This window comes from Halorubrum vacuolatum (assembly GCF_900188065.1).
GTDB lineage: Archaea > Halobacteriota > Halobacteria > Halobacteriales > Haloferacaceae > Halorubrum > Halorubrum vacuolatum.
This window is the reverse complement of record NZ_FZNQ01000013.1, coordinates 1-57671: the sequence shown is the minus strand read 5'-3', so window position 1 is coordinate 57671 and position 57671 is coordinate 1. Positions and strand designations below refer to the sequence as shown.

Sequence of the window (57671 nt, the reverse complement as noted above, 5' to 3'; positions counted from 1 at the left end):
GATCACGGACGCCTACGCCCGCTTCCGCCGCATGCGCGGCGACGACGTCCTCCACCCGATGGGCTGGGACGCCTTCGGGCTCCCGGCGGAGAACGCCGCCAAGGAGCGCGACACCAACCCCCGCGACTGGACGTTCGACTGCATCGACACCATGCGCGGGCAGATGCGGTCGATGGGGTTCGGCTACGACTGGGACCGCGAGATCGCGACCTGTACACCCGAGTATTACGAGTGGAACCAGTGGCTCTTCCGCCGCTTTTACGAGGAGGGCCTCGCCGAGCGGCGTGACGCCGAGGTCAACTGGTGTCCCGACTGTGAGACCGTCCTCGCCGACGAGCAGGTCGAGGGTGAGGCCGAGCTCTGTTGGCGCTGTGATCACCCGGTCGAACAGCGCGAACTCGAACAGTGGTTCCTGCGCATCACCGAGTACGCCGACGAACTGATCGACGCCATCGACGACCTGGAGGGCTGGCCCGACTCCGTCCGGCAGATGCAGCGCAACTGGATCGGCCGGCAGTACGGCACGACCCTCACCTTCGAGGTGGGCGGGCCGGAGACGGATCACGGTGCGGTGGAAGCCTTCACCACCCGTGCGGACACCGTCTACGGGGCGACCTTCTTCGCGCTCGCCCCGGGCCATCCGATCAGCGAGACGATCGCCGAGGCCGACGCGGCCGTTCGAACCTTCATCGACGAGGAGGCCGATCCCGAGGGCGACGAACCGAACGGCGTCGCCACCGACTTGACCGCCAAAAACCCGGTCACCGGCGCGGAGCTCCCCGTGTTCGTCGCCGATTTCGTCCTCTCCGATGTCGGCACGGGCGCGCTGATGGGCGTCCCCGGCCACGACGACCGCGACCACGCGTTCGCCTCGAAGATGGGCCTCCCCATCGAGCCCGTGATCGCCCCGAAACCCGACGGCTACGACCCCGAATCGGGCGATCCGCCAGCCCCGCCGGACGTGAGCGAGGCCGCATTCACCGACGACGGCGTCCTCGTGAATTCGGACGACTACACCGGGATGGAGAGCGCCGCCGCTCGCGAGGCGATCACCGAGGAGACCGCGGGAGCCGAACCCACGACCCAGTACCGGCTCCGTGACTGGGGGATATCGCGTCAGCGCTACTGGGGAACGCCGATCCCGGTCGTTCACTGTCACGGCGACTGTGGCTCGGTGCTGGTTCCGGAGGCGGAGCTCCCGGTCGAACTGCCCGCGTTCATCAACACCACCGGGAACCCGCTCGATGCCGCCGAGGAGTGGAAGGCGACGACCTGTCCGTCGTGTGGCGGGCCCGGGACCCGCGAAACGGACACGATGGACACCTTCGTCGACTCCTCGTGGTACTTCCTGCGATACGTCTCCCCGGAGCTGTCGGATGCGCCATTTGACTCCGACCGGGCGAACGACTGGATGCCCGTCGACCAGTACGTCGGCGGCATCGAACACGCGGTGATGCACCTGCTGTACAGTCGGTTCGTCACGAAGTTCCTCGCCGACTACGAGGGGCTCACCGCCCGTGAACCGTTCACCAACCTGCTCGCACAGGGGATGGTCCAGCTCGACGGTTCGAAGATGTCGAAATCGAAGGGGAACGTCGTCTCCCCGCAGCGCATCGTCGAGGAGTACGGTGCCGATACCGCACGGCTGTTCATGATGCAGGCGGCCCAGCCCGAACGCGACTTCGACTGGTCCGAGGAGGGCGTTCGCTCGACGTACCGGTTCCTCACGCGCCTCACGGCCCTCGTCGAGGATCACGCCGAGGCCCTGAGCGAGCACGTTCCGGACGCGACCGCTGCCCTCGATGAGGACGACCTCATCTGGGTCGATCCCGATGACCCAACCGCGGCCTACGTCGCGGGCGAAATCGACGCGACCGTCGCCGTCGCGACAGCCGAGTACGACGATCTCACGTTCAACGTCGCCCTTCGCGAGGCACAGGGGCTCGTCGGAACGCTCCGCAGCTACGCCGATCACGAAGAACCGGATCCGGCGGTTCTCGGCCATGGCTTGTCCGTCGCGATCCGGCTGCTCGCTCCCGTCATTCCGCATCTTGCGGAGGAGCTGTATGCGACGCTGTCGGGCAAGCCTGCGAACGTCGTCGACGACGGTGTCGACGTCGATTCCGCCGCCGATCACCCCTTCGTCGTCGACGCCCCCTGGCCGACCGCAGATGTCGATCGGGAGGCTGCGGAGCTCCGACGACGGTTGGTGGCGAACACGCGCGAGGACGTCCGCCAGATCATCGAGGTCGCCGGCATCGAGGACCCCACCGCCATCGATGTCGTCGTCGCGCCCGACTGGAAGTACGACGCGCTCGAGATCGCCGTCGAGAGCGACGCGGACAACCTCATCTCCGCGATCATGGCCGAATCGCACATCCGCGAGCAGGGGGATGCGGCCGCGAGCTACGGACAGGACCTTCAGGCCGAACGTGAGGCGCTCTCACGGACGCTTCCGGGCGATGCCGAATACGAGGCGCTGCGTGCGGCCGCGTGGCTCATCGAACGGGAGTTCGACGCGCCGGTGACGGTCGCGCGTGCGTCGGAGGCCGACGACGCCGTCGTTCGAAAGGCCGAACCCGGCCGGCCGGCGATCGATATTACGGAGTAGCGGCGCTTCGACGCCGTCCCCAACGTTACAATAAAAAAAACTGCCGTCCCCCGTTGTCGCCGTCGACGTCACTCGACGTCGATCCGGTGGCCACCCTCTCTCTCTCCCCGTGGTGCTCCTTGGGGAGCGTGACGGTAAGGACGCCGTTCCGGTAGACGGCGGCGGCCTCCGATTCGATCACCGCGGCGGGGAGATCGATACTTCGGGTAACCGACTCGTGTCGCCGCTCACGGTGAAGATATCGGTCCTCATCGTCTCCGTGTTCGGTGCCGCGTTCGGCGCCGATCGTCAGCCGGCCGTCGGTCGCGTGCACCTCGATGTGTTCGCGGTCGAAGCCGGGCAGGTCGGCCATCACGACGAACTCGTCGTCGTAGTCGGCGACGTCGATATCGGCCCCACGTCTCCGCCCGCGGCCCCACAGATCCGCCCGTCCAGCCGTCCCCTCGCCGAAGAACGGGTGTCGCCCGAAGAACTGCTCTAATTCGTCAAATGGGTTTGATCGGCTCATAGTGATCACCCCCTAAAAGGCGCGCTGAGATAATAAAGTAATACGACACGTTGATAGCAAGCAGCACGGAAGGACGGTGCTATCCACCGATATTTGTATACAACGTCCTCTCAGCTCACTTCAATACTTTTGCCACCGTCGCCGTCGCTCGCGCGTTTCGGGAGGGTAACCGTGAGGACGCCGTTGTTGTACGTCGCTGCCGCTCCCTCCCGTTTCACCGGCGCGGGAAGCGCGATCCGCCGTGAAACCGCCTGGCGTCGTCGCTCCCGGCGGTGATAGTGGACGGCGTCGGCGGTCGTCGGCGGCTCCGCGTCGTCGGCTTCCCCGCTGTCCGTGTCGTCCGTTCCGGCTGACCCGTCGTGGACGGTTTCGTCCTCGTGGGTCGCAGCTATCGTCACCGCATCCTCGTTGAGCTCGACGTCGATCTCCTCGCGCTCGAAGCCCGGCATATCGGCGGTCACGATCACGTTCTCGTCGTCCTCCGCGACGTCGACACGGAGGCTCGCGGTGGTGGGTACTTCGAGGCTGCCGCTGAGCTCCTCGAACTCCCGACCCATGCGCTCGAACAGCTCCTCGATCTCGCGGAAGGGATCTCGTCGTGGCATACAGGTCAGAATTCGACCTCCAGGAACTTAGAACGTGCGGGCACTCACGTTTTTAAACCGCTCCCCGTCAGCGGGACGACGACGTCGTCGTCGGGATCGATCGCCCCCCGCTCCCGGAGCCTTCGGAGCGCCGCCGGCGCGACCGCGCAGGTCGGCTCGGTATAAAACCCGGCCGCGTGGAGCCGGTCGAGCTCGGCGTTCAGTTCGTCCGCGGTTACGGCCACCGCGTCGCCGTCCGTTTCCCGTATCGCCTCGTGGATCTCCTCACCCCTGACCGGGTTGGCGATCCGGATACCGTCGGCGGCGTCGGCGATCCTCCCGTTCGGGTCGGCCGCTTTCGGTCCGCGTCGCTCCCGGACGATCGGCGCGATACCGGCGGCCTGTGCGCCGTAGAGGCGCGGAAGCTCGTCGATCCAGCCGGCGCGATGGAGCCGTTTAAAGCCCCAGTGGGCGCCCAGAAAGAGGGTGCCATGTCCGAGCGGCGTCACCACCGCGTCGGGGGCGACCCAGTCCCGTGCAAACGCGACCTCGTACGCAAACGTCGCCGTCCCCTCGAAGAAGGCGGGGTTCCACGCGTGGCTGGCGTACCAGGCGCTCCGCTCGCCGTTTCCGTCGCTTTTCGTGGAATCGAAGCCGGTCTCCACGCCCTCGTCTCCCCCGATCGCCGCCATACAGGCGTCGGTGACCGCCGCCCGATCCCCCGGGATACGAACCGGCGTGGCTCCAGCCCGCCGGATCGCTCGGAGTTTCCCCTCGGCGACGTCCGCCGGGACGTAGATCTCCGCGTCGAGACCCGCACGGGCGGCGTAGGTCGCGATGGCCGCGCCGGCGTTCCCCGAGGAGTCCTCGACCACGCGATCGACGCCCAACTCGACCGCCCGGGTCAGCGTCGCGCTCGCGCCCCGATCCTTGAACGACCCCGTCGGAAACACGTATTCGAGCTTGAACCGAGCATCCCATCCCGGCGCGTCGACGAGTGGCGTCATCCCCTCGCCGAGCGTCACCCGGTCGCTCGGGTCCGCGCCGACGGGCAGAAACGAGTCAAACGCCCACAGGCCCCGTCGAGCGTCGACGTCGGCCGTCTCCGGCGCGTTGCCCTCCGGTATGGGTGGGTCCGCGAACGTCAACGGCTCGCCACACCGACAGCGCCAGCGGTCGAGAACCGTCGTCGCACACGTCTGGCATCGCAGGTGTTCCGGCCCGTCGTTTCGGTTCGCCATCAGTACGAGTCGATGTCGGTTCCGACGGAGCAGACGTACTCGCCGGTGGCGACTTGCGGGAGCCGGCGGGTCCGCCAGAAGATCCCGTCGTTGTCGGCGGTGACGCGACCCTTCCGCGCGCCGAAGGCGTCGGTCACCTCGAAGAGGACGTCGCCGGCGGCGACGCGGTCGCCGAGGTCGGAGTTGAAGTGGACGAGGCCGCCGGCGGGCGACCCATACTGGTCGAATCCGCGTGCGCGGGTCTGCGTTTCCATCGCCACGTCGCCGTCGAGAAACCCGTAGTATCGGAGGACGTTGAAGACGCCCTCCACGCCGTACTGGATCGACTCCTCGTCCCAGCCGACCGCCCCCCCGAGTTCAGGGTCGATGGTCGGGATCCCCCTGTCCGGGCCGACCCGGGCGAGTTGGCCGTTCGGGCCTTTGATATCGAGGACGTGGCCACAGCCGAACACCTTTGCGAGCCGAAGACAGTCCCCGTGGAGCCGGTGACGGACGCCACAGCGTACCCGCGTCTCGTTGAGCATCCGGCTCGTCGAGCCCTGGTGGAGATCGAGGATCAGGTCCGCGTCTTTGGCGATCTGAAACGTCTCGTAGGCGATCCGCTCGCTCGTGGTCCCGTTCCGGTCGCCGGGATAGCCACGATTCATTTTTCGGTCGTCTATCGGGTTTCGGTGTTCGGCGACCTGAAAGGCGAAGTAGTTCACGATGCCCACGACGAGGACCGTCCCGGACAGCTCGGCCGGGTCGATGCGCGGGACGACGCGATTGATCACGCCCAGCCCGTTGAGCTCGTCGCCGTCGCTGACCGCCTGTATATAAATGGTCTTGCCGTCACCCGCGCCGTTGATTACGGCCACGGGGAGTCGAACCGGGCTTCCGTCACGCGTCTCGCCGACCTCGAGCCGTCCGGTGTCGGTCTCACCCGGCGCCGCGCTCGCCGTTCCCAGCGTGATCATCACCTGAAACTGGAACGTAGAGCACTTTATCGATTCGGTCCCGGCGCCGTGTCCTGCACCGACACAAGCTTTATTGCTGTTATTGGCTTACTGTAAATTGATTTCGCGATATCGTTCGGCGCCTCCGGTGCGATAGCGATCCTCCACTCATCAACTGACCGCCCCACCCACATGAGCATCGAGATCGAACCGCTTCCCGTCGACGATGGTATCACCGTTACCGACCACATCGAGCAGACACAGTTCGTGATCTACACCGACCGGCCGGTCACCCCCGAGCCCAGCGACCCGGATGACCACTACTTCCCGGTCGGCACCGCTGTGACCGTCGAGACGGGTACGATCGAGATCCCGCGGCTCGCAGTGGTTAGTTCCCACACCGCGGACGGTGACATGGTCACACAGGGTGACGACTACACGCTCCCGTTCGGCCGCTATTCGATCGGGATCGATCCGGTCCCCACGAAGTGTTATCTCACCGTCGAGGCGGCCGTCACGGTCACCACCACCGACCGCAGCACCCGTCTCGAGTTCGACGACTGCAGAACGGTTTCGCTCGGCTTTCGGTCGCTTCATCAGGTGCCGGCCGGGACGATCGGGACGCCGACGGATCCCGAGTCGTTGATGGGGGCGGTCTCGTTGTTCGGCTCCGCGCTGCAGACGCTGAGTCCGGAGCGGTCGTTCCCGACGCTGCGGGGTCACCCGCCCCTGCTCGAACCCGCCGAGACGTTCACCGTCCCCGAACACGTTGACTCAACTACGAGCGGGGTGCAGATCGTGGTTCCCCCGGAGTATCGCTCCATCTACCCGATCGTGCCGCTCGCGTACTACTTTGCAGCGGACGTGGTGCCGGGTTCGTCGGCCCGGATCGTCGGCGACGGGTGGGAGCACTCCCTGGAGCCGGACCTCGAACGGCGGGCCGGCGAGCTTCTCCGCCTGTCCTTCCATCTCGACTGTATCACCCGCACGGAGGGGCTCTATCCGGTCGATCTCCACGAACGTGAGACGACGTCGCTCGATCTCGACTGGGAGCGCCTGTATGAGATGCCGCTCGCGGAACGGCTCGGCGAACACGTTTCGATCCCCTTCGAGCGGGTCGCATCCGAGCTCCCTCGGTGGACGCTGACGACCGACGTTCGGCCCCACCCAGAGAACGCGGAGATGTTGCCGTTCATCGCGGCCGAGCTCTCGCTCGTCCGGTCGCCGGAGACCGTCAACCGACCGACGGCGACCGAACAGAGCCCGGCGGCCGGCTTCCTCCGCTCGCCGGACCCCGCGACCGCCGGACTGCTGCGCGGGGGAACGAGCACCGCATCGAACGCCGGATCCAATTCAGTCCCCGCCGGCGCGTTCACCCGCGGTGCTCGCGGCTCGAGGGGTGTCGACGAGTCCGATCGGCAACCGGTCGGCGAACCGACCGGCTCCGAGGAGTCGATCGATGTCGACGCGGAGATCACGTCGATCGATCCGGATGAGACGAGTGGCACGTTCACCGGCTTCATCCCGGACGACGCCGACTTCGTGTGTCCGGAGCCCACAGATACGGTGGAGCACGCGTGGGTCGGTGAGGGGGTTCCCCTCGGGGCAAACAAGGCCACGCTTGAGGCGTATCACCGACGCCTGAAGGCCGGATCGGTCGATCAGTCGCGGATCTCCGTGCTCGTGGTCTGTAACGACGAGCAGATGCGCGAGGAGGGAAACGTCGCGGAGCTCTACGGGCTGCGTGACATGGTGCAGTTCGACATCGAGGTACGGTATGACCTCACCCGTGAGGAGATGGAGACGACGCTCGCTTCGGACGTCGACTTCCTCCATTACATCGGCCACGTCGACGAACGGGGGATGCAGTGTACCGACGGCTACCTCGATCTCCGTGGGACGTCCGTCGAGGTCGGCGTCGACGCCTTCCTGTTGAACGCCTGTCAGTCATACGAGCAGGGTGAGGCGCTGATCCACCGGGGCAGCCGTGGCGGGATCGTGACGCTCACCGATGTCGCGAACTCCTCGGCGACCCGCCTCGGCCGGATCATCGCCCGCCTGATGAACAGCGGTTTCAACCTTCGTACCGCCCTCCACGTCGCCCAGCGTGAACTCATCACCGGCAACCAGTACATCGTCGTCGGCGACGGGGGAACGACGATCTGTCAGAATCGGAGTGGAGTGGCGCTTGTCTTTGAGGCGGAGCAAAATGCCGACGATGACTGGAATTTTAGTGCCCGAGCCTTCCCAAATGGTCCCTATGGTGTCGGAACTATGACCTGTATGACCGCCATCTCGATGCAAAACTACTACATCCCCGGGAAAATCTCATTTTTTGATCTTCCTCGTTCGAAGATCAATGAAATAGCCAGCCTGGAAATGCTCCCACTGTTCATCGATGGACAACTTGTATGGACTGACGAGTTCATCTCAGAGGACGTGTGAGATTATCGTGAGGATATCGTTGGCGTTGCACCAGTATTATCGCTGTTTCAGTGGCGGTGCTAAGCTACGGACTGCACAGCAATTTTCCACAATAATTTCTACTATGACTGTTTGAATGTAAACTAATTCACGGTTTTTGGAGCAAATTTCACAATCAGTTGGTGTTTATTGAGGAAGCAGCCACGTCTCTCACTGTCGTCCTATTTTTCGAGACTCGCGCGGAAAATATCACTCGGTGATTGGGATTGTTTTCGAATGGGGTCGAATTATCGACCCACTAGCTATTACTACAGAACGAGCGTTTCTGGACGTTGATTACGGACCCGGATTAGAGGCCGCCGCGTTCGCCGCCACCGAGGACGCCTGCGTCAACAGCAGGAGCGCGGTGAACAGGACGCCAGCCATCTTCGGGTTCTCTGCCACGTAGTTTGCAACACTTTCGTGCATATTACAGCAGATATCGCGTGATATTAAGATGGAGGTTTATACGAACTGATAATCGATTACTGTTCTAAATTTATGCAATTGAAATAAAACGTCAGGCCGCTCGTAACCGCCCTCAGGTGAAGGAGTTTTCGGATACCGGATAACCACATCGGTTCGGTTACCGATCCTGAAAATCGGGTCTTAAGCGGCCGCACGCGGATCACCTCCCGTCCGGTCCGAGGGATTAATGGACGCGCTAGTTGAGCCCCCTGTATGGGCGATGGGGACGATGTCGACCTCCTCGATCCGTTCCGGCAGTTCCTCTCGCTGGAACGTGACGTGCTCGTGTTGTCGCTCGCGATGTTCGCGTTCAGCCTCGGCTTTCAGATGACGAACCGGTACATCCCGGAGTACATGGCCGCGCTCGGGGCGAGCGCGTTCGTGATCGGGCTGTTCGGCACGGTCGGCAATATTATCGGCGCGGTCTATCCGTATCCCGGTGGCCGCCTCTCGGACCGGATCGGATCGCGTCTCGCGCTCACGCTCTTCGGGCTCATCTCCACGGTCGGGTTCGCCGTCTGGCTCGTCGCTCCGGCGCTCGGGACCGTCGTGGTCGCCGGCGTGACCCTCGAACCGTGGATCTGGATCTTCGTCGGCCTGTTTCTCGCGCAGGCGTGGAAGTCCTTCGGGCTCGGTGCGACGTTCGCGATCGTCAAACAATCGGTCCCGCCCCACCGACTCGCTCGTGGCTTCGCGAGCACCGAGGTGTTCCGCCGGACCGCGTTCCTCATCGGCCCGCTGATCGCCGCGGGGGTCCTCTATGTCGTGGCCGATTTCACGGTCGGGTTTCAGTATATCCTCGCGATCGGGCTCGCCGCCGGACTCGTCGCAACCGTCGCCCAGCACGTCCTCTATGATGCGAGCGGGGACTCGCTCGGAAAGACGTTCGAGGGCGTCCGCGGGATCGCGGACGACCTTCGGAACCTCCCTGCCGAACTCAGACCCCTCCTCATCGCCGACACCCTCGTCCGATTTGCGAACGGGATGGTCTACGTCTTCTTCGTCATCGTGATCACCCAGTACCTCGCGGTGAGCCTCGATATCGGCCCGATCTCGCTCTCCCCGGCCGTCCTCTTCGGCGTCCTTCTGGCCATCGAGATGCTCGTCGCGCTCGTCTCGATGCCCCCCGCCGCGCGGCTCGCCGAACGCGTCGGCCTCAAGCCCGTCGTTGCGTCCGGGTTCTTCGTTTACGCCGCCTTCCCCGTCCTGCTCATCAGCGTTCCCGCGGACACCGCGGCGACCGCGCCCCTCGTGATCGCGCTCTTCGCCTTTTCGGGGCTCCGATTCGCCGGTCTTCCCGCACACAAAGCGTTGATCGTCGGCCCCGCTGAGCGCGACACCGGTGGTCGCGTCTCCGGCTCGTACTATCTCGTCCGGAACGCGGTCGTCATCCCCAGTGCCGCGCTTGGGGGACTGATCTACGGTGGCTTTTCGGTCCCGGGAACGGCTCTTACGTTCGCCGGAAGCCCGCCGGTTGCCTTCACGCTGGCGAGCGTGATCGGCCTGCTTGGCGTCGGCTATTTTCTGTTGTACGGCGAGGAGTACGACGCGTATGCGTGAGCCACTTGAATGTCCTTCATCCGCCAGCCTCCGTTTTCTAATCGTCGCTCAGGCTGGCGACGGTGGGTCCACCGGCGTCTTCTCTACGGACCGTCGAACGGTTCGTCCGTGGGTCCTTCTCAACGACGACGAGTTCGTCGGCCGCCCCGACCAGTTCGTCATCGTGGCTGACGATGACGATCTGTCGAACGCCGAAGCCGCGCATCTCCTCGACGAGATCGACGAGCCGGGTGACGTGACCGGCGTCCAGAAAGACGGTCGGCTCATCGAGAATGAGCGGCGGCGTCGGTGCTGCCCCGTCGATCCCCTCGACGAGCAGCCGATAGATCGCACAGCGTAACGAGAGGTTGAACAACGCGCGCTCGCCCCCGGAGAGCTGCTCGGGATCGAGCGCCTCGCCGTCCTTTTGATACACTGTGAGCGCGTACTCGCCGTCCAACTCGATGTGTGAGTAGGCGTCGTTGCCGTAGACGAGTTCGAACGTTTCGTTGAGCATCCGCTCCAACTCGACGACGTTTCGCTGACGAAGCTCCGCCCGCAGATCGCCATAGGCCGTCTCAAGCGCTGCGGTCTCTTCATGGAGCGTCTCGAGCATCTCGACCGTCTCGGTCAACTCATCCCGCTCCGAGCGGAGGGTTTCCAATGCCTCGATCTCCCCTTTGATCCCACCGATAGCGTTTTGAAGCTCCGTTCGCTGCGACGTGAGCGTCTCCAACTCGGCTTCGACTTTCTCGAGATACGCTTTTGCCTTCCGCTCTGCGTTCCGGGCGTTCTCCACGGCAGCCTCGTCGACCACCTCGCGTAACTCATCACGCCGGTTGCGCAGTTCGGAGAGCCGCGTTCGCCGCTCGTCGTTCAGCTCTTGGATGGCTTCGCGCCGCTCACGGAGCTGTTCGATCCGATCTTCCGCTTCGAAAACGGTTTCGAGCCGCCGCTCTATCCCCTCGAGTTGATCCAGCGTGGTTTCAAGCTCGTCGAGGCGTTCCTCCAGCCTCGCTGCTTCTTCCGTGGCTTCCTGCGCCTCCGCGCGCTTCTCGCTCGCGACCTCACGGGTTTGCTCTGCACGCGCCGACAATTCCTCTGCGGTCGCTCGTTCCCCTTTTGTCCGCTCACGTTTTCGTTCCGCAGCTTCACGCTTCTCGGCGATTCGCGTCTCGGTCGTCTCGATCGCCCGCTCGATCTCCGTCAATCGCTCTTCGGCGGCAACGAGATCACGTGTCGTTTCGATCCGTTCTTTCAGTTCCGTCGTGCGCCCACGGGCAGCCGATAGTTCGGCCTCCAACTCCGCGACGCGCTCGCGGTCGTCCTCGATGCGATCCGCGTGTGGGGAGTCATCGACTGACTGTCCGCACTCTGGACACTTGCCGGCGTCGAGTAACTCCTCGGCTTCGCGTACTCGCCGTTTCGCGTTCTTGTGTTCCGTTTCCAGCTCCGCGATCCGCTCCCGGAGCTCCGTTCGCTTCTCTTGGAGTTGTTCGTGGCGCTCCGTGGCCTCCCCGTGTGCAACGTCCGTCCCGTCGAAACGCTCCTTGCGCTCGGTCGCCTCCTCGCGGAGCGTCTCGATAGTTGTTTCTGCCTCCTCGACGGCTGCCTCGGCTTCTTCTGCCTCCGCTTCCAGACGCTCTGCCCGATCGAAGGCCTCCTCGGCTCTCCCGTCCAGATCGTCGGCTTTCGCCGCAAGGTTCGTCGCTTGATTACGGAAACCCTCCGCCTGCACGCGAACGTCGCTCACTTTTTCGCGCAACTCCGCCTCCGCCGTATCGACCTCCGCACGCCGTGTCGCGACCGCTTCCGCCGTCGCCTCCTCGAGTCCAGCGTCGGACAATCGGTCGTCGATGCTTGACTGGAGTTCGTCGATCCGCTCGCGTACCTCCCGAATCTTCGTTCGGTGTTCCTCGCGCTCACGCTCGGCTTCACGTATCGTTTCTTCCAGCGTCTCAACGTCGGCTTCGACCTCCGTCAGCTCCTCTCGTTTTCGCTTCGACTCCCTGAGTACTTCAGCGGCCTCCTCACGCGTCTTTTCGGCCTTTCGCTTCTGTTCGTTGTATCCGTCGATCTTCGATTCGACCGCTGACAGGTCGCTTTCGAGGTCGTTCAGCCGGCCATGGAGGTTCTGTTCCTCCTTTTGTGCTATCTGGCGCTCCTTTTCATCGAGCACGGCCCGTTTCGCGTTCAACACGTCCTCCACACCGAGTCTCGCATCACCTGCGCGGTCACGGTACTCCTCCAGCGTACCGAGTTGAAGCAGATCGTCGATGATGTCCTGTCGCTGCGTGGCGGTGGCGTTGATGAGCGCGTTTACCTCGCCCTGTCGAACGTATGCGCAGTTGACGAACGCTTCCGCGTCCATCCGAAGCAACTCCGTCACGAACGCGCGCACGTCCCGTGCGCCGTCTCGAAAGACGTCGCCGTCCGCATCGTCCTCACCGTCAACGGCCGCCAACGTGCAGTCGTGTGCGACTCTCCCGTCGTACTGTTTCAACTGCCGTTCGATGTGGTAGGCGGTCCCATCGTGGGTAAACCACAGGTCGACTTCCGTCCCCTCCTCGCCGTTCGTGATGACGTCATCCAGCGTGCCGTCGAGCGCCGAGGAGCCATACAGCGCGAAGAAGCACGCCTCAAGCAACGAGGATTTCCCGCTCCCGTTGAGCCCGTGGATGACGGTGACGCCATCGGTGAACCGGAGATCGGCGTCGCCGTAGGGTTTGAAATTCACCAGCCGGATGCGGTCGAATCTCATAGGTAGTCCTCCATCGAGACCTGCTGTTCGCTTGGGATCGACTCCGTCCCGTGATCTCCATCGTCCCCGTCGTTCCCTTCGGCCCCGTCATCCCTTTCGTCCTCATCGGAGCTACCTCCGCTTTCATCACCGTCAGCCCCGTCTCGTTCGGTCGCTTCGGTCCGTTCCTCACCGCTCGGTTCTTCCTGCCCATCGCCACCGCTCGTTGCGTCCTCACCCGTCGCCGGCGTGAATGCCCCGGGATCGTCGATCAGCTCGCTGATTTGATCCTTGACGGTCTCACGGACGTTGGTGTCGACGACGCCTTCGGATCGAACCGTCTCATCGATGCCTCGGGCGGCCTCCGAAAGCCCCATGGATTCGACCCGTTCCCGAACGGCGGCCTCCGGATCGGCGAAGCTCACGTCGAACTCGGCCTCCGTATCGATCTCCCGACGATCGGTGACGCGGGCGATGAGCGCGCCCTCGGATTCCGCCACCTCCTCGATGGCCGCGGGGGTGACCGGATCGCCCTCACCGACGATCTCCACGAGCGCGACGGCGTCCGTCAGGTCGTGTGCTCTCACCGCTTCACGCGCACGCGACTCGCCCTCACCGTCGTGAAGCTCCACGGTGATAAATACGAACTCGCGCGTCTCGAGGGCACGCCTCCGAATGTCGACGGCGTCCCCGTCGCCGGATCCATCGCCGCCGAACGTGACGAGGTTGTAGCCGCGTCCCTCGCGCTCGCTCGCGCTCGCGCGCTCGGTCGATCCGGGATAGGTGACCCACGTCCCGGCGACCGTCGCTCGATCCGGTTTGTGGTTGTCCCCGAGCAGGAGCGCATCGAACGCCACGGTGCTCTCCGTGAGTACCGTCTCGGTATCCCAGTCAGCGTGCGCGAACGGCTCGAAGAGGCCGTGTGCGACGAGCGCCGCGTAGTCGACGTCGTGCGGCTCGTAGGCGTATTCCAGTTCGTCACGGCGGGAGGCGGGGACGTGATCGAGCCCATAAAAGGCCGTGTCGCCGACGACGACCGGCTCCTCACCGAGGCGAGTGGCGAGTCCCAGACGCTCGAAGAGGTCGAGCCACTGGCCACCCCGCGTCGATTCGTGATTCCCGACGACGGCCAGAAACGGAATGTCGGCGTCATCGAGTCGTCGAAGCGCCGAGATCGTTCCGAGGAGGTCCGGGAGATCGGGTCGCCGGTCGTGAAAGAGATCGCCCGCGTGCACGACGGCGTCGACGTCGTCATCGACCGCGTCATCGATCACCGACTCGAAGGCCGCGAGGAAGTCCCGCCGCCGCACCGGCGAATGGTACTGTTGATACCCGATGTGGGTGTCGCCGGTGTGGATCACCCGTGTCATCGGTTCGACCCTTGGCCGTTGCCGGGTTTAGTGGTTCCGGGACCGGAGTGAAAGTGATCCGCCCCCATCGTGGTATCGGGGGCCACCCCGTCCACTCGGCCCGTCCCTGCGGTTCCCCTCTCGTCGGCGGCGGCCGCTTGAAATCGCCGATACGCCGCGAGTGCGTCACGCCCCCGTTGAGCTCGTGCCTCACGTCCATCGCGCTCGGCGTTCGAGATCGCCTCCACAAGCCGGTCCAAGCCGACGGCGTCGACGAACCCGGCGGCCCGCCGAAGATCCCCGCGGGCGGCGTCCGCCTCGTCGATCACGGCGGCGTATGGTCGTCTCGCGGTGTCCGTGCGTGTTGCCAGCGCGGCGAGCGCGCGCTTGACGGTGACGGTCGAGACCACAGGGTCGTTGGCGTCGGTATGTGGTATAAATCGATCCTTGCGAGCTCCGTGGGGTGGTCACTGGGAAGCGAAAGCTGAGGGAACCGACGCTCTCAGCAACGCCCGTGACGACGATCACCTACACCGCGAGCGAGTAGAGCCGTTTCCGCGCGTCAGCAAAGGAGAATCGTGCATCGACGACGTCCTCCTCTTCGAGCCGCGAGAGCGCATATCGTACGGTCCGGGGCGGAAGCAGGGTTTCCTCGGCGATCTCGCTTTGGGTCAGCGTGTCGTTGTAATCGAGCACCTTCGCGACCAATTTCGCGCTCGGTGGGAGGTCACGAACGGACTCCCAGCGATCCGCGACCTCCTCGTCGTCGGCAGTGACTGCCTCTGTCGTACTCATGCGTACAACTCACTCGGTAATGCTGTAAGATAATATTTACTATCCTATTTGATTACTATTGGGAATTAATTATCCCGCCTCTGTCACCATACTACCGACCTCTCGGCATCGCGCCCCCGCTTTCATCGCGGGCGACGAACGCGAGCGCCGCCGAGAGCGCAACGCTCTTCACTCCGGGAATGCCCGCACCCGAAGCCTCTTATCCGCAAGCACCCTAAATCGGCTTAATGAGTGATACGGTCGATGACGTCGAGATGCCGTACGAGGAGGGATCGGCGTCGAGACGGGAGAAGATCGAGTCGTTACGGGACAGACTCGAGGTTCTCGAATCGCAAAACGAGGAGATGCGCGACAAACTCCTCGATGCGAACGCGGAGAACAACAAGTACCAGCAGAAGTTGGAACGACTCACCCACGAGAACAAAAAGCTCAAACAGTCACCGCTGTTCGTCGCGACGGTCCAGGAACTTACGGACGACGGCGCCGTGATCAAACAGCACGGCAACAACCAGGAGGCGCTCACGGAGATCACGGACGAGATGCGCGAGCGGCTCGAACCGGACGACCGGGTCGCGGTCAACAACTCGCTTTCGATCGTCAAACGGCTCGAAAAGGAGACCGATGTCCGCGCCCGCGTCATGCAGGTCGAACACTCCCCGGACGTCACCTACGCCGACATCGGCGGGCTCGACGAGCAGATGCAGGAGGTGCGTGAAACCGTCGAGATGCCGCTCGAACATCCGGAAATGTTCGAAGACGTCGGTATCAACCCGCCGAGCGGGGTCCTGCTGTACGGTCCGCCGGGGACGGGCAAGACGATGCTCGCGAAGGCGGTCGCCAACGAGACCGACGCGACGTTCATCAAGATGGCCGGCTCCGAGCTCGTCCACAAGTTCATCGGCGAGGGTGCGAAGCTCGTCCGTGACCTCTTCGAGGTCGCTCGCGAGAACCAGCCCGCGGTGATCTTCATCGACGAGATCGACGCGATCGCCTCGAAGCGGACGGACTCGAAGACCTCCGGGGACGCGGAGGTCCAGCGCACGATGATGCAGCTGCTCAGCGAGATGGACGGCTTCGACGAGCGCGGCGAGATCCGCCTCATCGCCGCGACGAACCGCTTCGACATGCTCGACCCCGCCATCCTTCGCCCCGGCCGGTTTGACCGGCTTATCGAGGTGCCCAAACCCGATTCGATGGGTCGGGAGATCATCTTCCAGATCCACACCCGCCGGATGAACCTCGCCGGCGAGGTCGACTTTACGGAACTCGCCGAACTCGCCGCCGATGCGTCCGGCGCGGACGTCAAGGCGATCTGCACGGAGGCGGGGATGTTCGCCATCCGCGACGACCGTACCGAAGTGACCATGGCGGACTTCCTCGCGGCCTACGAGAAGCTTCGCCAGGACGCCGACACGGACGCCGACGATTCGTTGGCGTTCGCCTGAACCGTCAACCGCTCCGATTTTCCGCCAAGCTCCTCGTTCACGCTACTGTGACCAACAGGTACGGCACCACGAAGAACGCCGCGAATATCAGTGCACATGCAAGTAGGTAGCCGACGCCGACGCCGGCGAGCGCTGGCCACCCATCGGTTTTGAACGTGCTCCAATCCATACGCCTCGCTCGTTCGGATGGGACCTAAAGCTGTGGGCTCCGAACCTTTCCTGTCGCTTAGACGTCTCCGGCCATCGCCCGAAAGAGCTCGTCACAGAGCGCGTTCCGATCGATCTGCTCGACTTCCTGCTCGCCGGTCGGATCGGTGCGGGATTCGATGGTTCCACCCCCCATCCTGGCGTGTCCGCCACCGCCGCCGTTGGGCACGTCATCGAGGACGGCCGCGAGCGCGTTGCCCATATGCACACGATCATCCCGTGACCGCCCGGATAGATGGATCGTTCCGTTCCGTTCGCCGAGGACCACCACCGCGCTGATTCCCTCCAACTGGATGAGTTCATCGGCGGCCTGCGGGATCGCATCGACGTTGTTCACCCCGCCGACATCCGCCACCGCGAACGATCCCTCGACCTGTCGGCCGGCGATCGCCCGTGCCTTCACCTCCAGTACCTCCGCGTCGACCGCGGGGTTTGCGATCCGATCGAGTCGATCCTGATCGACGCCCGGATAGACGTAGCCCGCCGCCGCGAAATCCGAGTCGCTCGCGCCGACGGTGAGGTTCTTCGTATCGGATAAGATCCCGTATAACAGCCCAGTTGCAGCGTCCGTCGGGAGCGCAAGGGCCCCGTCCGTCTCGCTCGCGTGCTTATCAGGCGGCACCGGGATCGCGTCGTTCTCCTTGAAATACTCCGCGATGATGGAGGCGGTCGCGCCGTAATCGGTCCGAACGTCGGTGAACGTCTCAGCGGTCCCATCGCCCGGATGGTGGTCCACTATCGCGGCGGGAAGGACGCCATCGGATCCCTCGAATCCGCGCGGCTCGTTGTGATCGACGAGGACGACGAACCCTGCGGCCAGATCGGTCACATGGTCGATCTGTTCGAGTTCGAGATCCAGGACCGTTCGGAACGCCCGGTTCTCCTGATGGCGGATCTGTCCGGGGAACTGCACGGTCGCGTCGACATCGACCTGTTCGGCGAGCGACGCAACCCCGATGGCGGCGGCCATCGCGTCCGGATCCGGATTCGGATGCATCAACACCGTAATCTCGTCCTGTTCAGCGAGCAGTCGTCTGAACCGAGCCCCGGGAACGCGTCGAAGCCGCAAAAACGCGTACGCGCTCGTGGCGATCACCAACGCCGCAACGATGCCGGCGACGGTCAGCTCGGGGTTCGCTCGCACGAACGCCTCGATTTCGACGAGCGCGTCGCCGACCGTCGCTTGCACCCACATACACCACCCCGGAATCGCCGCCGACACAAGAATCTTCGTGCTCTATCCGTGATCTTCGTGCTCTGTCCGTGGTTACGGTGCAACACTCCTGCATCGACGGTCGCCCACCTCACACGGTCCTGATGGGTCAGCCTCGTTCCGCACGGAACGCGTCGATCGCGGCCCGATACCCCTCTCGGAACGTCGGATACGCGGGCGAATAGCCGAGCTCGCGGAGGTACGCGTTCGAACAGCGCTTGCTCGTCAGGATCCGACGCTTCGCCGGCTCCGAAAGGTCACCCGCTGTGATCCGTTCCGCCTTCGACTGTTTCGCTGGGCGCTCAGTTCCACACTCGTCGGCGAGCCAGTCGGCGAACGCGTGTTTATCCGCCGGCTCGTCGTCGACGACGACGACCGGCTCACCGCGTGCGAGATCCCCTTCGAGCAGGTACCGGACCGCACCGGCAGCGTCGTCGCGATGGACCATGTTCAGGTAGCCCGCCGTCACCGGGCCGTCGAGATATCGCTGGAGTCGGTATCGGTCCGGCCCGTACAGGCCGGCAAATCGGGCGACGGTTCCATCGATCCCGGCCGCTTCGGCCCCCTCGATCGCGACGCGCTCCGCCTCCGCCAGCACACGCGTCTTTTCGGTCGTCGGCTCGATGGGCGTCGACTCGTCCACCCATGCACCGCCGTGATCGCCGTAGACCCCCGTTGAGGAGGTATAGACGATCCGGTCGGGCGGTTCTTCCCGGGTTCGGTACTCCTCGATGACCGCCTTGAGGCCCTCGACGTAGACGGTTCGTGCGGCCGTCGCGCCGCGTCCACCCGAACTGGCCGCAAAGACCACCGCGTTCGCATCCGGCAGGACGGCAAGGGATTCGGGATCGGTGGCGTCAGCGCCGACGGCAGCGATCGATCCGTCCCCCTCGGCTTCGAGCGCCTCGATCGCCTCCATTCCCGCCTCGGAGCGTCTCACCCCCGTCACCTCGTGACCGCGGCTGGCGAGCTGTCTCGCCAGCTCCATGCCGACGTAGCCGCATCCGACGATGACGACGCTCATGGCTTCCGCCCCTCGATCACCGCCATCACCTCCGCCAGCTCCGCGAGCGTCATGTCGGCACGTCCCTCAAGCGCCTGCTGCACCTCCTGGCCGGTGAGGTCGGCGTCGATCGCTCCCGCGATGGTGTCCACGTCGAGCACCGCCGTCGTCATTCCCAAAAGCAGGTGATCGCGTAGCTCGGCAACGACCGCTTCGGCATCGATCCCGCGCGCGGTCGCGAGTATCGTGGCTCCCGTCTCGACGGTTACCGCCGCCGAATCACCCGATTTGACGGCCGAAACCCGCTCCGGATCGAGCGCCGTCGCCTCGACGACGCGTTCGACACCGGCATCCTCGACCGCCTCCGCGAGGATCGCCTCGAACGATGCGAGCAGCGTTGCTGCCTCGATCGTCTCCCGCTCACCGTCTCCCGTCGCGTCGGCAACGGCTTCCTGAAACATGTCCTCGGATCGGGACGCGTGGCGCAAAACGACACCGGTTGGGGACGCGTTGGGCCCAGCCGATACGTCGTCCCGCGACGATCTCGCTCTCGGTGTTCGCGAGTCATGGCCTCGTGTCACACTCACCGTCCCACGGTTCCCCTGTCGCGTCGTCCCCCTCGGACGCGCTCGCCCCGTCCACGCCGGCCGGGACGCCCGGACAGGGCCAACCGTCGGACGTCTCATCTCGTGTCCCGTCGACATCGCCAACCCCCGGCGGTCCCGGGGGAACCGCGATCACGACGAGCGTCCCCGTCTCGAAGCGAACGGGTTCGGTTTCCCCGAGAACGATCTCGGTGTCCCCGACGGTCACCGTCGCTTTCCCGGCCGTCCGCACGTACTCGAACGACCGGCCCGGCGATCCCACGTCGGCGTGGACAGTGAACGCGGGATACTCGCCGCGAACCTCGACCTGCCACGCGTTCACGGTTGCTACCCAATATCCGGGCGTCGGGGCGACGGGAAGGCCGGCACCGACACGTCGTACGGGCTCCGGTGCCCACCGCTCGCTCGCCTCCTCGACGGCACGTTCGGTTCCGTCCTCCGCAGCGTCCTCGAGCCGGTCACGGACGTGATCGCGGGCTTCGTCGGTCGTCTCGTCGACGAACCTGGCTGGAACGCGGACCGCGTCCCGACCCGCGGCTGTACGAACGCTTACTCGGAGCGAGGCCCCGAGCGCGACCTCGTCGCGCCGTGACAGACCGTCACGAGCGGCTAGTTCGTTCGCGACGCGGTCGGCGTGGCTCCCATTTCCAACGTGCAGCGCGTGTTCCCCCGTCGACCCATACGAGTCCGTGACGGCCTCCACGGCATCCCGTCGCTCCGTCTCGGAGAGGTCGGTCCGATCGGCGGCGGCGTCCACGAGTTCGCGGTCGACCGTCATCAGCGACCGATCGAGTCGATACGCGAGCACGTCACGGTCCGCGCGGAGATCCGGATCCGCATCCGGACCGCCCGACGCCTCAAGCGCCGCGTCGGCCGTCACCAACGCCCGCCCGGCGACACCCGGGCCGACGGTCTCTTCAGTTCCGAGGATCCGATCGACGATTCCGCCCGAGATGTCGTCGTAGGGGACGGTCACGTAGTTCAGGTTTCGCGTGGCGAGCGGCCGTGTTTCGGTGCCGTCGACTCCGTCGACGTCGGCCCCGTCGATGGCCGTTCGTGGGAGATATCCCGGTGAGCCCTCCGGCACGAACCGCACCTCCCCGCCGGGACCGTCCGCCCCGACGGCGTGTGGCTCCACGTCGCGTGTCTTCTCTTTCGAGGCGATGACCTCGCCGATCGAGGGCCCGCCGAACGCCGATTCGATGCGATCGAACAGCCGGTCGACGGCTCCCGTTTGGTCCTCGGATGCCGACTCGAGTTCCTCGATGACGGCGTCGATGTAGTAGATCCTCACGCCGAGGCGCCCCCTGTCGATGGCGCCGTCGTAGCGCTCGGGCGGGTCCGCGAGGGCCATCCGTTTCGTTTCGATCTGCGACGCCAACGTTCCGTGTGGATCGGCCTCGCTCCCGGCGACGTCGCCCATCCGTGTCTCCGTCTCGATCCCACGGACCTCCTCGTGTACCTCGATCAGGTCCGCCGTGATCCGTTCTTCCGCGTCGTCGGGTCGAGCCCCGACGACGGTCGTCGACTCGGTGACATCACCCTCCGAAACCGCCCGACGGGCGATCCGGTCGACCCCCGATGCGTCCGCGACGTTGAGATCCGCACGTGCGGTCTCCGGGGTATCGGAGAGGTCCGGCTCCGCGTCCGACCCGCTTGCCCCGAACGTCGCGGTTCGCCGACTTGGGCCGGGATCCGTCGGCGCATATTCTCCCGTCACGGAGACATCGACACGATATCGATCGGTCGCCCGGTCCCGCGTGGTCCTTCGTTGGGTCACCGTGGTAACCTCCCCGTCCTCATCGCGCCGTTCGACCTCCCGTTCCCAATCGGCCGTCGCCCGCCGCTCGACGACGACCTCCCGTGTGGCGTCCCCGAACGATACCGATTCCCGCGGTTCGACCGTCCCCGATGGCACTCCGGTCGGGGTTCCCTCCCCGCTGACGGAGAGCGACGAGCTGGTCCGTCTGTCGACCCGTCTCCAGTCACTTCCCGGCGAGGGTGGTCTGAGACGACCACCGTATTCGACGCGCGTTCCCTCCGCTTCGAGGGTCGCCTCGACGCGGTGTGCCTCACGCAGGAGTCGGTCCATCTCCTCGGTCGTCCGGGTGAGGCCGACATCGGCCGCATGGTCGACCGCGACGGATGTCGTTTCATCCGCATGGTCGTTTTCCGAGAGGCCACCTTCGGGATCCGCTCCGGGTAGCGATGGATCGCGTCCGTCGCCGGTCCCTATGGCGTCACGGTCGGGCGTCGGTGCATCGAGCACGGTCTCCGCCCAGTCCTCCTCGTCGAGATCGGTCGGTTCGAGCACGTCGGCGACGCCGGTTTCGGCGGTCGCCCTGGCGAGCCCACCGCGTGCGGACGGATCCGCGGCACCGAAGACGTCACGTTGTGTGCGGACGACCCCGGCGTTCGTCGCGAGTTCGACGTGTCGGTTTGCAAGTACATTGCGCACGGGCGCGCCGGCGTACTGGGCGTAGCCACGGGCCCATGTCATCGGATAGAGGCTCGCAGTGAGCTGTCTCCCCAGTCCCGGTCCCTCGACCGGCCCGCTGTTGAGTCGCTTTTCGAACCGTTCCGTTCGTTCGTGTGCGCCGAGGATCGGCACGTCGACGACGACCGTCCGATCCGCGGTTCGATCCGCGACGGTCCGGCCATCCCGCGTCGCGACCGTCCGGACCTCGGCGAACGTCACACGGATCGCGGTACCGTCGGCGACCGGCTCGATCGACACACGATCGCGTGCCTCGGCCAACTCATCGGGCTCGTCCGCGCCGGCCATCGACGCCGATGCCGAGACCTCCCCCACATTCGTCTCGACGTTCGAGAGCGATTCGGCGGCGGCGATGGCGAGACGGATACGCAACGCGTCCTCGAACGCCGACTCCGAACGAACGGCATCGGTGGTCTGTTGCGTCGTTCCGTCCGCTCCGGTTTCGACGCCATCGATTCGGCTAGGTGCGGCTGTCACCGGCTCCGCGGCGGCATCGTGGGACGCCTCCCGTGCGGCGGTTTTCAGCGCCGTCGTCGTGTCCGCCTCGACGCGTTCGACGGCGCGTTCGACGCTCCGGTCCTCGCCGACGAGTCCCTGTTCTGCGACCCCGAGCGCGTACGCCGTGCTCGTCACGAGGAGTAACACGCCGATCAGCGCGAACGGGACGCGCGCCCTCCGGTCGGCGATCAGTCCGGTCACGTTCCCCGATCGGTGGCCGTCCGGGTTTCCCTCGGTCATTCTCACCACGTCCGAACGATCACTCGCCATCCGTTCACCCGTCCGCCGTCGGTGCGGGGTCCCGGTGCGGACACGACGGCGGTGTTCACGTCGGTGCTTCGTGGCGGTGTGTCGCCCACGGCGACGTCCACGGTGTCGGTGATCGATCCGTCGTCCGTCGCCGCATGGACGTCTATCCGAACCCGTGGCCCGAGACGTTCGGAGACCGTTTCGATGACCGTCGTACGAAACTCCTCGATCGCCTGCATCCGTTCATCAGCGGACCCTTTCGCCCGCGCGTCGTCCCCTTCGTCGATTTCGGCGACCATCACCAGGAGTTCGGCCAGTGTCGCATGGATAGTCCCTTCGGTATCCCCGATAACGACCTTCGGGGATGTGAGCGATTCGACCGTCTCACCCACCCCGACGGTGGCGGTTTCGGTCGCGAGCCGATCGGCGGCCGATTCCGCGTCCGGGGCTGCAGTCGACGTCCCGTCGTCGACGGCAACGAGGGCGACGACGCTCGCGGAGACACAGAGCAGCATGACCGTCACGTCCAGGACGGTGCTCGTCATCCGCGCACCACCACACGGAGCGTTCCCGGTACGTTCCGTCCAGGGCCGACCCTCACCGTGACGGCCCGCTCGGCGACGGCGGTCTCCCGGGCCGTGTCCCCGCCCCGAAGCGACGGCGGATCCGATCCACTCCGGAGTCGCCACGTCTCCGAGCGGGTTCGCAACTCGACCGCGACCCCCATCTGTGATCCGTCTGTCGGGATATCCAGCCGGTCGGGATGCACGATGCCGCCGACGCTCGATTCTCGTTCGATCCGTTCGAGGACTGTCGTCGCGGATCCGTTCTCCTGCTCCGGTTCGGCGTCGCTCAATGCAACGGTGTAGAGGCCGAGTGCGAGGCCGACGGCGACGAGCGCGATGAGGGCCGCAACCGGTTCGACGGCCGCTCGTTCCGTCTGCCATGCCCGCTCCGTCTGCACTGCTCGTTCCGTCCGCGCTACTCGACCGGCTCCCACGTCGTGCGTTCCGCCCACCATCGTTGTTCTATCCGACAAGGGTGACCCGAACATCGTCGTAGTGAGCCTGCCGGACTCGCAGCCTGTTCGGTGCGGGATGCCACTCGTGATCGGCCGCCCGGGCATCCCGGGCGGCGTCCTCGAACGCGCCCGGATCGTCGAAAACCTGCTCCGGCGGGACGCCCTTGAGCACGCGTCGGAGGTCATCCGATCCCTCCTCCCACGTCAAAACCGGCGTGATCCGTGGTGCGAGCAGCGTCGTGTGGGCGACCTCGTCACCGGTTTCGAGCGCGACGCTCCGGTCGGTGAGTCGGATCCGGTCGGCTCCGAGGCCGTGTTCCGCGGTCGCCGGGTGTTCACCGTCGGCGACGGAGTCGATCGTGTGTGCGACACCGGCCGCGTCCGGCGGCGGTGACGACGGGAGCGACGCGACCACGCCGGCAGTCACGACGCTGACGAGTGCGATACCGAGCCACGCGTACGTCGCGTCGATGGGTGCATCGAACATAGGTCGGTTGGCCTCGATATCGTATGTAAACTGTCGGCCGTGGCGATCCGCGCTCGGGCCACCCCTTCCGCCGTGAGCCACTCCGGGGATCGCTTCCTCAGATACCGTCGGTCGATCACAGCAACGCGCCCGCGCCGACGAACGCGACGAGGTATGTCGCACTCGCCGTCGGCAGCGCGATACCCGTTCGATACGCGATGAGCGTGGGATCGAACCCCCGTTCAAGCCCAGTCGCCAGCGCGGTGAGGATCACGGCGAGCAGCAGAACGTACGTCCCGACGATCAGCCCGAGGACGGGGACGGTCAGCCCCGTTTCGACTTTATCGGCCGATCCGCCGTCCGTGTCCGTTTCCGGCGGTTGGTCGCCCGCCGTGACTGCTCCCGGGTCGGTGGCCGCCGAACCCGTCGCCGCCGGATCCGTCGTCATCGTCCCGACATCGGTGAGCGCGCCGAGGCCGCTTCCGCTCAGCGATCCGGTCGCGTCGATCCCGGTCGCGAGCGCCACGGTCGCACCGCCGACGAGGGGTGCGAAGACCGCGGCGGTATTTAATAGCGTTCCCGTCACGGTCGCCAACTGCCGTCGCGACTCCCGCTCGAGTTCACGCAACCGCTCCAACTGATCGGCGAGGTCGAGTATCACGTCGCCGGCGGGGTCGCCTTCCCGGGCGGCGACGGCGAGCAACGAGACGCCCCCGTGCACCCGCGGTGAAGGGATCGTCTCAGCCGGCCCCCCGTGGCCGATAAACGCCTCACGAACACCGACACGGAGGGTCCGGCTTCGACGTGCTGCACGCCGCAACAGTCGTCCGGTCGCGCCGTCGATACGTTCGCTCGCCTCCGCGATCGCCCGCTCGACCGACACCCCCTCGGCGACGTCCCCGCCGATGACGGTCATCGCGTCCGGCAGCCCACGTTCCACCGCCCGGATCTGCGTGAGGACGCGCCGTCGTGGCCGGGCGAAGACGAGCAGTGCGACCCCGATTCCGACGCCGGCACCGGCAATCGGGATCGTCCACGGCTCGACGAGTATTCCCGACACGAGGGCGGCCACCCCTCCGGAGACGATCCCAGCCGCCGTCGCCATCGGTCCTCGCCGTGGGACCTCCGGGTGATCGGCGTCGACGACCGGCGGCGGGAAGGCGACAGGCCGTCGCGAGAGGAGCCACGCCCCGGCAGCGAGCAGGCCGATCGGCAGACCGATCAGATAGAGCACGGCGACGACAGCCGGCCCGATCGGGACCCCCGAAGCGGCTGCAGCGGGAAGGAGGGCGATCAGCGCGAGCGGCAACAACACGCCGAACGCGTAGAGCGCGGAGACGGGACCCTGCACGTCACCGACGAACGCGGCGAGCCGATCCGTCGTGCCGGAGAGCACGGCGTCGAGCGCGCGATCGAGCGAACGGTCCCGTCGATTCGGCGGCGTGGATGCGGCCGTCCGAACGAGCGTGACGGCTCGATCCAGAGCGGGGAACCACGGCCGCCATTCGCGGGCGAACCTATCCAGGCCGCTCGTCGGGGAATCGACGTGACGCCGTTCGTAGGCGGCCAGATCGTCGGCGAGCGGTCCCTCGCCGGTTCGGGCGGCGAACCGAACGGCACGCTCGGTCGACGGATCGAGCCGCATCCGTAACACGAGCCGTCCAACCAAGCCGGGAGCCGCCCCTAACGCTCGCGTCCGTCTGAGCGTCGCACACCATATCGGCGCTCGATGGACCGCGTGGACTGTCGCCGTCCCCACGGCCATCCCGACGACGATGCCCGGAAATATCCCGAACCACCACGCCGCGGGGATCACACCGAGCGCCGCGAGTACGCCACCTGCCACGTATCCCGCCTCCACGATCCGATCCCGGCTCACGTCCCATCCAAGGAACGTGAGCGCCCGCTGAAGGTCGTCCGTCGATCCCGTCATCGCCGTCCTCGAATCCGCCGCCTTCCCGTTGAACACCGTTCCCAACTCGGTCATCGCGCGGCGACCCCCGTCGTCGCCGGTCATCCTCGTCCCTCCACGTATCGTCGCGGATCGAGCCGCCGTGTCTCGACGGCCCGGCCGATCGCCGTCGTTCGAGCCTCGATGACTTCACGCGTCGCCGCGTACTCCCCGGACGATCCCGTTACCGATTCGATGAGATGGCTCTCCCCACGATCGATCCGACCGGACGCCACGAGTCCCTCCGAGGTGCGTTCGAAGAGCGCCTCGAATCCGATCTCGCCGCCGCGATCGCACACCTCAGCGATCGTCTCGACACGCCGATCGTCAACGATCACGACGAGATCGGTCGTCGCGAACGACGTGACCGGAACGCCGAGATCCGAGACGACACGCTCCCTGACGGCTTCGGGATCCTCGCCGTGGATCGTTCCGAGGACGGTTTCACCCGCGGCACCGACCCGCATCGCCTCGTACAGCGCCGCCGCCTCCTCGCCACGGACCTCCCCGACGACGAGCGCCCCCGATCCGAGCCGGAGCGCCGTTCGCACCGCCGATCGCGGTGACGGTTCGGCACCGTCACCGACGCGAAGGCGTTGTACGTCGCGCCCGACGGCGGCGAGGGCGTCGACAGGAAGCTCGGGCGTGTCCTCGATCAGCAACGAACGCGTTCTCGGCGGCAGCTCGAAGAGCAACGAGCCGAGCATCGTCGTTTTCCCGGCGCCGCGCCCACCGGCGATGAGTCCGGAGACGCCGTGCTCGACCGCCACGGAGAGCAACCCCGCCGCCGCCGGCGTCAACGTCCCGACCTCGACGAGGCGGGCGAGCGTCCACGCGCCGGGGTCGCCGCGGCGGAAGGTGAACGATAGGCCGTCGCTCGCGGGCGGGGTGGTCGCCGCCACCCGAACGGACCCGGACTCCGTCTCGAGGGTCGCATCGAGCGTTGGACTCGCCCGTGAAAAGGATCGTCCGCTCGCGCGCCGAAGCCGGGAGGCGAGCGTCGCCGCTCCAGTCGGTGGCACCCAGATGTTGCTGTGACACCGTTCGCCGTCGACGACGACCCGGAGCGGATTCTCCGTCACCGGCGCGGTGAGCGTGGCGTCGCCGACACGTTCGTCGGCGAAGACGTGTTCGAGCATTCCGTGGCCGCTCGTGTGTCTCCGTAGCGTCTCATGGAGGTCCTCGACGGGGTCCTCGGCCGACGCGACGGCCCGCACGGCGCGATACGGGGCGCGATCGCCCCCGATCGGATCCCGAACGAGGCGCTCGCGGGCAGCATCGAGCGTCGCGAGCGCTTCGTCCGTGAAATCGGCCGTCGGCGGCGTGAGGTGATACGTTCGGAGCGCATCCGTTCCTTCATATAACCGGATCACCGCGCCGGTGTCCACCTCCCAGCGATCGATCAGCCTCGCCTCCGCCGGGGGTTCGGCGACGATCCGGGCCGCGGCGATCGACGGTCCGATCTGCGCCCTGAAGGCGTCCGCGTCGTCGACGGCTTCGGTGGCGATGGCTTCGAGCCCGGTTTCGGCTGCGATCCGCTTCGGTACTCCGGCACGCCCGGAAGCCTCCCGGGCCGCACCCAGCGGATCGCGGGCGACTCGGTCCGCCAGCCGGTCCTCATGAAACCGGACCCGTTCGCGGAACCGCCCGGCGGCGAGGAGTAGCGCCGCCGCCCGTCCCGCATACCGACGCTCCCGCCCGCCGGATCGGGTTCGGATCGTGTCGGCATCGCGGTCGGTGAGCGCCCGGACGACGGTGGCCCGACAGGCCTGGCTCGAAGCGAGGTCACCTCGACCGGGACAGTCGTCCGCGTCGACGACGAGCACGACGTGGTCGCCGATGTCCGTTCCGGTCGGCTCATGAAACGTCGCCGAACAGCCACAGCCGTCGGACGTTCCATCGTCGGGAGCGACCGCTTCAAGGGCGGCTTCGAATCGGCCATCTACCCATCCGAACCGTAATATCTGCCCAACGTACTCGTCCAGTGAGTCACCGACGGTCCGGCGGAGCGAGCGTCCGATGGACGCTGTCGGGGGATCGAACGTCATGGGGTCGCTGGCTCCCACATCGTATTTAACTCGTCACCCGACGCGGGTGAGACGAACCGTCGGTTCTCCGTCGTCGATCAACGACAGCCGCACCCGGGTTTCCCCACCATGTCGGAGGTGGATCGGTCCGTCGATGACATCGAGTTCCGCCCCCGTGGGAGTGGTGATAGGGATGGCCTCCGGTTCGGCGCCGGTGAACTGATACACGAACACGATATCGGCGGTCGTCCCGGTCATATCGGAGGGGCCCGTCACATCGCGCTCGTCATCGGTCGCAACCCCCGGTATCGTCTCCGGAGTGCCGATGACGACCCGCTCTATCGGGGCGGTGGTGAATCCCGAGGGCACCCGAACGGTGACGGTCTTTCGGGCGGCAAGCGTCGGATCGTCGACGGCGACCGCGTCCGCAGTCAATGCGCCGGCGTGCCGCTCCAGGCGCTCCGCTTCGACGTTGAGCCGTTCGGCGGTCGTGTCCGTTCGGGCGGTCTCAAGCGCCGGTGCGGTCACGGCGAGCAGCGCGACGGCGACGAGCACCGCAAGCACCGCGCGGATCACGGATCGCTTCCGTCCACCCTGCCTACGGTTCGGTGGCAGCGATCCGCATACGTGCTCGATCCGTCCGCTGGTTTGTCACCCGTCTCGCTCGTCCACCCGTTCTCCACGATTACAACACCTCCCTGAGCCGCTTGAGCGCCGTCGACGCTGAAGCCGATCGATCCTTCGACCGTTCCTCCTTCGGTTGTCCGTCATCGCCGGCGCTGCCGTTGATCGTTCCGTCCTCCCCCGACGTATCGTCACGGTTGCCCCCGACGTTCTCCGGATCCGCCGCCCGTCCGTGGCCTGCTGCTTCCAACCGAGCGTCTGGAAGCGCGGCGGCGACCGCGGGGGCGTCAAGCGGGTCACGCTCGTCCGCGCCGACGGCCGTCCCGTCGGTTCCGGACCGCATCTCGTCCTCGGCACAGTCCTCCGCTTTTCGTGCGCCCTCCGCGCGCGCCTCGGTTGCGGCCGCCAACGCGAGGTCGGCACGGCGCTCGACCTCGCAGTTGACCGCCCGAACCGCCCCGACGTAACCGCGGACCGCCTGGGTGGCCGCCTCCAACTCCTCGACACGGGACTCGAGATCACACAATCGCTCGTCGAGACGCTCCCGCTCGTCGGCGGCCGCCGCGCCCGGCTCGAGATCAGCGACGGGACGCCCGCCGCCGGTCAGGGCGCGCTCGACCGCGCGGAGCCGCTCTTCGAGCCGCCACTCGTCGTTTCCGGCCGCGTCGTTTCGACCGTTCGGTTCGGTGTCGTCGCCTCGAATTCGGTCGTTTCCTGCGGGATCGACACCGATGTCCGTGCTCTCGTCGGCCGTTGTCCTCGATCCACCGTCCGTTTTCGTCGCCGCTCCGCCGTCCGTTCGAACCGGTCGATCATTCCTTCGACTCGAACGTCCCCCGGAACCCCGAGTGACACCGTTCGCGAACATGGAGGTGGTGGCCGCGTCTCGATATATAAGGAGTCGGGGCGTCCCGCGGCTCACTCAGCCAGCTGTTCACGTCCGGGTGCGATCAGTCGATCGAGATATGTCGCGAGCGCGCCCTTCGCGTCCGCCGGGTGGAGTTCGCCCGACTCGAGGTCGGCTTCGAGCGGGGCGTACTCGTCATAGACGAGGTCACCGCCGTACTTCTCAGGTCGTTCGACGACGACCGTCTCGAACCGCGGGAAGACGTGGTATTCGAATATCTGGAGCACGGGGTTCTCCCGTTCGATCCCCTCGCCGGTCGGCTCCGGCTCCGCGGTCGGGGGGCAGTACGCCTTCTCGACTTTGGCGTCGATCTCCTCGCGGGAATCCTCCATCGAGATGGTGACACCCATACTGGAGGACATCTTCCCCGCACCGGTGGTGAGATCCGCGATGAGCGGGGTGTGGAGGCTCGTCGGTGGCTCCCGGTCGATTCCGGGGAGGACATCCCGTGCGAGCATGTGAACCTTTCGCTGTTCCATCCCGCCGACGGCGAGGTCGACGCCGAGATAGGGGATATCGAGCGCCTGCATCAGCGGGTAGACCGCCTGTGAGACCTTCACCGAATCGCCCGATTTGATCTCGGCCATGGCGCGCTCCGCGCGGGCGATCGTCGTCTCCAGCCCGAGCGCATGCAGATCGAGGGTGTAGTCGTCATCGAGCTGGAAGTCGGAGCCGAGGACGAACTGCGTGCGCGACTCCTCGAGGCCGTAGGCGATGAACTGATCGCGCATCCGCTCGGCCGTGCGGCGGATCTCCTCGAACGAGCCCTTATCGTTGAGGTAGGCGTGAACGTCCGCGAGAAGCACCGTCACCTCGAAGCCCGCCTCTTGGAGGTCGATGAGCTTGTTCGCCGTGAGCATGTGACCGATGTGGAGCACGCCCGAGGGCTCATAGCCGACGTACGCCCGTTTTCCCTCGGGGTCTTCGGCTAACGCCTCGATCTCCGCCTCGGTGACCACCTCGGCCACGTTCCGGGTGATCAGCTCGTGGGCATCCATACGTCCGTCTGTGTGGTTACCGGACATATGACTTCTGGAAGGCGGTCGGGTTTCGGTCCCGTTCTGCGTTCTCGTCCGCTACTCCTCGGTCTCCGGCAGCGTCGTCCCCGCGCGATGCTCGGAGATGATCCGATCGAGTCGTTCGGCCTTCTCCTCTCGGGCTCGCTCGGCGGCCCGCTCGTGCCACTCGTCGATCGCCGTCTCCAGTGCCGCCTCGTCGACGATAGCGAGTTCGTCGACCTCCCGAACCGGCACGTCCTCGACGGGGACGACGGGGATCGAGCGCTCAAACAGCACCGCGTCGGCGTCGTCGGAGAGGTTTCCGTCGCGGATCACCGCGCGTGGCTCGTGATCGGCGAGTCGCTCGGCGGTTCGCCGGCCCGCACCCGACGCGTCCCGGAGGTAGACCACGTCGCCGGCGGCGATCCCGTACGCTTCGACCGCCGCGTCGATCTCATCGAGCGTGAACTGTGCGACGGGCTTTACGGTGATCAGGTCCCGCCCGCCGGCGACGTCGGCGAAGTTCGTGTGATCGAGTTTCCACAGCCGCTTCAGCGTCTCCACTTTCGTCCGGAGCTCATCGACCCGTTCGCGTGCGTCGTCGCGTTCGCGTTCGAGCCGGTCGGTTTCACGTTCGAGCCGGGAGACGATCCGGCGGCTGCGAGCTTCGATCCGCTCCTCGCGTTTCGCCTCCTCGAGCGCCGTCTCCAACTCGTCGATCCGCCCGTCCCGATCCGCGAGGTCGTCCTCGAGCGATTCGGTGTGTGATTCGAGCCGGTCGACCCGCTCGCGAAGCCGCCGGATCGTTTCCTCCTCCTCGGTTCGTTCCGGCTCCGTCGGGTCCTCGCCGTCCTCCGTCTCGTCGCCTTCCGTCTCCGGCGTCGCGGTCAACTCCTCGATCACCGCCTCGACGCTCGCATCGTCGGCGATCACCCGAGCGATGACCTCCTCGCGGTCTAATCGAGGCGGCGTCCGTTCGGCGATCCGCTCGAACTGGTCCTCGTGGTCGTCGTAGGCGAACAGCGCCGCCGCGAGCGCGTCCCGTTCGTGGTCGTTGTCGTAGGGAACCGCACGGGTTCGGTGGAGCTTCTCGTCGACGGGGAGATCAGTTGTCGGCCGCCACCCGGCCGCATCGAAGGACCGCCGGAACTTCTCGACGGTCTCCGGCATCGGCTCGACGTCGGCGGCGACGATGATCGGTCGCCCACGTTCGACGATCCACTCGATCACGCCGGCCGTATCCGCCGTTCGCGAGGAGTAGACGTCGAGCACGGAACCGTCGAGGCCGACGACGGCGACTGCGGTCGTCGTCCCGGGATCGATCCCGACGATGACCCGGTCGCGGCGTTTGACGAGCGGTTCATACTCGATCCCGTCGCGTCGTTCCCGCTCGACGGCCACCCGCACGTCGCCCGCCCGGGAGTTCGAGACGGGGATGTCCTCCGGACGGGCCTCGACCGAGAAGACCGCACTGGAGTAGCCGCCGTACTTTTCAGTCACCTCACGCTCATAATCAAGCCCCGCCGAGCGAAGCTTCGATTCGACCTGTCGGCTCCGCTTTTTTACGTTGCCGTGGATCCGACGGGTGTATCGGTCCTGGCTCCAGCCTCCCTTTCCGGTCGAGCGCCCACGGGAGACCTTCACCGTCGTCTCGTCGGTGAACGCCGTCACCTCGTGTCCGACGTCCGCGGCAGCGAGACGGGCGGCGGCCTCCGCCTCCTTCATCGGCTCCTTGCCGTAGGGGATCCCGTGTCTGGAGGCGACCCGTGAGAGCGGTTCGGGCCGTTCCGCGCCCGTCACCTGTACGAGCCGGGTCCGGTCGGGGAGGGTTCCGAGCAGGTGGATGAGCGCCTTTTTGTCGGGTGCCAGCTCGTAGACGTTGTCGGTGGCGACGTAGAGGGGTTCCCGGTCGTCGATCAGCCGCCGAAGCTTCCTGAGTGAGACTACGTCACGGGTTATCCGGGCGAGCGGTCCGTCGATGTCCGGTGCGTCAGGGTCGTCCTCGTCGACCGGATCGAGGATCACGAGCGCGTATGAGGGGTCGTCACCGCGGACGTCGCCGCTCTGGACGTCGACGCCGAACACCGGCCGGTCGCGGGCGCGGATGGTCCGGGCTGTCACGCCGAAACGTAGGCTATCGATTCGTATATACCCCACGCCGGGTGCATCGACCCGCTGTCCGTCCGACACTCCGCGAGTCGTGGCCAAACAACGCGGTTCGGTGCGGCGTCGTGTTCACGTTTCTCGGACCCCATCCTGTCCGAACCCATAGCGGTCGCAGGCAGCGTGCCTCGGGATCGAGTTTGGAAGGTGCTCACGGCACCTTCCTATCGTTGCTCCACCAGCAATTTAACTTATAGGTGCTTTTTCGGCATATAAAAATAAAATTTTTTATTGTCGTTCGATTATTTACACAATTCAAACCCTTAGATGGTGTCCACAGACATATTTATATATGCCTCTCTCCAGCAATACGATATGCAACGACGTGACTATCTGAAAGGTGTCGGCGCGGCAACTATCCCGGCGACGATGGGACTTGCCGGCTGTCTCGACGACGCGGAGGATGACGACGACTACCCGTCCCAGTCGCTGACGTGGGTCGTCCCGTTCGGTGAAGGTGGCGGAACCGACACGTACGCACGGCAGGTACAGGGCCCGATGCAGGAGGCGTTCGGCGAGTCGATAGAGATCGATAACGACCCGGGTGCCGGTGGCTTGAACGGCGCACAGTCGATGCATGGTGCGGACCCGAACGGCTACACCATCGGTTCGGTGAACCTTCCGTCGGTCGTGACGGCATGGCTCGTTCAGGAGCCCGGCTTTGACATGCTGGAGGTCGAGGGCGTCGGAACGGTCGGGCGGTACCCGTTCATGCTCATCGTCAACTCCGATTACGACCACATCACGGACCTCGACGAGCTCGTCGACGCCTACGAGGACGGCGAGTTCACCCAGTTCGCGATGCAGGGGATCGGTCACTCGACACACGCGATCGCGCTGTTGCTCCGTGACGAGTACGGCATGGCGTGGGAGGATATCGTCCCGTACGACGGCGGTGGTCCGACCAACGAGGCGGTCGCGACGGACGAGGTATCCGTGGGGATCGCCACGGCGACCTCCGCGCTCGGCCCGGCGGAGGCGGGCGACGTCAACGTCGTCGCCAACCTCTCGAGCTCCGAAACGCCGGTCTTCCCCGACATCACGCCGGCGACGGACCTCGGCTATCCCAACATCGACTTCGTCTCCGAGACGGTGCTCGCGAAGTTCGCACCGCCGGGAACCGACCCGGATCGCATCCAGGTTATCACGGAGGCGATGGAGGCAGGCGTCAACAGCGACAGCGTCCAGGAGTGGTCCGACGATACGGGCAACGCCGTCGACTACACTGGCCCCGAAGAGACGTACCAGCTGATGGAGGAGTCGATCTCGAACATTCAGGACTCCGTCGACCTCGAACAGCTCCGCGAGTGAGCACGCTGCGTTCGCGGGGGACGAGCGGCTTCTCCCCGCGACATTCAACCAGATAAATGAAGGATCGCGTTCGCGACGTCCGAGAGCGGCTCACCATGGAGCACGTGCTCCTCGCGACGTTCATCGGCACGTCGGTGTACATGTTCGTCGAATCGCTTACCTTCCAACCCGCCGGCGGCATGTTTCCCCGGTTCACCGCCGGCGCCGTGATCGTGTTGGGGTTGCTCCTCGTCTTTCGGGAATACCTCCCGGCGTCGCTCCAGCGGATCGTCATCGACGAGGAGGCGATGTTCGACGTCGACGAGATCGTCGAAGACGTCGATGTCGATATCTCCGAGGACGAAGCCGAAGGGGAGCGAGCCACGGCCGGCGAGGCGGACGTCACGGACGAGGAGGTCGAGGCCAGCGAGAAATCGGAGACGGAATCCGAGTCCGTGGGGATCGCGGGTGGCTCCTTCGTCACCGGTGGGTTCTGTGTCGCGTACCTCTTTGCGTCCTATCTGATCGGCATGCTGTGGGCGACGCCGCTTTTCGTCGCCGCGTACACGAGATGGACCGGCCAGCGATGGCTCGCGGTGATCGGGCTCACGGCGCTCTCGTTCGTGCTCGCCTTCCTGTTTTATGACGTGCTCAACCTGGATATCATGACCGGATGGATCCACGAGTGGCTCGTGGGGGTGCTCTGATGTCGCTCGGCGTCTTCGTCGAGGCGTTCGGCGTCGTGCTCAGTTGGCCCGTTGCCTTCTGGCTCGTCGCCGGCATGCTCATCGGGATCGTCGTCGGCTCGCTTCCCGGGCTCGGTGCCTCACTCGGGATGGCGATCCTCCTGCCGCTCACCCTGACGCTCGACGGTATCTCGGCGATCATCCTGCTTATAAGCATCTACAGCGGCGCGATGTACGGCGGGTCGATCTCGGCCATCCTCGTGAACGCGCCGGGAACCTCCGCGGCGGCGGCGACGACGTTCGACGGCTATCCGATGTCGAGACAGGGACAGGCGGTGACCGCGCTGTCGCTCTCGGCGACCTCATCGGCGCTCGCTGGATTCATCACCATCGCCGTGCTCATCATCGCTTCGCCGGTGTTGATCACCGTCGTCCGGATGTTCGGCTCGCCGGAGTACTTCCTGATCGCCATCCTCGGGCTCGCGATGATCACCATCGTCGCACAGGGGGCGATGGTGAAGGGGCTGATCGCCGGCTTCTTCGGGCTCTCGTTGACGACCATCGGCACCGCGCCGATGACCGCGGACGTTCGCTACACCTTCGGACAGTTCGCGCTCTTCGATGGCGTCTCGTTCGTCGCCGCGCTGATCGGGCTGTTCGCCATCGCCGAGATGCTCAAACTCGCCGGCGAACGGGGTGGTATTTCCCGGGGGGAGGTACGGATGGGCGGCGACGTGTTACCAGCCGTCAAATCCGTGATAAACCATCCGGTCACGCTGTTGAAATCGGCGTTTATCGGCATGGGGATCGGCGCGATCCCCGGCGCTGGCTCGACCGTCTCGAACTTCGTCGCCTACACCGAAGCGGTGCGCTCCTCCGACGATGCAAGTACCTTCGGTAAGGGTAACGAGGTCGGCGTCATCGCCTCGGAGGCGTCGAACAACGGGACGATCGGCGGCTCCGTCGTCCCCGCAATCGCCTTCGGTATCCCCGGTAGCGCCGCGACCGCGGTCCTCATCGGCGGGCTGATCATGCACGGGCTCGTGCCGGGGCCGGAGCTGTTCGACGCCGACGCGAACCTCGTCGTCACCTATTCGGTGTTCATCGCGTTGCTGCTCGGCAACATCGTCATCCTGCTGGTCGGGCTCGGGCTGGTCACCCGGGCGGGCTATCTCACCCGGATCGACACGAAGTACATCATCCCGATGATCATCGCGCTCGCATTCCTCGGCGCGTTCGCGCTGCGATCGGGGAACTGGTTCGACGTGATCACCATCGTCGCGCTCGGGATCATGGGCTACTACATGAAACGGTACAACTACTCCATCATCGCGTTCGTGCTCGGGGTGGTGCTCGGCTCCATCGCCGAGGAGAACCTCTACCGTTCGGTGCTGCTCTCGCGACGCGTCGATTTCCCCGTCGATCTCCCCATCTCGATCTTCTTCGTGCGACCCATCTCGCTGCTCCTGCTCGTCGCGATCGTCGCGATCATTCTCGGGCCGATCCTCCGTCCGTATTTCGATCGGTGAGGGGCACTTCCTCGACATCCCCTCGCCATTTGCGTCTCTTCGGCTCCGCCCGGCACGCAAACGACGCGCCCGCGGATCACCGCGGTACGTGAACGATGACGCGCCGATCGATCGTCGCCTCCGGGGTTCGTAGGTGGACGTCGACGGCGACGGCGATGACTGTGGGTTCACCGCCCCGCTCTTGGATCACCACGCCACCGTGAGCCGTCGGCTCGGAAAAGTCGCCCGCGATGCCATCTCGCCAATGGCCGTCATCGATCCAGGTCTCGGCGCCCGTCGGTGCGTATTCGATCCGCGCCGCCGACCCGTCGGCGACGTAGGCGGTTTCGATCCGCTTGAGGTCGTCACTGGCCGACGTCCGAAACGCCGCAGCAGCACCCTCTGGGCTGTCGATATGGCCGTCTCCAACCCCTCCGTCATCGGTCGACTCTCCCGCACCCGACTCCGATGTCGTCCGATGATCGACCTCGGCGGCCGCGTCGTGAACCGCCCGCTCAAGCGCCTGCGTCAGTTCCGATTCGGGATCCGTCCCGGTCGGCTCCGCGTCGACATCGCCCGCGTACCCGAGTTGGAGATACGCGAGCACCAGCGGGAACAGCGCGATGGCGAGTGCGGCCGCCGCGACGAGGATCAGTTGTCCACGGTCGTCCCCACGCCCGGCCAATCGTCGGGCAACCGGATTCAGCCGCCGCCGATTCATCCGTACCACACCTCGACGGTGACCGTCCCGGCCGGAATCGTGACTGTCGCTCCACCCGTCCGCACGCTTGCGGGCGGCTCGACGCCGAGCGTTCCCCATGGAGTCTCCATCCGATACAACAGGTTATCGGGCAGCAGCTCGTCGATCCGCCGCTCCAGCGTTTCCCGTTCGCGCTCGAACGTCTCCCGATCGTCGATATCGGCCATCCGCGGTCCGTCCCCGTCGGCCGGTCGCTCATGTGCCACGATCGTCGCCACGTCCGTCGCGTACGTGTCGAGCTGTGCCTCCGTCGTCCCCGGCTCCGGGAGGGCCAGCCCGAACGTCGCCGCGACGGTCAACACGAACACGAGTCCGACCGCCGCCTCAACGAGCGAGAGGGACAACTGGCCACGCTCGTCGTCGGCCCGCTCAGGCATCGACGGTCACCTCGACGACGACCCGTTCGGTCCGTTCACGGACCGCGGTGACGTGGACCCGTCCATGCCCACCGCTCGCGGAGACGGCGACGTCACGATCCGGCCGAACGTCGACACGCGTCGTCGCATCTGCTCCGCGTCCCTCGTGTGTGATCACGCGGCCGTCAATCCGGACGGTTTCGACCGATCCCTCGGGATCGACCTCGACGGCGGTGGTTCCCTCCGGTAGGTCGAACTCCTCCGTTCCGTCGGCAGAGATGCTCCCGTCATCGGTTTCCTCGGTCGCGATGAGCGCGAGCCGACGCACCGTCGTCCCGCCTTCGGGGTCACCGCGTTCGAGGAGGACCTCCTCGCCCGCGCGGACCCGCACGGCAGCGTCGTCCACCGCTGCCACGGGGGGCCACTCGTTCGCTGTCAGCGCTGCGAGCGCCTCGGCATCGAGGACGTTGTCCCGCCGGGTGTGTTCGGCTTCCCCGTCGACGAAGGCGTCCGCGATCGACACGGCCGCCGCACGCTCTTCGACGTCCCGCTCCGCGGCGAGCTGTGCGCCCTCCGCCATCGCGACCGTCATGCCGGTCACGGCCGTGAGCACGACGAGCGCGACCGCGACGACGGGAAGGTTTGCCTGTGCGCGCCCCGTTCCCGACACGGTTTCCCGAGAGTCGTTGCCTGCGGCCCCCAATCCTCCACGACATGTGGGTTCCCCACGCGTGCACCGCTTCATTCTCCCGCCTCCGTTGGCTCGGCCCCGAGGATGATGATCACGCCGTCACCCTCCGGGGCGGTCGTGACCACGATCCAGCCCTCGCCACCGGGGAGCTCGCCGCGTATCTCGACGACGTGCTCGGGCAGCGACAGCGCTCTCGATCCCCCGATCGACCGGTGTGGATGTCTGAGTTCGATCCGTGAGGCTCCCTCGTCGGGGACGATGTGGTAGGGTTCGGCTCGGATCGTCGCCGGCAACGACACGCGGCGTTCGGTCCGCTGTTCGAGGACGGTTCCGCCCTGTTTAGGGGGGACGGCGCGTTCGATCTCGTGACCGGCCGTCGCGAGCGTCCGGTCACCGACCTCCGCTGCCGTCACCGACCGGTACTCGGGGATCACGCCCGCATACAGGCCACTCGTTACCACCCCGATGAAGAGGATGACGACCGCCGCCTCGATCGATTTCGCTATCATCGGAGTCGTCGCCCGTTCCCGCGTTCGCATCCGCCGCGTTCGCATCCGTCGCGTTCGATCACCCATCGCGTCCCTCCGTCTCGACCCGGTGTACCACGACGTGTCCCCGCCTGTCGCCCTCGAAGGTCGCGACGACGCTCTGGTGTTCGTCGTCGTCGAACTCCCCCGTATAGACGGTCGCGCCGACATTCTCGAACGACCGCACCCACGGATCCGGTTCCGGCGTTTCGACCGCGACCGTCCACTCCCCCGATTCGCCATCGACGATGCGTTCGTGTGAGACCTCGCTGACGAGGGTTCGCGTCGTCGGTCCCGACCCGTCGATCGCCACGTCCGTCGCCGTGAGCGCGACCACCCCGATCGTGACGACCTCCGATGACGCCGAGACCGGGGGGCCCCTCGCGATCGAGTGACTTCCGGCGTGGTCACGGATCACCGCCCCGCCGACGGCAGTCACCCGATAGGCGCCGCGTTCATAGACGATGGCCTCCGTCTCCCGACTCACGACGAGGTCGTCATCGCGGAAGACACGGACCGTCCGCATCTCCGTCCGGAGCGTCCCTTCCGTATAGGTCACCCGTCCGGTTCCGGTGCCGATCGACTCGACCGGATCGATGGCGCGGTCGAGGTCGCTCGCGACGCGGTCCACGTCGCCGACGGCGGCGTTGCTATCGACGACGGTGCCGACGGTCGCGGTGAGCGCGCCGAGGCTCACCATGGTCAACCCGACCAGTAGCGCGACGCCGATCACGTTCGATTGTGCCCGACGGCTGCGTCCGATCGTTCCCCTCCGACAGTCGCTCATATCATGCCACCCCCGGCGAAGATCGCATAACAACACGTCACTAACAGTCCCGAGTGCAGCAACGCCTCGTATGGGCCGCGTGAGGCGACGCCCGCAAACCAGCCCGACGCCAGCATCGTCGCCTGCGTGACGATATAAAACCGGAACCGCTCCCGTTCGGGCTCCACGGCGTTCGGATCGAGGGCGAACCCCGACGTCCCGGAGAGCTCCGAAAGCTGTGCGAACCCGTCGATCACCTGCGTGTTGACCGCGACGACGATCCCGACGATGAGCAGCGCCGTCGTCCATCCGACGACCGCATAGACGAGCATCGCCGACCGGAGCGCCTGTTTTTCGTGGTACAGTTGGCCGACCTCCGTTTGCAGCGTCTCGAAGACCGTGTCCGCGTCGCTGCCTGCGTTTAACGCGCCCGTGACCAACCCCACAGTCTGTCGTGCAAGCGGCGTTCCGACCCGCTCGACGAACCGGTCGAGCGCGGCCGTTCGACGGTCGACCCTCCGGTCGGCGTCCGTCCCAAAGACGGATCCCGCCGTCGCCAACACGATCGCCTCATCGGGCCGTGGTGTCCCCGTGTTCGTCAACGAGAGGTTGAACGCGAGGTCGGCAACGTCCTCGTTCAACGCGCCGAGATCGACCTCCGTCGCGACCGTCTCGACGGCGTCAGCAAACGGTCGACCGAGCGAGACGTGTCCCGAAACCGCGTGGATAAAGTCCTTCAACTCCCGATCCTTTGCATCGTCGAGGCGGGCGCGTCTTACGGCGACGCCGCCCACGGGAACGGCGAATGCGACGTAGGCGGCGAGAGCCGCCTGTACCGGATGGACGATGGTCGATGCCACGACACCGACGAGCAGCGCCGGGATCAGCACGATTACCGTCGCACTCTTCGGGTTTCTGGCCGCGGATCGGACGGTCGCGACCGGTGCGCTTGGCCGCCGGTACGTGACGCGCTGGTCGGACGGTCGGATCGTCTCGACGGTTATCGCACCGGCGAGCCCGACCGCGAGAACGAATCCCGCGGCCCCGTAGATGATCATCGTCCGCGTCTCCATCGTCCCGAACGGGGTCTCGATCAGCCGGGAGAGGCCGGGGGCGAGCACACCCATGACGGTCACGACGATCACGAGCAACGCGGGCAGGACGAGCACGACGATGAACAGCTCCGCGAGGAGTTCGAGGTAGCCTTCGGCCCGCTTTCGCGCCCGGTCCTGTCGATAGCGAAGCATCCGGCTCTCCATCCGGAGGTAGTCGGCCAACGCGTCCTCGCCTTGGCTCGCGTGCTCGCGGAACTTCAGCAGAAACGGCGCCAACAGGTCGCGTGAGGGGGTTTCCCTCGCACCTCGACGAAGCCCCTCGTCGAGGCTTCCCGTGAGCCGTGTCGTGTTGACTACCTTTCGAAACGTGACGCCCGTTTCGCCGTAGGCGTCGCTCGCGGCGGCCTTCGCGACCATCGTCCGCGCGTCGTCGGTTCCCGCCGCGAGCGCATTGAGATACCGGACCGCCCCGGGAAGCGTCCGCTCGATGTCCGCACGTCGGGCGGCCGCGAGCCAGCGAAGATAGCGCCCGCTTAGCCGTACGGTGAGGCGTTTGGCCGCCACACCGACCACCCCGGCGGTTCCCGCAGCGATCCACAGCATGGGTACGTCAGCGATCGTCCCCACACGGCCGAAAGCAGCGGATTCGGCGAGCCGATCGAGAAGCGGCATGAACGTCGGTGCGACGGCCGAGACGAACACGAGCGTCAGGACTATCGAGAGGAGACAGACGACCCACGATACCGCATACGTCCTGGCGAGGTAGCTGTCGAAGCCGGTACGGAGGCCGGTCCCGGGGTATCGTTTCCGGTCGAGCGCGTGCCGACGTTCGTCGGCGTGTCTCGCGAACAGCGCGTACAACCCACGGTCGAGAAGCGAGAGGCCACGGTCGGCACGCCGCTTCATCGGTCCGATCCGCATCACGGCCGACCTCGCATCGTCCGTGCGGCACGTTCCACCGTCGCGGCCTCGTCTGTTCGGAGGTCCGAGAGGAACTCGAAGAGTTCCTCGAAGTCGGTTACGCCGTCACGGACGAGATACCGCACGTATCGATGCTTTCGCACGTATTCCTCTTTCACCGCCTCGAGATCCCGATCGGTGCGTTCAGCGAGTCGGGTAAAGACGTGGTGTCGGCTGCGCGCCGTGTGATCCGGGGTTTTCACCGACCCGTCGTGTGCCGTCCTCTCGGGATTGCCGACGAACCGGAAGGTTCCATCCGGCTCACGCCAGGCGATGGTGTTGTAGTGGATGGTCGCGTCACCCTTTTCGATGGTTCCTGCCCCGCCGTGTTTCGGACGTCCATCCCGTCCGCGTTTGGTCTCCGGCGCGAGCGAGTCGTACTCCGACCCGGAGAGCAGTTCGACGACCTGCGTGACGTATCGCTTCCCCTCGACGTGGTGTGGAAAGACGACCACGTCGATCTCCCGGAGCAGATATGCGGCCAATCCCTGTTCGATCACGCGGTTGACGAGCGTCTCAACGTCCTCGGCGTGTGTCGTTCCGATCACCCCGTGACCGGTGTTCAACAGCTCGCCGAACGTCTCGAAGCTTTCGGCGGTATTGATCTCGGCTATCACCTCGACGTCGGGGTTGAGGTAGTTCGTCTCGGTCATGAGGTCCGCCATCGAGACGGCTTTATACGGGTTCTCGTGTTCCCGCGTGGTGAGCGAGATGCCGGTCTCATGTGGCAGTTGGACCTCCCGTGAGCCCTCATCGATGGAGATCGGACGGTCATCGAAGGGAATGAACGGCATGTGGGCGTTCCATATTCAATAACTACTAGTAGATCATACTGACCCGAAGATCGGTGGAAGACGGAGAGATTTCGGGTCGTGCAGCAGCTATCGGTGGAGATCGTGTTCGGCTACTGAATACGGATCATACCTACAACATTCGTCGGTCTGTACTCGTGACCGATTTCGGGTGCGAGTCGCTAATCGCTTGGAGTGACATAATTCAGATATGAACATGCGGGCGTGCAAGATACAGCGCGCATAATCACCACAGGCGATACCTCAACACACTAATTAGGACAAATATCTTCCCTGAGTCGGTCACCCATATTCCTGATGTAGTTCCGCCCGGGAGACGGGACGACTGTAAGATAGACTTAAATTGCCTTGAGTTAACATTCTGGCAAGAAACGACGAAATGACGGAAGGAGATCTCACCGTCACATCACGCCGACCTGATCGGCTTCAGGTAGAGCAACTACACGGTGAGGCAACTCTCATCCTCGGTGCCCCCTACGTCGGAACCACAGAACGATTGAAGAGTCTCGGAAAGGAAAGCGGCGTCAAGTACGTCGAGGACTTGAGCGACGAGGCAATCGAGGACGCCGACGACGCACTCCTGATCGTCGATCATCTCTACGAGTCGATCGTGGCTACGCAGTTCGGAGACGTATCTGTTCGCGAGCGACTGACGCAACTGTTCGACAGGGACGCGGGTGTTTGTTTGGCGACCCGTCCGCGAACACTCGATTGGATGGTCCGGCAAGACGAGAGCGAGATACCGATCGAAGCTGGAGATTTCACACCGGTCGATCAGGTGTTCAAACTTCAATACGATCCCGAGAGCGACGAAGACGTCGCCCGAGCGGTTCAGCGATGTGTGGTGATTGGTGACGATCTCGTTGCGGAAGTGGTCGAAGGGTCACTCGACTTACTCCGATACGAAGGGTACGAGTTCGAACACCATACGCTCTCCGAGGCCCTCGGCCCGTACGAGCCCACGCTCCTGCCGCCGATGGTTGGATTCGTCTCCGACAGACTAGGAACATCTGAAGCCGAGTCCGACGGTGTGCTGACCGGCAGTGTTGTCCGGGACGCACTCACCGACTTCGGTGCAAGTGCCGGTCTTTCAGAAGTGGTCGGGTTTGTGAGGTCTCACCTTCCGACCGCCGATCTCGATACACTTCGGGAGACCAATCTAGGCGAGGTCCTGTCGAACACGGAAACCATAATCGACGAAGCACGGTCATCGCTTAGAGGAAGTCTCGGATCGCCCACGATCTGGGCTACTCCGTTGGGACCACTTCTCGGACTCGGACTCTGGCTGGCACTTCGTGACTGGGAGGAAAGCGGAGAGGGTACTGATGCGCTTCCGGTAGATGCACTGTTAGATCAGGTCGTCGACAACACCCTCACACCGCCGGCTCGGGAGCAAGTTGAGGACACGTTCGACCTCCCGCCGGGGACGGTAGACAACCTAACGTGGCTCGGCAGGAAGGGGAACCTGCGACGTATCAGAACGACCTGCGAGGAAGTTCCGGAACTCCGTACAGAGTTTGACGCAGCCGTCGATGCGTGGACCGAAGAGTTCGAGACGGAGTTCGACGACATCGATGCCGCAGTCGAGCACCTCGCTGAACACACCCGGCGAGCCTCGGAGTTCGAATCGATAATGTCCAACAGGCTGGCAGGAGCAACACGAGGACTGCCGGCGTTCGAAGAGACAGTCCGAGATAACGAACGGACACTACTCACTGGCGGCGATCGATCGGCCGGAGATGAGGATCTGACGCTTCCAGAGATGACCAATATACCGTACTACGGGGACGAGGTCGATCAAATTGTGAAAGCGGTCGCCGACGGTGGCTTGGTGACACTCGAAGGAGCATACGGGACAGGAAAGACGGCGGGAGCGCTGAATGCGGCACGAGAACTCGCCGACCGGGGCTATGACGTGCGCTTGCCGGACGATTGGGACTCTCCAGAGTATATCGAGTGGGCAGTAGACCGAACCGACGAGCCATCAGTGTTAGTGACGAGCTATCGAGTCGGGACCGCACATTTCGATAACGACGATTTAGCCACGATCCTCGAATTGGTTCAGGAGGGCCCTTGTCACGCAGTGATCGTCGAGGTACGTGAAGAGTTCTCCACCGCGCTCAAACAGCAGTACGAGAGTCGAGAGTTCCGGGTCGGAAGTGAGGCATGGAAGAACCGTGAACGGATCCCGTTTTCGAAACTCCCGGAACATTCGGACGATGATAGTGAAGACGGAACCTTGGGCGACCTCGTCGATTGGGTTCTGAAGGATGTATATGAGCTGTCTCCTGAACGGCGTGAAGGGGCAGTGCCGGAAGTTGTCGAGTTTGCCCGTGGGAACGCGGAGATAGCCAAACTCGCGGCCCGGTACGTTGCGGTCGAGGACGAACCACTATCGGCGTTCGAGACAGTCGACGACTTGATCTGGGAGGACATCGATAACGTAGTTAATCCTCCATCGGCGATGGTTCACGGAGAGTCGCTGGGGCCACGGGTGTTCCAGACACTTGCGTTTACCCGATCGCTGTCGCTTGGCCAACTATCGACGTTGACTGGCGAAGATTTGGGTACCTTACGCGACGTGCTGGAGCAATTGTCGGGGTACCTCGAAGGCGAAGAAATGGATGTTCTCCTCGGGGATTCTTTCAGACCTCTGGACGAAGATAAGACGTGGAGTATTTCGCCGGATATCTACGGTGAGGTCGTATTCCGTCGGAGGGCGATTACGGAAAATAAACTCCAAGGGTTTCTGGCTACACTTGCTGATTCAGAGCACGACGTAGCGGCCGAGTCCTACATGGGGCTAGCACTGAATTTACTGATGGCCCACAGCGTTGGACAGGAGCGCAGTGACGACGAGCTCATATCAAAGGTGGTCGACGCAAGTGAGGCGACCTTCGAGCAGGCGTTGGCTGATACAGACCCGGAACCATTCTCACGACTCGCACTGCCCCTCACGAGAGTCCCAATCGACCCCTCGGTGATGCGCGACCATCGAACTCAGTTGCTGCAGATATCTGGGGCAAGTCCCGTCGAGCAGAGTGTTATCATACAGAACTGGTTCGGTGGGTTACTGGGAGTATCCAGCAACCCAACCCGTCTAACAGAGGCAGACGAAGTCGTTCAGGAGTACGTCGAGGTGGCAACAGAGCAAGAACTCGGATGGGATGTCGGCCAGTTCCTCGAAAACGTCTACTCGATGGCCATCTCAAACTTGACCGATAAGCACGCTCCCGGGGAGGTCGAACCGTGGCTCGACGAACTCGACGACCGCGCCGCCACCGCAGCTGTCCTCGCTGACGACCGACACGGCCTTCCGGCCGGCCAGTTCCTCGAAAACGTCTACTCGATGGCCATCTCAAACTTGACCGATCAGTACGCTCCCGGGGAGGTCGAACCGTGGCTCGACGAACTCGACGACCGCGCCGCCACCGCAGCTGTCCTCGCTGACGACCGACACGGCCTTCCGGCCGGCCAGTTCCTCGCAAACGTCTACTCGATGGCTATCAAGAGGTTGACCGATCAGTACGCTCCCGGGGAGGTCGAACCGTGGCTCGACGAACTCGACGACCGCGCCGCCACCGCAGCTGTCCTCGCTGACGACCGACACGGCCTTCCGGCCGGCCAGTTCCTCGCAAACGTCTACTCGATGGCCATCTCAAACTTGGCCGATAAGCACGCTCCCGGGGAGGTCGAACCGTGGCTCGACGAACTCGACGACCGCGCCGCCACCGCAGCTGTCCTCGCTGACGACCGACACGGCGAACCGCCCGGCCAGTTCCTCGCAAACGTCTACTCGACGGCTATCAAGAGGTTGGCCGATCAGTACGCTCCCGGGGAGGTCGAACCGTGGCTCGACGAACTCGACGACCGCGCCGCCACCGCAGCCACCGACGACCGACACGGAATGAGCTCAGATAGTTTCCGAGCAGCGTATGTCGGTTTGTCGATCCTGCAAGTAATCCCCGACTCTGGATCGCTTTTGCTGGACCCATGGACACAGACACTCCTCGATCGGGCGAGTAGGACTCTCAACCGCGATGGATTCCTCATCCTGTACGATATTTTGATTTCCCATGCCAATCCGCTGGATAACGTTGTCGATATCCTTGCTGATCTCATCCACAAGATCGAAAAAGCGGATCCACACTCCGAGTCGCAAGCCGATCGGATCGAAGTTGTCGCCGTCGGGATTGGAAGAGCCCATCACAGATTCGTTGAGAGCGGTGTGCCGCTCGTCGACGACGATGTTCAGGACTTCTTTACTCTCGTCGGGAAACTTGCCGTGAGCAACGCGGATGAGTTCGTTGCGGTTACGGCTCGCGCCGCTGAACTGCTTGACGGTAATCAACCGCCGGTTGGCCTATTAGGTCCCTCACTAAAATCTACGAATGCGCGGGATGTCTTCGTCGAACGGACGATCGCTCATGGTCTTGCAATGAGCGCCGCCGCCGACGGCCACGAAGAACTCGATACTCTGTTTGCCCATCTCGCCAACCTCGCTGACCGGACCACCGACCCCGACAATACATACGTCGATTGTGTGCGCCGGGCTGGAGGGCTCGACCACGCCGACCCAGAGCAGGCAGTCACGTTAGTGGAAGCAACTATCGACGAAGTTGGAGACGGCCACTCGTTGCTCGACGGGGATTCCCGTGTTGACGCACTAGCGGCCGTGACTGCCGCAGTTCTCGAACGAACGCCCGTTGACATCGAGCCTGAGCCACCCTTCGACTTGGTCGTAGAGTCTATCGACCAGTTGACCGAGATAGATCCGGAGCTCCATACAGAGGTCGTCGCGACGATCGCTGACGAACTCAAATCGTCGAAATGCGGCTTCGATATCCCGACTGCGACAGCTTGGCGCGAGGCAGTTTCGGTACAGACTGAGTAAGCGTTCGACCGTGCACATCTGAGACACCTCTAATCGAAGTGCGTGCTGAACTCACGCTCTGTATCTTGCAGCATATTCTTCTCGGCTACTCGACAAACCGTCAGTTCCGTTGAGCGCTCTCGCCTCTTAATTGCTTACAAGGAGCCAACGATGAGTGCTGTATTCACGCCCTGAGCCGACCACTAAGAGACTACTGGTAGTTTTGCCGTGTTGTGACCGCATAGTCGGAGGGGGACAACATGAGGCACGGCGTTCCATATTCGAGAACTACTAGTAGATCGTACTGGCCCGAAGATCGGTGGAAGACGGAAAGATCTCGGGTCGTGCAGCAGCTTATGTGTGGAGATCGTGTTCGGCTACTGAATACGGATCATATCTACAGCCCGCGTCGGTCTGTACTCGTGACCGATTTCGGGCGCGAGTCGCTAATCGCTTGGAGTGACATAATTCACACATAAAACCGCGGGCGTGCAAGATACAGCGCGCGAATGCAGCACGGACTGAAGCAGATCCCAAAGAGTAGTGATCGGTCACTACAGGGTGTACACGTACCGTGAGGAGTGGCGACTTATATGAAATCCATCAGAAGACCGGTGCAACATGCAGAGGTTTGCTTTGCATACCGTCTTTCAACATAGTGTAAGGTACAGACATTTTTCGATCAGTTATGGAGTGTTTCTGATACTGTTGATACAAGCGGTGGTTACTCAGGTTATGCATGTCAGTGGGCTTACGAAGTACAAGATAGAAGCGACTTAGTTAGAGGTGGAGAGAACGATCAAGTATTCGAAATACACAAGGACAACTCAAGAAAAGAAATAATGAACGAAAACTTCGACTTGTCAGAAGACTCATTCCAGTGAAGTAAATAAGAATTCATCCATAATAGTGTTCAGAATCCAAAAGCTTTTTCCAGAAGGCGGCCTCAGCATAGGCCTCAACGTGTCCTCCATGAAGCAGTTCCTCTGCATATTCTCCATGGTTATCAAAGTTTTCAGGACTAGGAAGGTCTTCAACACCTGAGGTAATCATCAAGTTAGCTAGTTCTTCTTCATCATCACCATTGTAATGGTCGCTGAAATCTTCTTCTACAAAACCGTTTGCTAAGGCCTTTGTTAAAGTACCAAGCGCATGTCTTACCTTACCAAACAATATATGTCCATCGCCATCCCAATAAAGATCAAGATACTCAGTCATCACACTTGGATCAAAGCTTACAACGTTATCATTACCCGCACTAGGAACTCTTATAATATTATTCCACATCATACTGCCTGCTCGTCTTCCACTAGTATCTAAGTCTTCAAAATCTTCGCCTACTACATTTTTTCCTAGATCTCCGTAGACGTTTGATTGTCCTCTTTCATCTAGTGGATTATCTTCGGTTAGGCCCACTGCAGGGTAGTTAGAGTCAGCGGTAATTAATGGAAAACCATAGCCTTGATCATCTGTTTCATGACCTGACTTGATTTTTGTAAAGCCATGTGATATAGTTCCTGGGCTCAACCTGATTTTATTATCATTTTCTATGTGAATAACGTTTAATATTGGATAAACCCAATCGATTGCACCTGAGAATCCGTCACCGTATTCAGGGTCTTTCACTATTTCATTTATAATATTTAGATGTTCTTCCATGAAAGTATTTTTATCTGAGAAGTCAGCGTCGGGATCAAATATTCTTCTGGCAGCTTGTTCTGCTCCTCTAGGAGCTCTATCTGCTCGATATCTCCAAAATTCGTATTCTGCTTGTTCTATGTCGTTCCAGGAGTCATATACTCTGAAGTTGACACGGTTGCCATCAACTATTATTAGATTGCCTTCTCCGCCTTCCAGCATTCCGTCAATGTCTTCAACTTTGAAAGAGCCATCAGCTTCCAAGGCATCTAGATTTGTTAAGGCCTCACCATTCAACCTGACATCAGGAGTATAACCTTCATCTAAATCACCTTCATAATCAATATTCAAATTTAAGGAATCGGATTCAGAATCATACGCGCCCAACACTTCAGCATCAACTACCTCAAATTGATCCTCATCTTCCACTTCACCATCATCATCATCTCGATCTTTACCATCATCTTCTGGAGATGAATCAGTTTCAATATCATCTCCGGTATCACTGGTATCAGAACTGCCATCTGAAGGTGATCCGTTTCCTGTGTCCCCACATCCTGCTAGGCCTGCTGTTGCTCCTAGTCCTCCAAGGCCTTTCAAAAATTGTCTTTTATTTACTTTCTCCCTGTTCATGCTTAAGTGGATAATGTTAGCAGGTCTAACTATTTTATTCCATAGGTGGGTTACGGGTTTTCCGTACTGATCGATCACCGCTCTCGTAGATTAAGACGAAGCTTTTGCTGCATTGAACCTCTGTATTCAGCATCTGCCGAATGAACTCTCTGCTTTCTGTCAGAGACTCTCTAATCATTCCGATCAGGGGAGACTGAGAGTCTGGATAACAGCTTTGTGAGTGTGTGACTATCTCAAGATATGAACAAGTCCGATCCATCGCAGGTGCGCATTGAGGATCGGGAAGATGCACTCCGACTGTTGACCACGAGCGAGATCTTGCTGCCAGATGGATTGACAGTCAGGAAAATTCGGGAGCGTGGCGCATGGTGGCAGTTCAATAAAGAGGACTTCAGTTTCCGTCTTGAACGGCACCCCTCTCCACTATTAGCTGCCTCAATGGTTGGAGGGCCAACACCTGCGCGCTGGCACATTCGGACCCGCTATCGCTACCACCTCACCAGTGGCGAGTGGGAGGTGACAGAGCTCACCCGCGAGTTCTCGTTCGATGCAACCCTCTTGATCGATTACGTATTTGAGCGCGGGGCAACACGAGAGCTCTGGCAGGACGCGGTTGCTCGAATTCAGGCGTCCGACGATCCTGAAACGGCGTTTGCTGAGGAGTTCGACCAGTTTATCGAGAGCTATCGCGAGCAGTGGCGTAACGTCCCTGCTGAGCAACGCACCGAGATGCTTGCCGTTCTCGAACAGGCTGCCCGCCGCCGAGCAGACATCGCTGAGGACGACTCGGAGTAGCTTTTTCGACGGCACTCTGGATGCGCTGACCGAATATCTTCTGAGAATTCAGCCTGAATCGCCCGCAGACATTTAGCACCTGACCCTCTCCATGCAGGTATGTCGTTCAGAGTTAACTGGCATAATCTCATCGAGCGGTTGGATGAGCTGCCAGAGGGAGCTACTCTCCGGACGCCGCTGTCCCACGACCGGTTTTGGATCACGGACGTCCAAGAGCACCGCGTCGTGATCCAATTTATACACAGCGGTGACTCACAGCCGCTCCAGCAGGACCAATTCGAGACACTATATCGCCGGATCACTGACTCCGAGGCGGGATTTGAGTTAGACCGACTCCCACCCAATGCGGACCCCTACCCAGCGGTGTGGAGTCTCCATCCACGCTTTGAGATCGATGAGGATGCCGGCGTGATCGTCGAAAAGGACGGACCGACCACTACCCAGATTCTCGACACTGGGGACGAGCCAGAGAGTGAGGAAAGAGAACGGACTGAGCCAGACTTGGACGTATATGCGGATGCACTCTTGCTGGTTGATGTACTGGAGCGACACGAGGTAACCACTCTCGAAGAGATGGATACGGACGTGCTGGTGAATCTCTACACGCTACTCTCGGATGTCCAACGGAACGCCAACGACCTCCGGCAGGATGTGAGCGATGTGCTTCTCAACCGACTCCATCACGATCAACCCGTCTCTGGACCGTTTGGGTCCGTTCAACGGACGACACGGAGAAACCGGTCGCTCAAACCCGATGAAGAGGTACTGGAGACGCTGGAAGAAGCCGGGATTGAGCGTGAGCGCGTGCTGGGCGTCGACCGGAGCAAAGTGGACGATGCAATTGAGGTCACACCCCTATCTGACAGTGATGTGTACGATATCGAAGAGTCGGAGTATGTCCGGAAGGCCGAGGTTGACGAGGAACACAAAGAAACACGGCTGCAGGGGCTGAAAGACCAGTTGGCTGCAACAGAGGGGAGCGAGGCGGAAGAGCTCCGTGGAGAAATCAAAGAGCTTGAAAATCGGATCGCGGAGCTAACCGAATTCAAATCCGGCTCACAATTTCATACACATCCCCGAGGAGGGCCGTGATGAAGTCGCTTTCTCACTTCATGCGGCAGTTACTTGTGTTCGTATTTGTTGGGATATTTGCTCTTTTGAGCGTTCTGCAACTCATGGAGAGGGGTGCCATTCCATGGATTTCAATTACTGGCATTGGAGTCATTATAGCAATTCTTGCTGGCCCGGTTGTCTGGCTACTGCGGGACCACTACTCCGAACAGCACAGAGAACGTCTGGCATTAGTCGCGTTTGGAGTCGTTATGATAGCTGCTCCGATCACGCTCGGGCTTGCGCTGGCGTTCGGCGTTCCTTCGTACGTTCCACCGTTTCAGGCTCTCATTGTCGGCGGTTTTATTGGATTCGTAGTTGCCTTCATAACAGAGCACACGGTGGTCCCGAGAGGCTACGAGCTGCTCAATAAGAGAAACGTTCCACATGCGGAGATTCTTCTAACCACCAATGCAGTTCGCCTGCGGCGGACTGTATTCGATCTATGCCGTGTTCTATACGTAGCGTGATGGTGTCCGTAGCAGCTAGGTGATAGTGACTCGACAGTATGACATGAACAGTAGTTTGTGCGTGTTACAGCTACTGTGGCTGGACCGGCTCTTCACATTCGTAGCACTCCGCAAAGAGACGCGTTTCACTTTCCACTTCGTATTCGATAAGTATCGCTCCGGCTGGAACAGCCGACCCACAATATGGACACGTACCGAGTTCCGACACTGCATTGGACATGATGTGATGAGGAACTTGGAGCGTGTGACAGGATTCCAAGTTCCACGGTGATCTACGCACCCCGCTGTTGTATAACCAATGAGAGTCCAGCGGAAGTAATAGGCGAGATCAACGCTATTACCGTGGTGAGAACTTGACAGCATACTCCTTCGCTAATTCAATCACGTCATAGACGTGGATACCCGATTTGAACCACAAGACACGGTCATCCAGTCCATCGAAATCTTCAGATGAACAGTCCAGCCGTTCAGAGACGGCGACAATGAGGTTGTCCCGGTCAGCATTCCGTATCTTCGCCAGCTTTCCATTCAGATACTCTGGCGTCCAGAACCCGATGATCTCGAATACGACTCGGCGTCCATCAGGGTGTTCGATAGCGAAGTCCGGGAGCATTACCTCTGCCCCTAGGTCCAGTACGTCATCCTCGCGGACGAGTTGCCAGTCAGTGTTGGCACGTTCCCACTTTTGAGCAAGTGTGCGTTCCACATCGGAGTCAAAATCGCTCTGAGCCGAGTAGTGCGAGGAGAGTTCGTCCGTGTGGTCAAGCTCAAACGAGAGCGTTTGACTCGTTGCTCCTCCATCGTCATCAAGAATATCAGCTTCCATCTCCCAGCGGTCGCACAACGGGAGAGCTGGAAGGAAGTTTGACATCCGTATTCCGTATTTCCTCGATTTCGAAAAAAGAGATGCTGCTCCATCCAGAATGGCCTCGTACCCGTCAGCAACGTCAGTACTGGAAACGCGGTTGCCGTTGGCGTCGATTGGATAGATGCGGTGCATCAGCCCAAACAGTTTCACGTAGCTGAACACCGTCGCAAACGAGTCCCAGACTCGTATCCGCATCTCTGTCGCATCGTACAGTACTGCTTGTGCCAGAGCGAGATTGTAGCGTGTGAGAAGCCAATCGACCGTTATCGTATCCTCAGCATACGATTCCTCACTATCTCCAGTCAACCGTGTCGTGGTCGTCCCGTCGTCAGCCTCATCATACTCATCGGACGTACGGTGTCCAAATCGTACAAGTTGCTTGTTCTCCTCTAAATCGGCATACATGCCTCGGTAGCAGTCTTCGAGTGAGATCCCGAACTGGTCAGCAACAGCACTGTACACCTCCAACTTTTGTGTGTCCTCACCGAGCGTGGGCTGACGTGCAATCGGGTACGAATCGTTCGCTTTCTCAAAAAGCTGCTGCCGGATCGCCTGCGGATCTACTGGTGCAACGGTTTTGAATTCGCACTCATCTTTCAGGAGTTTCGCCAGTCCTTGTACGATCTTGTAGTCCGTGTCTGCGATAGTGAGCTGGTCTATCGTCTCCTCCAGCCCACCCTTGGATTGTCCGAGATGCTCCTCGAAGATCTGGATGAGTTCTGTTGCGGTCTCTCGGTACTGCTGGTCGTCCGCGTCGATGAACAGCGGAGAGATAGTTCCGTCGTACGTACGTGAGCGGGCGAGGTCAGCTGTCAGCATTGGCACTCACCCCTTGCCGACGCCGTTCAGAGACGTAAGTCTCCATCGTGTCTTCCGTGATGATTTCGTAGAGTCGGGCTGGCTGGCGGTCATCTGTTGGACGTAGAATCCGTCCCAGCCGTTGTGCGTACTGTCGTTTCGATGCACTTCCAGAGAGGATGATACCCACGTTTGCAGACGGGACGTCGATTCCCTCATCCAGCACCTGCGAGGTAGCAAGCATCGAGTACTTTCCTGTTCGAAATCGTTCGAGAATCTCTGTTCGCTCCTCAGTCTGGGTCTGATGCGTGATACAGGGAACAACAAACTCTTGAGAGATCTCGTATGCAAACTCGTTGTTCGCTGTAAAGATGATTGTACGGTCGTCGTGGTGTCTCTTCAGCAAATTATCCAGCGTATCGAGTTTCTTCTCGGCGGTCCGAGCGATTTTCTCGGCTCGTTGCTTCGCAATGAGGGCGCGTCGTCCCTGCGGATCGTATGACGTGCGTTTGAGAAATTCCTGATAGCCGCTCTCTTTCCAGAGGTCAAAATCATGACTGTCGACGTAGTCGCGGTAAATCTGGTATTCCTCAGTATACTGCTTCCGTTCCTCATCAGTGAGTTCCACGCTGAGATGGAGCGTCTCGTACTCGCTCAGATACTCTCCTGCAAGTTCGTCGACTCCTTCTCGATACACAACTGTGCCCAACAGTTCCGCTAGCTCTTCATGTTTCCCGTCAGCACGCTCGTAGGTAGCCGTGAGTCCAAGTCGATACGGGGCAATCGTCATCTCAGGGATCTGTTGGTAGGTCGGTGCCGGAAGGTGGTGTACTTCGTCCACCACGAGAAGCCCGAACCGGTCGCCGTACTCGTTGATATACCGGTACGCAGAGTCGTAGGTCGTCACCGTGATATTGGTCACATTGTGGCTTCCACCGCCCAAGACGCCGATTCCATCAGGGAGTTGATTCCCGAAAGCGTTTGTGAGAGTGGCGTGCCACTGGTTCATCAGGTCGATAGTCGGAACGACAACAAGCGTGCTGACACCGGCGTCAGCAATTGCTTGGACGGCGAGAAACGTCTTTCCGCTTCCTGTGGGGAGGATCACACTGCCCTGACGGTTGTTATCCTGCCACGCTGAGAGTGCCTCCTGCTGGTAATCACGAGGTTCGATAGCGACAGAAGGCGTGAGATGGAACTTCGAGTACGCACGAGCCTCGTCTTCCAATTCAGCCACAGTTCCCATTGGCTGTTCAAGACTGGCTTGCCCATCAGATCCGCTCACCCACTTTCGAATGTCACGGTAATGGTGTGCCTGTGCTCGGTACTCATCGACACGGTCGTCCCACTCAGCATACGGCACAGACTCAGGAGCGTCTTCAACAAGGAGTGTCCCGTCATCAAACGAGAGACGCATTCAACTCTCTTTATGCAGGTCGCATACTTGTCGTTGCTGGAGTGGAGAACGAGGAAGGGACTACACCGAAAGGTCGTCAGCGATTGAGCGCAATTCGCTCTTTGTTGGTCGCCTCCCGATCTCGACTCTACGGTCGCCAACCCAGAATCCGAACTGTTGGTGGTTAACATCGAAGTGGAGCCCACAGGAGACATCCGGGGTAGCTTGGTCGTACTCTGCCTTGCTCACGTTCTCACCATCTCGGAGTGTCTCTAAAAGGTACTCGGCAACGTGTGGGCGTTGCTTTAGTGCTAAGATATGGTCAGTTGCAACGTATTTTAGGACATCTTCACCTGTATCGTATTTATCGCCCATAAGATAGAACTCGCCCCTGTAGTCGTGTGATTCGATGGCAACACTGAGCGCATACGTCGCGGTCATATGCTACTATTACGGTTTTGAGACACAAGCATTACGACTAGGGTTTCTGTAGAGAGAACCAATGGTGCCAGATAGACGATCAGATCCAATCGAAATAGAGGCGCTTGAACAGCAGTTAGCAACTGCTGACGATGGGGATGTGGCGGCACTCATGCAGGCAGTAGCAACGTATGAGGCGAAGTTACTGTCGGCAGATGAACAAGGCGACTCCGACCGCTATCGGGGGATTACCCGTGCGTATCGGGAACGACTCATCGCTGTACTTGATGATGCCGTACTAGCGGAAGATTGGGAGTTGCTTGAAGAGTTTCTTGACGCCTATCACCCGGACACATCAGACGAATTCCCTCATGTGACGACAGTCCTTCAGAATGTCACGGGTCGGTGTCTGATCCGGACCCGACTCACAGAGGGTGTTACGGAGATCCCAGCCAAATCGTTGGAGTTCTTCAGCTCAATTCTTGATCGTGTCGAGGGAGACGGATACGATTTCATCAACGAGGGAGTCCATCCGTACGGTTGGGGGATCGGACATCCTGATCACGCTGTTGCAGACACCATTCACCAGCATGCCTCGAAGGATATCTTTGTCGTAAATCCAATGCTCGAACATGCATTCTACGCAGACCAACACGCGGCTATCGACTTACTGGAACGAATCGTGAATGACGGCGACATCAGCAGAAGGTTTGACCATCCACGAGGGGAAATATCCGAAACCCGCCATCTTTTGGATGCACCCGCCGGAGCGGTGAGTGAGTTTTCGCCGACGATCCCGCGCTACTGGGAATGGCAGGAGGAGTTCGACTTCGAATTTAGGCTTGATCATGATGTTGAGCAACGGATACGGAAGCTCGTGAGTGACGAGGGACTGGACAATGAGCTCTCGGGCGACTGGGAGATTGCTGACCTAACTCTGTGACCAGTCTCGGAATTGTCCCGGTACTCACGAGCCAATTTGCCAATATTTACTACTCTGACCCGTTAATACCGGGTTGTATGACAGACCTGATCGTCAATAGCGGGGTGCAGGATGCACTAGAAGACCACCCGGTTGCAGCAGATTTCTACGATGCTCTGGATGAAGAAGTAGCCGAACTTATTGAGGAAGCCTCCCGTCGTGCTGAAGCGAATGACCGCAAGACTGTCATGCCACAAGACTTGTAACGGCCTGAGAGTTCACTAAAGATCCATTCTACCCGAGTCGGTACAGCGCAAATCTGAGCATCCTGAGATCGTGAACTCCTGTGTAGTTGGACGAAGTGGTCCTGCTGTTGTGTGTACCATCGTGATCGGTTACGGTAGTTGGGCAAAAGCAATCCTGAAAGAAACCCTAGGTCAATATCAAAGGACTACTGGTAGTTTTTCGATGCTGTGACTGCATAGTCGGAGGGGGACATCACGAGGCACGGCGTTCCATATTCGAGAACTACTAGTAGATCATACTGACCCGAAGATCGGTGGAAGATCAAAAGATCTTGGGTCGTGCAGCAGCTATCGGTGGAGATCGTGTTCGGCTACTGAATACGGATCATATCTACAACACTCGTCGGTCTATACTCGTGACCGATCTCGGGCGCGAATCGCTCATCACGTGGTGTGACATAATTCAGATATGAAAACGCTGGCGTGCAAGATACAGGGCGCCTATCTCGTAGAGATAGTCCTGTTTCCCGTTAATATGTCCGATTTCGATATAAAAAGGTCATGTCATAGAGTAGCTTTGGAAGAGGAATAACTGCACTAAGTTGTTACTCAGGTGCCAGAAAGAGTAGTTAAGATATGCAGTTTGGGTTCCTAAAAACTACTATTTGTACTCTATTTATTACTAGTAATCCGGGATAAGGTGAATAAAAGCGCAAATTGTGTAAACCGACTATTCAATAACAACCATTTATCAGATTCAGATGACCGTGGTTCGCTTTTAAATCCCTCTTCTGTAATCGTACAATCACGTGTCGATATAAAAGATAAAAGTAATGAATCTCGTAGATTATTTAAGTCACTAGAAAGAGACTCTAATTTGATTGGTATAGTCGGTACTTCACGAATGACGTAATCGGTCAGATTGAATCGTCGAATTAACCACGAGAAAGTGTCTGGTTCTGGATGTGTTTGAGATCCCTGAACC

47 protein-coding genes and 1 pseudogene (1 of these 48 running past the window's edge) are annotated in these 57671 nt (G+C 62.3%); 13 read left to right on the top strand and 35 right to left on the bottom strand.

The window, feature by feature from the left end; translation table 11 throughout:
* Positions 1 to 2611 carry the 3' portion of a leucine--tRNA ligase gene (gene leuS / locus CHB65_RS11885; RefSeq protein WP_089385291.1) on the top strand. The gene continues 170 nt to the left of window position 1, outside the view, so the window shows 2611 of its 2781 coding nt (coding positions 171-2781); its start codon lies beyond the left edge, outside the window; it ends in the stop codon at positions 2609 to 2611.
* Positions 2612 to 2636: 25 nt separating this feature from the next.
* Here the strand turns inward: leuS and CHB65_RS11880 are convergent, their stop codons facing one another.
* From CHB65_RS11880 to CHB65_RS11865, 4 genes are all read right to left on the bottom strand, one after another.
* Positions 2637 to 3119, bottom strand: a complete 483-nt coding sequence (locus CHB65_RS11880) for an Hsp20/alpha crystallin family protein (protein WP_143420413.1) — start codon at positions 3117 to 3119, stop codon at positions 2637 to 2639.
* A 110-nt stretch (positions 3120 to 3229) separates the two neighbouring features.
* Positions 3230 to 3724 (bottom strand): Hsp20/alpha crystallin family protein, encoded by a 495-nt coding sequence (locus tag CHB65_RS11875; protein WP_089385290.1) that lies wholly within the window; start codon positions 3722 to 3724, stop codon positions 3230 to 3232.
* Positions 3725 to 3768: 44 nt separating this feature from the next.
* On the bottom strand, positions 3769 to 4944 hold the full coding sequence (locus CHB65_RS11870) for a threonine synthase (RefSeq protein WP_089385289.1): 1176 nt from the start codon (positions 4942 to 4944) through the stop codon (positions 3769 to 3771).
* Positions 4944 to 5900 (bottom strand): succinylglutamate desuccinylase/aspartoacylase family protein, encoded by a 957-nt coding sequence (locus CHB65_RS11865; RefSeq protein ID WP_089385288.1) that lies wholly within the window; start codon positions 5898 to 5900, stop codon positions 4944 to 4946. Before CHB65_RS11865 ends, CHB65_RS11870 begins: the two co-directional genes overlap by 1 nt.
* Before the next feature lie 171 nt (positions 5901 to 6071).
* On the opposite strand from CHB65_RS11865, the gene CHB65_RS11860 reads away from it, so the two are divergent.
* Positions 6072 to 8324, top strand: coding sequence for a CHAT domain-containing protein (locus CHB65_RS11860; RefSeq protein WP_089385287.1), 2253 nt, complete (start codon positions 6072 to 6074; stop codon positions 8322 to 8324).
* Between the two features lie 315 nt (positions 8325 to 8639).
* On the opposite strand, the gene CHB65_RS17915 is transcribed toward CHB65_RS11860, so the two are convergent.
* Entirely contained in the window at positions 8640 to 8771 is a 132-nt protein-coding gene (locus CHB65_RS17915; protein WP_281251567.1) for a DUF7503 family protein, read from the bottom strand.
* A gap of 252 nt (positions 8772 to 9023) precedes the next feature.
* On the opposite strand from CHB65_RS17915, the gene CHB65_RS11855 reads away from it, so the two are divergent.
* Positions 9024 to 10370, top strand: coding sequence for an MFS transporter (locus tag CHB65_RS11855; protein WP_089385286.1), 1347 nt, complete (start codon positions 9024 to 9026; stop codon positions 10368 to 10370).
* Between the two features lie 37 nt (positions 10371 to 10407).
* On the opposite strand, the gene rad50 is transcribed toward CHB65_RS11855, so the two are convergent.
* The 4 genes from rad50 to CHB65_RS11835 form a co-directional block, all read right to left on the bottom strand.
* Complete coding sequence (gene rad50, locus CHB65_RS11850) at positions 10408 to 13110, bottom strand: DNA double-strand break repair ATPase Rad50 (protein ID WP_089385285.1); 2703 nt, start codon at positions 13108 to 13110, stop codon at positions 10408 to 10410.
* Positions 13107 to 14459: a DNA double-strand break repair protein Mre11 gene (mre11, locus tag CHB65_RS11845; RefSeq protein ID WP_089385284.1), complete on the bottom strand. Its 1353-nt coding sequence runs from the start codon at positions 14457 to 14459 to the stop codon at positions 13107 to 13109. Before mre11 ends, rad50 begins: the two co-directional genes overlap by 4 nt.
* Complete coding sequence (locus tag CHB65_RS11840; RefSeq protein ID WP_089385283.1) at positions 14456 to 14848, bottom strand: hypothetical protein; 393 nt, start codon at positions 14846 to 14848, stop codon at positions 14456 to 14458. Before CHB65_RS11840 ends, mre11 begins: the two co-directional genes overlap by 4 nt.
* 118 nt (positions 14849 to 14966) lie before the next feature.
* Positions 14967 to 15233 (bottom strand): MarR family transcriptional regulator, encoded by a 267-nt coding sequence (locus CHB65_RS11835; RefSeq protein WP_089385282.1) that lies wholly within the window; start codon positions 15231 to 15233, stop codon positions 14967 to 14969.
* Between the two features lie 227 nt (positions 15234 to 15460).
* On the opposite strand from CHB65_RS11835, the gene pan1 reads away from it, so the two are divergent.
* A complete protein-coding gene (pan1, locus tag CHB65_RS11830) occupies positions 15461 to 16678 on the top strand; it encodes a proteasome-activating nucleotidase Pan1 (protein WP_089385281.1) in 1218 nt (405 codons plus the stop codon).
* Between the two features lie 37 nt (positions 16679 to 16715).
* Here the strand turns inward: pan1 and CHB65_RS17910 are convergent, their stop codons facing one another.
* The 14 genes from CHB65_RS17910 to CHB65_RS11765 form a co-directional block, all read right to left on the bottom strand.
* The gene (locus tag CHB65_RS17910) at positions 16716 to 16847 is read right to left on the bottom strand and encodes a hypothetical protein (protein ID WP_281251566.1); all 132 of its coding nucleotides are present in this window, start codon (positions 16845 to 16847) and stop codon (positions 16716 to 16718) included.
* Between the two features lie 57 nt (positions 16848 to 16904).
* Positions 16905 to 18080, bottom strand: coding sequence for a DHH family phosphoesterase (locus CHB65_RS11825; protein ID WP_089385280.1), 1176 nt, complete (start codon positions 18078 to 18080; stop codon positions 16905 to 16907).
* 127 nt (positions 18081 to 18207) lie between these two features.
* Complete coding sequence (locus tag CHB65_RS11820) at positions 18208 to 19122, bottom strand: NAD-dependent epimerase/dehydratase family protein (RefSeq protein ID WP_089385279.1); 915 nt, start codon at positions 19120 to 19122, stop codon at positions 18208 to 18210.
* Positions 19119 to 19562 (bottom strand): DUF5791 family protein, encoded by a 444-nt coding sequence (locus tag CHB65_RS11815; protein ID WP_089385278.1) that lies wholly within the window; start codon positions 19560 to 19562, stop codon positions 19119 to 19121. The genes CHB65_RS11820 and CHB65_RS11815 overlap by 4 nt, the downstream gene beginning before the upstream one ends.
* A gap of 103 nt (positions 19563 to 19665) precedes the next feature.
* Positions 19666 to 22941 (bottom strand): DUF7286 family protein, encoded by a 3276-nt coding sequence (locus CHB65_RS11810; protein ID WP_089385277.1) that lies wholly within the window; start codon positions 22939 to 22941, stop codon positions 19666 to 19668.
* Between the two features lie 2 nt (positions 22942 to 22943).
* Entirely contained in the window at positions 22944 to 23495 is a 552-nt protein-coding gene (locus tag CHB65_RS11805; RefSeq protein ID WP_089385276.1) for a DUF7284 family protein, read from the bottom strand.
* Complete coding sequence (locus tag CHB65_RS11800; RefSeq protein WP_089385323.1) at positions 23492 to 23914, bottom strand: DUF7285 family protein; 423 nt, start codon at positions 23912 to 23914, stop codon at positions 23492 to 23494. Before CHB65_RS11800 ends, CHB65_RS11805 begins: the two co-directional genes overlap by 4 nt.
* Positions 23915 to 23978: 64 nt before the next feature.
* Positions 23979 to 24458, bottom strand: coding sequence for a DUF7283 family protein (locus tag CHB65_RS11795; protein WP_089385275.1), 480 nt, complete (start codon positions 24456 to 24458; stop codon positions 23979 to 23981).
* Positions 24459 to 24573: 115 nt separating this feature from the next.
* Positions 24574 to 26424 carry a type II secretion system F family protein gene (locus CHB65_RS11790; RefSeq protein ID WP_089385322.1) on the bottom strand — a complete coding sequence of 617 codons (1851 nt, stop codon included), beginning with the start codon at positions 26422 to 26424 and terminating at the stop codon, positions 24574 to 24576.
* Between the two features lie 26 nt (positions 26425 to 26450).
* Complete coding sequence (locus CHB65_RS11785) at positions 26451 to 28436, bottom strand: ATPase, T2SS/T4P/T4SS family (protein WP_089385274.1); 1986 nt, start codon at positions 28434 to 28436, stop codon at positions 26451 to 26453.
* A 33-nt stretch (positions 28437 to 28469) separates the two neighbouring features.
* Entirely contained in the window at positions 28470 to 28991 is a 522-nt protein-coding gene (locus tag CHB65_RS11780) for a DUF7311 family protein (RefSeq protein WP_089385273.1), read from the bottom strand.
* Between the two features lie 109 nt (positions 28992 to 29100).
* Positions 29101 to 29907, bottom strand: a complete 807-nt coding sequence (locus CHB65_RS11775; protein ID WP_089385272.1) for a DUF7310 family coiled-coil domain-containing protein — start codon at positions 29905 to 29907, stop codon at positions 29101 to 29103.
* A 50-nt stretch (positions 29908 to 29957) separates the two neighbouring features.
* On the bottom strand, positions 29958 to 30944 hold the full coding sequence (locus tag CHB65_RS11770; protein WP_089385271.1) for a tyrosine--tRNA ligase: 987 nt from the start codon (positions 30942 to 30944) through the stop codon (positions 29958 to 29960).
* A 78-nt stretch (positions 30945 to 31022) separates the two neighbouring features.
* A complete protein-coding gene (locus CHB65_RS11765) occupies positions 31023 to 33065 on the bottom strand; it encodes a DUF460 domain-containing protein (protein ID WP_089385270.1) in 2043 nt (680 codons plus the stop codon).
* A gap of 357 nt (positions 33066 to 33422) precedes the next feature.
* Here CHB65_RS11765 and CHB65_RS11760 point away from each other — a divergent pair, with 357 nt between their 5' ends.
* The 3 genes from CHB65_RS11760 to CHB65_RS11750 are packed head-to-tail and all read left to right on the top strand — an operon-like array spanning position 33423 to position 36612.
* On the top strand, positions 33423 to 34418 hold the full coding sequence (locus tag CHB65_RS11760) for a Bug family tripartite tricarboxylate transporter substrate binding protein (RefSeq protein ID WP_179213653.1): 996 nt from the start codon (positions 33423 to 33425) through the stop codon (positions 34416 to 34418).
* Positions 34419 to 34474: 56 nt separating this feature from the next.
* Positions 34475 to 35104 carry a tripartite tricarboxylate transporter TctB family protein gene (locus tag CHB65_RS11755; protein WP_089385268.1) on the top strand — a complete coding sequence of 210 codons (630 nt, stop codon included), beginning with the start codon at positions 34475 to 34477 and terminating at the stop codon, positions 35102 to 35104.
* Complete coding sequence (locus tag CHB65_RS11750; RefSeq protein WP_089385267.1) at positions 35104 to 36612, top strand: tripartite tricarboxylate transporter permease; 1509 nt, start codon at positions 35104 to 35106, stop codon at positions 36610 to 36612. Before CHB65_RS11755 ends, CHB65_RS11750 begins: the two co-directional genes overlap by 1 nt.
* A gap of 76 nt (positions 36613 to 36688) precedes the next feature.
* Here CHB65_RS11750 and CHB65_RS11745 read toward each other — a convergent pair whose 3' ends face one another.
* The 7 genes and pseudogenes from CHB65_RS11745 to CHB65_RS11715 form a co-directional block, all read right to left on the bottom strand.
* Positions 36689 to 37312, bottom strand: coding sequence for a DUF7261 family protein (locus CHB65_RS11745; protein ID WP_089385266.1), 624 nt, complete (start codon positions 37310 to 37312; stop codon positions 36689 to 36691).
* A complete protein-coding gene (locus CHB65_RS11740; RefSeq protein ID WP_089385265.1) occupies positions 37309 to 37728 on the bottom strand; it encodes a DUF7262 family protein in 420 nt (139 codons plus the stop codon). The genes CHB65_RS11745 and CHB65_RS11740 overlap by 4 nt, the downstream gene beginning before the upstream one ends.
* Positions 37721 to 38452: a DUF7263 family protein gene (locus CHB65_RS11735; protein WP_143420412.1), complete on the bottom strand. Its 732-nt coding sequence runs from the start codon at positions 38450 to 38452 to the stop codon at positions 37721 to 37723. Before CHB65_RS11735 ends, CHB65_RS11740 begins: the two co-directional genes overlap by 8 nt.
* On the bottom strand, positions 38449 to 38973 hold the full coding sequence (locus CHB65_RS11730; RefSeq protein WP_089385263.1) for a DUF7266 family protein: 525 nt from the start codon (positions 38971 to 38973) through the stop codon (positions 38449 to 38451). The genes CHB65_RS11735 and CHB65_RS11730 overlap by 4 nt, the downstream gene beginning before the upstream one ends.
* Positions 38966 to 39712: a DUF7289 family protein gene (locus tag CHB65_RS11725; protein WP_089385262.1), complete on the bottom strand. Its 747-nt coding sequence runs from the start codon at positions 39710 to 39712 to the stop codon at positions 38966 to 38968. Before CHB65_RS11725 ends, CHB65_RS11730 begins: the two co-directional genes overlap by 8 nt.
* On the bottom strand, positions 39709 to 41667 hold the full coding sequence (locus tag CHB65_RS11720) for a type II secretion system F family protein (protein ID WP_089385261.1): 1959 nt from the start codon (positions 41665 to 41667) through the stop codon (positions 39709 to 39711). The genes CHB65_RS11725 and CHB65_RS11720 overlap by 4 nt, the downstream gene beginning before the upstream one ends.
* Positions 41667 to 42509: pseudogene (locus CHB65_RS11715) on the bottom strand (ATPase, T2SS/T4P/T4SS family); the annotation flags it as partial. The pseudogene CHB65_RS11715 and the gene CHB65_RS11720, both read right to left, overlap by 1 nt.
* A 388-nt stretch (positions 42510 to 42897) precedes the next feature.
* On the opposite strand from CHB65_RS11715, the gene CHB65_RS11710 reads away from it, so the two are divergent.
* Positions 42898 to 47412 (top strand): arsenical pump-driving ATPase, encoded by a 4515-nt coding sequence (locus CHB65_RS11710; protein WP_089385259.1) that lies wholly within the window; start codon positions 42898 to 42900, stop codon positions 47410 to 47412.
* A gap of 876 nt (positions 47413 to 48288) precedes the next feature.
* Here the strand turns inward: CHB65_RS11710 and CHB65_RS11705 are convergent.
* Positions 48289 to 49662, bottom strand: coding sequence for a twin-arginine translocation signal domain-containing protein (locus CHB65_RS11705; RefSeq protein WP_089385258.1), 1374 nt, complete (start codon positions 49660 to 49662; stop codon positions 48289 to 48291).
* 240 nt (positions 49663 to 49902) lie between these two features.
* On the opposite strand from CHB65_RS11705, the gene CHB65_RS11700 reads away from it, so the two are divergent.
* The 3 genes from CHB65_RS11700 (at position 49903) to CHB65_RS11690 (ending at position 52037) form a co-directional block, all read left to right on the top strand.
* Complete coding sequence (locus CHB65_RS11700; RefSeq protein WP_089385257.1) at positions 49903 to 50457, top strand: hypothetical protein; 555 nt, start codon at positions 49903 to 49905, stop codon at positions 50455 to 50457.
* Between the two features lie 99 nt (positions 50458 to 50556).
* Positions 50557 to 51549 carry a hypothetical protein gene (locus CHB65_RS11695; RefSeq protein ID WP_089385256.1) on the top strand — a complete coding sequence of 331 codons (993 nt, stop codon included), beginning with the start codon at positions 50557 to 50559 and terminating at the stop codon, positions 51547 to 51549.
* Entirely contained in the window at positions 51549 to 52037 is a 489-nt protein-coding gene (locus CHB65_RS11690) for a hypothetical protein (RefSeq protein WP_089385255.1), read from the top strand. Before CHB65_RS11695 ends, CHB65_RS11690 begins: the two co-directional genes overlap by 1 nt.
* 70 nt (positions 52038 to 52107) lie before the next feature.
* On the opposite strand, the gene CHB65_RS18065 is transcribed toward CHB65_RS11690, so the two are convergent.
* The 4 genes from CHB65_RS18065 to CHB65_RS11675 form a co-directional block, all read right to left on the bottom strand.
* Positions 52108 to 52257 (bottom strand): DUF7837 family putative zinc-binding protein, encoded by a 150-nt coding sequence (locus CHB65_RS18065; protein ID WP_449404570.1) that lies wholly within the window; start codon positions 52255 to 52257, stop codon positions 52108 to 52110.
* Between the two features lie 117 nt (positions 52258 to 52374).
* Positions 52375 to 53724, bottom strand: a complete 1350-nt coding sequence (locus CHB65_RS11685; RefSeq protein ID WP_089385254.1) for a DUF790 family protein — start codon at positions 53722 to 53724, stop codon at positions 52375 to 52377.
* Complete coding sequence (locus CHB65_RS11680; protein WP_089385253.1) at positions 53711 to 55120, bottom strand: DEAD/DEAH box helicase family protein; 1410 nt, start codon at positions 55118 to 55120, stop codon at positions 53711 to 53713. The genes CHB65_RS11685 and CHB65_RS11680 overlap by 14 nt, the downstream gene beginning before the upstream one ends.
* 60 nt (positions 55121 to 55180) lie before the next feature.
* A complete protein-coding gene (locus CHB65_RS11675) occupies positions 55181 to 55540 on the bottom strand; it encodes a hypothetical protein (protein WP_089385252.1) in 360 nt (119 codons plus the stop codon).
* Between the two features lie 61 nt (positions 55541 to 55601).
* Here CHB65_RS11675 and CHB65_RS11670 point away from each other — a divergent pair, with 61 nt between their 5' ends.
* The gene (locus tag CHB65_RS11670) at positions 55602 to 56462 is read left to right on the top strand and encodes a hypothetical protein (protein ID WP_089385251.1); all 861 of its coding nucleotides are present in this window, start codon (positions 55602 to 55604) and stop codon (positions 56460 to 56462) included.
* A 77-nt stretch (positions 56463 to 56539) separates the two neighbouring features.
* Positions 56540 to 56707, top strand: a complete 168-nt coding sequence (locus CHB65_RS11665; protein ID WP_089385250.1) for a DUF1931 domain-containing protein — start codon at positions 56540 to 56542, stop codon at positions 56705 to 56707.
* The last annotated feature ends 964 nt before the right edge of the window (positions 56708 to 57671 follow it).

Excerpts from the sequence above, each read along its gene's own strand:
- CHB65_RS11880 (WP_143420413.1), bottom strand. The coding sequence starts at position 3,119 with ATGAGCCGATCAAACCCATTTGACGAATTAGAGCAGTTCTTCGGGCGA.
- CHB65_RS11875 (WP_089385290.1), bottom strand. The coding sequence starts at position 3,724 with ATGCCACGACGAGATCCCTTCCGCGAGATCGAGGAGCTGTTCGAGCGC.
- CHB65_RS11870 (WP_089385289.1), bottom strand. The coding sequence starts at position 4,944 with ATGGCGAACCGAAACGACGGGCCGGAACACCTGCGATGCCAGACGTGT.
- CHB65_RS11865 (WP_089385288.1), bottom strand. The coding sequence starts at position 5,900 with ATGATCACGCTGGGAACGGCGAGCGCGGCGCCGGGTGAGACCGACACC.
- CHB65_RS11860 (WP_089385287.1), top strand. The coding sequence starts at position 6,072 with ATGAGCATCGAGATCGAACCGCTTCCCGTCGACGATGGTATCACCGTT.
- CHB65_RS17915 (WP_281251567.1), bottom strand. The coding sequence starts at position 8,771 with ATGCACGAAAGTGTTGCAAACTACGTGGCAGAGAACCCGAAGATGGCT.
- CHB65_RS11855 (WP_089385286.1), top strand. The coding sequence starts at position 9,024 with ATGGGCGATGGGGACGATGTCGACCTCCTCGATCCGTTCCGGCAGTTC.
- rad50 (WP_089385285.1), bottom strand. The coding sequence starts at position 13,110 with ATGAGATTCGACCGCATCCGGCTGGTGAATTTCAAACCCTACGGCGAC.
- mre11 (WP_089385284.1), bottom strand. The coding sequence starts at position 14,459 with ATGACACGGGTGATCCACACCGGCGACACCCACATCGGGTATCAACAG.
- CHB65_RS11835 (WP_089385282.1), bottom strand. The coding sequence starts at position 15,233 with ATGAGTACGACAGAGGCAGTCACTGCCGACGACGAGGAGGTCGCGGAT.
- pan1 (WP_089385281.1), top strand. The coding sequence starts at position 15,461 with ATGAGTGATACGGTCGATGACGTCGAGATGCCGTACGAGGAGGGATCG.
- CHB65_RS17910 (WP_281251566.1), bottom strand. The coding sequence starts at position 16,847 with ATGGATTGGAGCACGTTCAAAACCGATGGGTGGCCAGCGCTCGCCGGC.
- CHB65_RS11825 (WP_089385280.1), bottom strand. The coding sequence starts at position 18,080 with ATGTGGGTGCAAGCGACGGTCGGCGACGCGCTCGTCGAAATCGAGGCG.
- CHB65_RS11820 (WP_089385279.1), bottom strand. The coding sequence starts at position 19,122 with ATGAGCGTCGTCATCGTCGGATGCGGCTACGTCGGCATGGAGCTGGCG.
- CHB65_RS11815 (WP_089385278.1), bottom strand. The coding sequence starts at position 19,562 with ATGTTTCAGGAAGCCGTTGCCGACGCGACGGGAGACGGTGAGCGGGAG.
- CHB65_RS11810 (WP_089385277.1), bottom strand. The coding sequence starts at position 22,941 with ATGACCGAGGGAAACCCGGACGGCCACCGATCGGGGAACGTGACCGGA.
- CHB65_RS11805 (WP_089385276.1), bottom strand. The coding sequence starts at position 23,495 with ATGACGAGCACCGTCCTGGACGTGACGGTCATGCTGCTCTGTGTCTCC.
- CHB65_RS11795 (WP_089385275.1), bottom strand. The coding sequence starts at position 24,458 with ATGTTCGATGCACCCATCGACGCGACGTACGCGTGGCTCGGTATCGCA.
- CHB65_RS11790 (WP_089385322.1), bottom strand. The coding sequence starts at position 26,424 with ATGACCGAGTTGGGAACGGTGTTCAACGGGAAGGCGGCGGATTCGAGG.
- CHB65_RS11785 (WP_089385274.1), bottom strand. The coding sequence starts at position 28,436 with ATGACGTTCGATCCCCCGACAGCGTCCATCGGACGCTCGCTCCGCCGG.
- CHB65_RS11775 (WP_089385272.1), bottom strand. The coding sequence starts at position 29,907 with ATGTTCGCGAACGGTGTCACTCGGGGTTCCGGGGGACGTTCGAGTCGA.
- CHB65_RS11770 (WP_089385271.1), bottom strand. The coding sequence starts at position 30,944 with ATGGATGCCCACGAGCTGATCACCCGGAACGTGGCCGAGGTGGTCACC.
- CHB65_RS11760 (WP_179213653.1), top strand. The coding sequence starts at position 33,423 with ATGCAACGACGTGACTATCTGAAAGGTGTCGGCGCGGCAACTATCCCG.
- CHB65_RS11755 (WP_089385268.1), top strand. The coding sequence starts at position 34,475 with ATGAAGGATCGCGTTCGCGACGTCCGAGAGCGGCTCACCATGGAGCAC.
- CHB65_RS11750 (WP_089385267.1), top strand. The coding sequence starts at position 35,104 with ATGTCGCTCGGCGTCTTCGTCGAGGCGTTCGGCGTCGTGCTCAGTTGG.
- CHB65_RS11745 (WP_089385266.1), bottom strand. The coding sequence starts at position 37,312 with ATGAATCGGCGGCGGCTGAATCCGGTTGCCCGACGATTGGCCGGGCGT.
- CHB65_RS11740 (WP_089385265.1), bottom strand. The coding sequence starts at position 37,728 with ATGCCTGAGCGGGCCGACGACGAGCGTGGCCAGTTGTCCCTCTCGCTC.
- CHB65_RS11735 (WP_143420412.1), bottom strand. The coding sequence starts at position 38,452 with ATGAAGCGGTGCACGCGTGGGGAACCCACATGTCGTGGAGGATTGGGG.
- CHB65_RS11730 (WP_089385263.1), bottom strand. The coding sequence starts at position 38,973 with ATGGGTGATCGAACGCGACGGATGCGAACGCGGCGGATGCGAACGCGG.
- CHB65_RS11725 (WP_089385262.1), bottom strand. The coding sequence starts at position 39,712 with ATGAGCGACTGTCGGAGGGGAACGATCGGACGCAGCCGTCGGGCACAA.
- CHB65_RS11720 (WP_089385261.1), bottom strand. The coding sequence starts at position 41,667 with ATGCGGATCGGACCGATGAAGCGGCGTGCCGACCGTGGCCTCTCGCTT.
- CHB65_RS11710 (WP_089385259.1), top strand. The coding sequence starts at position 42,898 with ATGACGGAAGGAGATCTCACCGTCACATCACGCCGACCTGATCGGCTT.
- CHB65_RS11705 (WP_089385258.1), bottom strand. The coding sequence starts at position 49,662 with ATGAACAGGGAGAAAGTAAATAAAAGACAATTTTTGAAAGGCCTTGGA.
- CHB65_RS11700 (WP_089385257.1), top strand. The coding sequence starts at position 49,903 with ATGAACAAGTCCGATCCATCGCAGGTGCGCATTGAGGATCGGGAAGAT.
- CHB65_RS11695 (WP_089385256.1), top strand. The coding sequence starts at position 50,557 with ATGTCGTTCAGAGTTAACTGGCATAATCTCATCGAGCGGTTGGATGAG.
- CHB65_RS11690 (WP_089385255.1), top strand. The coding sequence starts at position 51,549 with ATGAAGTCGCTTTCTCACTTCATGCGGCAGTTACTTGTGTTCGTATTT.
- CHB65_RS18065 (WP_449404570.1), bottom strand. The coding sequence starts at position 52,257 with ATGTCCAATGCAGTGTCGGAACTCGGTACGTGTCCATATTGTGGGTCG.
- CHB65_RS11685 (WP_089385254.1), bottom strand. The coding sequence starts at position 53,724 with ATGCTGACAGCTGACCTCGCCCGCTCACGTACGTACGACGGAACTATC.
- CHB65_RS11680 (WP_089385253.1), bottom strand. The coding sequence starts at position 55,120 with ATGCGTCTCTCGTTTGATGACGGGACACTCCTTGTTGAAGACGCTCCT.
- CHB65_RS11675 (WP_089385252.1), bottom strand. The coding sequence starts at position 55,540 with ATGACCGCGACGTATGCGCTCAGTGTTGCCATCGAATCACACGACTAC.
- CHB65_RS11670 (WP_089385251.1), top strand. The coding sequence starts at position 55,602 with ATGGTGCCAGATAGACGATCAGATCCAATCGAAATAGAGGCGCTTGAA.
- CHB65_RS11665 (WP_089385250.1), top strand. The coding sequence starts at position 56,540 with ATGACAGACCTGATCGTCAATAGCGGGGTGCAGGATGCACTAGAAGAC.